At 66.9% G+C, this 55,794-nt stretch carries 52 protein-coding genes and 1 pseudogene (2 of these 53 running past the window's edge); 17 read left to right on the top strand and 36 right to left on the bottom strand.

The genetic code is table 11. The features are described 5' to 3' along the window. Positions 1–2,469, bottom strand: partial view of a TonB-dependent receptor gene (locus ACP694_RS10620; protein WP_426012210.1) — the 5' portion only. It extends 474 nt beyond the left edge of the window; the window shows 2,469 of its 2,943 coding nt (coding positions 1–2,469); its start codon is at positions 2,467–2,469; its stop codon lies beyond the left edge, outside the window. Between the two features lie 346 nt (positions 2,470–2,815). Between ACP694_RS10620 and ACP694_RS10615 the strand changes: the two genes are divergently transcribed. Then, on the top strand, positions 2,816–4,501 hold the full coding sequence (locus tag ACP694_RS10615) for a glycoside hydrolase family 43 protein (RefSeq protein ID WP_426012570.1): 1,686 nt from the start codon (positions 2,816–2,818) through the stop codon (positions 4,499–4,501). A gap of 152 nt (positions 4,502–4,653) precedes the next feature. Here ACP694_RS10615 and ACP694_RS10610 read toward each other — a convergent pair whose 3' ends face one another. From ACP694_RS10610 to ACP694_RS10595, 4 genes are read right to left on the bottom strand one after another with little or no spacing between them, the layout of a single operon-like run. After that, the gene (locus ACP694_RS10610; protein ID WP_426012208.1) at positions 4,654–6,159 is read right to left on the bottom strand and encodes a tryptophan halogenase family protein; all 1,506 of its coding nucleotides are present in this window, start codon (positions 6,157–6,159) and stop codon (positions 4,654–4,656) included. Beyond that, positions 6,156–7,691 carry a tryptophan halogenase family protein gene (locus ACP694_RS10605; protein WP_426012206.1) on the bottom strand — a complete coding sequence of 512 codons (1,536 nt, stop codon included), beginning with the start codon at positions 7,689–7,691 and terminating at the stop codon, positions 6,156–6,158. Before ACP694_RS10605 ends, ACP694_RS10610 begins: the two co-directional genes overlap by 4 nt. After that, positions 7,688–9,118 (bottom strand): tryptophan halogenase family protein, encoded by a 1,431-nt coding sequence (locus tag ACP694_RS10600; RefSeq protein WP_426012204.1) that lies wholly within the window; start codon positions 9,116–9,118, stop codon positions 7,688–7,690. Before ACP694_RS10600 ends, ACP694_RS10605 begins: the two co-directional genes overlap by 4 nt. A gap of 11 nt (positions 9,119–9,129) precedes the next feature. After that, positions 9,130–10,647: a tryptophan halogenase family protein gene (locus ACP694_RS10595; RefSeq protein ID WP_426012202.1), complete on the bottom strand. Its 1,518-nt coding sequence runs from the start codon at positions 10,645–10,647 to the stop codon at positions 9,130–9,132. Between the two features lie 360 nt (positions 10,648–11,007). Here ACP694_RS10595 and ACP694_RS10590 point away from each other — a divergent pair, with 360 nt between their 5' ends. From ACP694_RS10590 to ACP694_RS10580, 3 genes are all read left to right on the top strand, one after another. Further along, positions 11,008–14,280 (top strand): TonB-dependent receptor, encoded by a 3,273-nt coding sequence (locus ACP694_RS10590; RefSeq protein ID WP_426012200.1) that lies wholly within the window; start codon positions 11,008–11,010, stop codon positions 14,278–14,280. Between the two features lie 144 nt (positions 14,281–14,424). Continuing rightward, positions 14,425–15,582: an endo-1,4-beta-xylanase gene (locus ACP694_RS10585; protein ID WP_426012198.1), complete on the top strand. Its 1,158-nt coding sequence runs from the start codon at positions 14,425–14,427 to the stop codon at positions 15,580–15,582. A gap of 48 nt (positions 15,583–15,630) precedes the next feature. After that, entirely contained in the window at positions 15,631–16,671 is a 1,041-nt protein-coding gene (locus tag ACP694_RS10580) for a cupin-like domain-containing protein (RefSeq protein WP_426012196.1), read from the top strand. Between the two features lie 145 nt (positions 16,672–16,816). On the opposite strand, the gene ACP694_RS10575 is transcribed toward ACP694_RS10580, so the two are convergent. Then, positions 16,817–17,746: a polysaccharide deacetylase family protein gene (locus ACP694_RS10575; protein WP_426012194.1), complete on the bottom strand. Its 930-nt coding sequence runs from the start codon at positions 17,744–17,746 to the stop codon at positions 16,817–16,819. Positions 17,747–18,162: 416 nt separating this feature from the next. On the opposite strand from ACP694_RS10575, the gene ACP694_RS10570 reads away from it, so the two are divergent. Next, complete coding sequence (locus ACP694_RS10570; RefSeq protein WP_426012192.1) at positions 18,163–18,510, top strand: hypothetical protein; 348 nt, start codon at positions 18,163–18,165, stop codon at positions 18,508–18,510. 3 nt (positions 18,511–18,513) lie between these two features. Here ACP694_RS10570 and ACP694_RS10565 read toward each other — a convergent pair whose 3' ends face one another. The 10 genes from ACP694_RS10565 to ACP694_RS10520 all read right to left on the bottom strand — a co-directional run bounded on the left by ACP694_RS10565 (position 18,514) and on the right by ACP694_RS10520 (position 27,077). Continuing rightward, positions 18,514–18,873 (bottom strand): hypothetical protein, encoded by a 360-nt coding sequence (locus ACP694_RS10565; RefSeq protein WP_426012190.1) that lies wholly within the window; start codon positions 18,871–18,873, stop codon positions 18,514–18,516. Further along, positions 18,870–20,417 (bottom strand): GMC oxidoreductase, encoded by a 1,548-nt coding sequence (locus tag ACP694_RS10560; RefSeq protein ID WP_426012188.1) that lies wholly within the window; start codon positions 20,415–20,417, stop codon positions 18,870–18,872. Before ACP694_RS10560 ends, ACP694_RS10565 begins: the two co-directional genes overlap by 4 nt. A 144-nt stretch (positions 20,418–20,561) precedes the next feature. Beyond that, positions 20,562–22,349, bottom strand: coding sequence for a M56 family metallopeptidase (locus ACP694_RS10555; protein WP_426012186.1), 1,788 nt, complete (start codon positions 22,347–22,349; stop codon positions 20,562–20,564). After that, a complete protein-coding gene (locus ACP694_RS10550) occupies positions 22,339–22,707 on the bottom strand; it encodes a BlaI/MecI/CopY family transcriptional regulator (protein WP_426012184.1) in 369 nt (122 codons plus the stop codon). Before ACP694_RS10550 ends, ACP694_RS10555 begins: the two co-directional genes overlap by 11 nt. A 91-nt stretch (positions 22,708–22,798) precedes the next feature. Then, the gene (locus ACP694_RS10545; RefSeq protein WP_426012182.1) at positions 22,799–22,921 is read right to left on the bottom strand and encodes a hypothetical protein; all 123 of its coding nucleotides are present in this window, start codon (positions 22,919–22,921) and stop codon (positions 22,799–22,801) included. Further along, positions 22,918–23,079, bottom strand: coding sequence for a hypothetical protein (locus tag ACP694_RS10540; protein ID WP_426012180.1), 162 nt, complete (start codon positions 23,077–23,079; stop codon positions 22,918–22,920). The genes ACP694_RS10545 and ACP694_RS10540 overlap by 4 nt, the downstream gene beginning before the upstream one ends. Positions 23,080–23,185: 106 nt before the next feature. After that, a complete protein-coding gene (locus ACP694_RS10535) occupies positions 23,186–23,746 on the bottom strand; it encodes a DUF1697 domain-containing protein (protein WP_426012178.1) in 561 nt (186 codons plus the stop codon). A 62-nt stretch (positions 23,747–23,808) separates the two neighbouring features. Beyond that, positions 23,809–24,969 carry a cystathionine beta-lyase gene (metC, locus tag ACP694_RS10530; RefSeq protein WP_426012568.1) on the bottom strand — a complete coding sequence of 387 codons (1,161 nt, stop codon included), beginning with the start codon at positions 24,967–24,969 and terminating at the stop codon, positions 23,809–23,811. A gap of 178 nt (positions 24,970–25,147) precedes the next feature. After that, the gene (sseA, locus tag ACP694_RS10525; RefSeq protein WP_426012176.1) at positions 25,148–25,996 is read right to left on the bottom strand and encodes a 3-mercaptopyruvate sulfurtransferase; all 849 of its coding nucleotides are present in this window, start codon (positions 25,994–25,996) and stop codon (positions 25,148–25,150) included. 82 nt (positions 25,997–26,078) lie between these two features. After that, complete coding sequence (locus tag ACP694_RS10520) at positions 26,079–27,077, bottom strand: cysteine synthase A (protein WP_426012174.1); 999 nt, start codon at positions 27,075–27,077, stop codon at positions 26,079–26,081. Positions 27,078–27,182: 105 nt separating this feature from the next. Here ACP694_RS10520 and ACP694_RS10515 point away from each other — a divergent pair, with 105 nt between their 5' ends. Continuing rightward, a complete protein-coding gene (locus ACP694_RS10515; RefSeq protein WP_426012172.1) occupies positions 27,183–28,721 on the top strand; it encodes a cryptochrome/photolyase family protein in 1,539 nt (512 codons plus the stop codon). Here the strand turns inward: ACP694_RS10515 and ACP694_RS10510 are convergent. The 3 genes from ACP694_RS10510 to ACP694_RS10500 all read right to left on the bottom strand — a co-directional run bounded on the left by ACP694_RS10510 (position 28,718) and on the right by ACP694_RS10500 (position 31,855). Continuing rightward, complete coding sequence (locus tag ACP694_RS10510; RefSeq protein ID WP_426012171.1) at positions 28,718–28,996, bottom strand: hypothetical protein; 279 nt, start codon at positions 28,994–28,996, stop codon at positions 28,718–28,720. The genes ACP694_RS10515 and ACP694_RS10510 overlap by 4 nt on opposite strands. A gap of 87 nt (positions 28,997–29,083) precedes the next feature. Then, on the bottom strand, positions 29,084–30,319 hold the full coding sequence (locus ACP694_RS10505; protein WP_426012169.1) for a class I SAM-dependent methyltransferase: 1,236 nt from the start codon (positions 30,317–30,319) through the stop codon (positions 29,084–29,086). An 87-nt stretch (positions 30,320–30,406) separates the two neighbouring features. Then, positions 30,407–31,855 (bottom strand): cryptochrome/photolyase family protein, encoded by a 1,449-nt coding sequence (locus tag ACP694_RS10500; RefSeq protein ID WP_426012168.1) that lies wholly within the window; start codon positions 31,853–31,855, stop codon positions 30,407–30,409. Positions 31,856–31,918: 63 nt separating this feature from the next. Here ACP694_RS10500 and kdsA point away from each other — a divergent pair, with 63 nt between their 5' ends. From kdsA to ACP694_RS10485, 3 genes are all read left to right on the top strand, one after another. Next, a complete protein-coding gene (gene kdsA, locus ACP694_RS10495; RefSeq protein WP_426012166.1) occupies positions 31,919–32,791 on the top strand; it encodes a 3-deoxy-8-phosphooctulonate synthase in 873 nt (290 codons plus the stop codon). Positions 32,792–32,800: 9 nt separating this feature from the next. Continuing rightward, positions 32,801–33,802, top strand: a complete 1,002-nt coding sequence (rfaD, locus tag ACP694_RS10490; RefSeq protein WP_426012165.1) for an ADP-glyceromanno-heptose 6-epimerase — start codon at positions 32,801–32,803, stop codon at positions 33,800–33,802. 144 nt (positions 33,803–33,946) lie between these two features. Further along, the gene (locus ACP694_RS10485) at positions 33,947–35,434 is read left to right on the top strand and encodes a hydroxymethylglutaryl-CoA synthase family protein (protein ID WP_426012163.1); all 1,488 of its coding nucleotides are present in this window, start codon (positions 33,947–33,949) and stop codon (positions 35,432–35,434) included. Positions 35,435–35,441: 7 nt separating this feature from the next. Here the strand turns inward: ACP694_RS10485 and ACP694_RS10480 are convergent, their stop codons facing one another. After that, on the bottom strand, positions 35,442–35,828 hold the full coding sequence (locus ACP694_RS10480; RefSeq protein WP_426012161.1) for a type II toxin-antitoxin system VapC family toxin: 387 nt from the start codon (positions 35,826–35,828) through the stop codon (positions 35,442–35,444). Further along, the gene (locus ACP694_RS10475; protein ID WP_426012159.1) at positions 35,825–36,082 is read right to left on the bottom strand and encodes a type II toxin-antitoxin system VapB family antitoxin; all 258 of its coding nucleotides are present in this window, start codon (positions 36,080–36,082) and stop codon (positions 35,825–35,827) included. Before ACP694_RS10475 ends, ACP694_RS10480 begins: the two co-directional genes overlap by 4 nt. Before the next feature lie 63 nt (positions 36,083–36,145). Between ACP694_RS10475 and ACP694_RS10470 the strand changes: the two genes are divergently transcribed. Both ACP694_RS10470 and ACP694_RS10465 read left to right on the top strand, forming a co-directional pair. After that, positions 36,146–37,348: an acetyl-CoA acetyltransferase gene (locus ACP694_RS10470; protein WP_426012157.1), complete on the top strand. Its 1,203-nt coding sequence runs from the start codon at positions 36,146–36,148 to the stop codon at positions 37,346–37,348. Positions 37,349–37,398: 50 nt separating this feature from the next. Next, positions 37,399–38,544 (top strand): DUF3089 domain-containing protein, encoded by a 1,146-nt coding sequence (locus ACP694_RS10465; protein WP_426012155.1) that lies wholly within the window; start codon positions 37,399–37,401, stop codon positions 38,542–38,544. Between the two features lie 13 nt (positions 38,545–38,557). Here ACP694_RS10465 and ACP694_RS10460 read toward each other — a convergent pair whose 3' ends face one another. The 7 genes from ACP694_RS10460 to tcyJ all read right to left on the bottom strand — a co-directional run bounded on the left by ACP694_RS10460 (position 38,558) and on the right by tcyJ (position 44,827). Beyond that, positions 38,558–38,923, bottom strand: coding sequence for a DUF6285 domain-containing protein (locus tag ACP694_RS10460; RefSeq protein ID WP_426012153.1), 366 nt, complete (start codon positions 38,921–38,923; stop codon positions 38,558–38,560). Further along, complete coding sequence (locus ACP694_RS10455; protein WP_426012152.1) at positions 38,920–39,909, bottom strand: phosphotransferase family protein; 990 nt, start codon at positions 39,907–39,909, stop codon at positions 38,920–38,922. Before ACP694_RS10455 ends, ACP694_RS10460 begins: the two co-directional genes overlap by 4 nt. 45 nt (positions 39,910–39,954) lie before the next feature. Then, positions 39,955–42,045 (bottom strand): ATP-dependent DNA helicase RecG, encoded by a 2,091-nt coding sequence (gene recG / locus ACP694_RS10450; protein ID WP_426012151.1) that lies wholly within the window; start codon positions 42,043–42,045, stop codon positions 39,955–39,957. A gap of 65 nt (positions 42,046–42,110) precedes the next feature. Then, a complete protein-coding gene (locus ACP694_RS10445) occupies positions 42,111–42,413 on the bottom strand; it encodes a hypothetical protein (RefSeq protein ID WP_426012149.1) in 303 nt (100 codons plus the stop codon). A gap of 63 nt (positions 42,414–42,476) precedes the next feature. Next, the gene (locus ACP694_RS10440; RefSeq protein ID WP_426012566.1) at positions 42,477–43,220 is read right to left on the bottom strand and encodes an amino acid ABC transporter ATP-binding protein; all 744 of its coding nucleotides are present in this window, start codon (positions 43,218–43,220) and stop codon (positions 42,477–42,479) included. An 8-nt stretch (positions 43,221–43,228) separates the two neighbouring features. After that, the gene (gene tcyL / locus ACP694_RS10435) at positions 43,229–43,885 is read right to left on the bottom strand and encodes a cystine ABC transporter permease (protein WP_426012147.1); all 657 of its coding nucleotides are present in this window, start codon (positions 43,883–43,885) and stop codon (positions 43,229–43,231) included. Between the two features lie 141 nt (positions 43,886–44,026). Further along, entirely contained in the window at positions 44,027–44,827 is an 801-nt protein-coding gene (gene tcyJ / locus ACP694_RS10430) for a cystine ABC transporter substrate-binding protein (RefSeq protein ID WP_426012145.1), read from the bottom strand. A gap of 174 nt (positions 44,828–45,001) precedes the next feature. Here tcyJ and ACP694_RS10425 point away from each other — a divergent pair, with 174 nt between their 5' ends. Further along, positions 45,002–46,480: a M48 family metallopeptidase gene (locus tag ACP694_RS10425; RefSeq protein WP_426012143.1), complete on the top strand. Its 1,479-nt coding sequence runs from the start codon at positions 45,002–45,004 to the stop codon at positions 46,478–46,480. A gap of 45 nt (positions 46,481–46,525) precedes the next feature. Then, positions 46,526–46,768 carry a hypothetical protein gene (locus ACP694_RS10420; RefSeq protein WP_426012141.1) on the top strand — a complete coding sequence of 81 codons (243 nt, stop codon included), beginning with the start codon at positions 46,526–46,528 and terminating at the stop codon, positions 46,766–46,768. A 34-nt stretch (positions 46,769–46,802) separates the two neighbouring features. Here ACP694_RS10420 and ACP694_RS10415 read toward each other — a convergent pair whose 3' ends face one another. Further along, a complete protein-coding gene (locus ACP694_RS10415) occupies positions 46,803–47,918 on the bottom strand; it encodes a beta-ketoacyl-ACP synthase III (protein ID WP_426012140.1) in 1,116 nt (371 codons plus the stop codon). A gap of 317 nt (positions 47,919–48,235) precedes the next feature. Here ACP694_RS10415 and ACP694_RS10410 point away from each other — a divergent pair, with 317 nt between their 5' ends. The 3 genes from ACP694_RS10410 (at position 48,236) to ACP694_RS10400 (ending at position 50,366) form a co-directional block, all read left to right on the top strand. Then, a complete protein-coding gene (locus tag ACP694_RS10410) occupies positions 48,236–48,775 on the top strand; it encodes a porin family protein (RefSeq protein WP_426012138.1) in 540 nt (179 codons plus the stop codon). Between the two features lie 221 nt (positions 48,776–48,996). Beyond that, positions 48,997–49,386 carry a hypothetical protein gene (locus tag ACP694_RS10405; protein WP_426012136.1) on the top strand — a complete coding sequence of 130 codons (390 nt, stop codon included), beginning with the start codon at positions 48,997–48,999 and terminating at the stop codon, positions 49,384–49,386. After that, entirely contained in the window at positions 49,383–50,366 is a 984-nt protein-coding gene (locus tag ACP694_RS10400) for a sterol desaturase family protein (protein ID WP_426012135.1), read from the top strand. Before ACP694_RS10405 ends, ACP694_RS10400 begins: the two co-directional genes overlap by 4 nt. Positions 50,367–50,394: 28 nt before the next feature. Here the strand turns inward: ACP694_RS10400 and ACP694_RS10395 are convergent, their stop codons facing one another. The 3 genes and pseudogenes from ACP694_RS10395 to ACP694_RS10385 form a co-directional block, all read right to left on the bottom strand. Continuing rightward, entirely contained in the window at positions 50,395–50,631 is a 237-nt protein-coding gene (locus ACP694_RS10395; RefSeq protein ID WP_426012133.1) for a hypothetical protein, read from the bottom strand. Between the two features lie 104 nt (positions 50,632–50,735). Beyond that, positions 50,736–51,798, bottom strand: a pseudogene (locus ACP694_RS10390) (NUDIX hydrolase). Beyond that, complete coding sequence (locus tag ACP694_RS10385) at positions 51,737–52,378, bottom strand: YfbR-like 5'-deoxynucleotidase (RefSeq protein WP_426012132.1); 642 nt, start codon at positions 52,376–52,378, stop codon at positions 51,737–51,739. Before ACP694_RS10385 ends, ACP694_RS10390 begins: the two are co-directional and overlap by 62 nt. Positions 52,379–52,509: 131 nt before the next feature. Here ACP694_RS10385 and ACP694_RS10380 point away from each other — a divergent pair, with 131 nt between their 5' ends. Continuing rightward, positions 52,510–53,322, top strand: coding sequence for a universal stress protein (locus ACP694_RS10380; RefSeq protein ID WP_426012130.1), 813 nt, complete (start codon positions 52,510–52,512; stop codon positions 53,320–53,322). A 59-nt stretch (positions 53,323–53,381) separates the two neighbouring features. Here ACP694_RS10380 and ACP694_RS10375 read toward each other — a convergent pair whose 3' ends face one another. From ACP694_RS10375 to ACP694_RS10360, 4 genes are all read right to left on the bottom strand, one after another. Further along, the gene (locus tag ACP694_RS10375) at positions 53,382–54,218 is read right to left on the bottom strand and encodes a hypothetical protein (RefSeq protein ID WP_426012128.1); all 837 of its coding nucleotides are present in this window, start codon (positions 54,216–54,218) and stop codon (positions 53,382–53,384) included. An 80-nt stretch (positions 54,219–54,298) separates the two neighbouring features. Next, positions 54,299–55,168 carry an AAA family ATPase gene (locus ACP694_RS10370; RefSeq protein ID WP_426012126.1) on the bottom strand — a complete coding sequence of 290 codons (870 nt, stop codon included), beginning with the start codon at positions 55,166–55,168 and terminating at the stop codon, positions 54,299–54,301. 96 nt (positions 55,169–55,264) lie between these two features. After that, entirely contained in the window at positions 55,265–55,420 is a 156-nt protein-coding gene (locus ACP694_RS10365) for a hypothetical protein (RefSeq protein WP_426012124.1), read from the bottom strand. A gap of 67 nt (positions 55,421–55,487) precedes the next feature. Continuing rightward, positions 55,488–55,794, bottom strand: the 3' portion of a protein-coding gene (locus ACP694_RS10360) for a primosomal protein (RefSeq protein ID WP_426012122.1). The gene runs 80 nt beyond the window's last position; 307 of the gene's 387 nt are visible here — the last part of the coding sequence; its start codon lies off the right edge, out of view; its stop codon occupies positions 55,488–55,490.

Raw genomic sequence — 55,794 nt, 5'->3', positions numbered from 1 at the left:
CTGGCTGACGGTCACCGTCGCCGCGCTGGGGCCGCCGCGGTTGTTGATGGCGGTCTTCTGCAGGTCGGTCAGGCTGTCAAACGGAATGCCGAGCGAGGTAAAGGGCTGGGTGGTGGCGCCCAGGGTGGTGAAGCCGGTGACCACCTTCTGGAAAAGGGCCACGCCCACATAGCCGGCGCCGCCGGTGTACCATTCGCCGCCCACGTCGAAGTTGTTGGAGGTGTAGGGGCGAAGCGCCGGATTACCCTGGTTGGCGGCCTGGGCCGAGGGGTCGCTGAACGTGGTGCCCGGCAGCATGGCGCTGGGGTCGGGACGGGTCAGGGTGCGCGACGCGGACATGCGAACATTGATGTTCTCGCGCACGGCGTAGACGGCGTTGAACGACGGCAGGAAGGCGTCATACCGCTGCGACTGGGTCTTGAAGGTCAGGGTGTTGGGCACGCAGTTGGGCGTGCAGTTGGCGACATTGGGGAAGGGGATCGAAACCGGGCCGGTGATGTCCTGGTCGGTCGAGACGTAGCGCGCGCCGCCATTGATCCGCAGGTCGCGGTCCATGACAGTGGCGACGCCGGCGAATTCGACATAGGCGCCGGTGTTCTTTTCCTCGATCTTGCCGGAACTGGCGGCCGTGGCGGCCGAGGTGGTGAACGCTGCGGTGTCGTTCAAGGCCTCGAAATTGGTGGCGGCCTTGAACTTGTCGTAGTCGACCATGACAAAGCCGAGGGGGCCAGGCTTCAGGTACGAGGCCAACTGGGCGTTGGTGATCGCCGAGCCTGCGCCGCCGGCGCAGGCGGGCTGGGTGTTGGGACGCGGCAGGTAGGTCCCGCCTCCGCCGCAGGTGATCTGCTGCCAGCGGTCGCTGTTGTCCAGGGCGGTGATGGTGCGCGAGGCTTCGTCATAGGCGACGCCGCCCTTGATGTAGCTGCGTTCGTCGCCCCAGGTCAGGTCCCAGTGCGTGCCCTTGGTGGAGGTGACGCGCTTCTCGTTCTGGATGTTCACCCGGCCGCCCGCGAAGGTCCAGCCCAGGTTGGGGTCGTTGAGATTGGCGTTGGTCTTGATGCTGGGGAAGTCACCGCCGGTGTTGTTGTAGGTCACCGTCAGCCCGCTGTTGAGCGGGGTATTGATCAGGATGGTCGGCGCCTGACGGAAGAAGACGCTGCGGCTGACATTGAACTGAGCGTCCAGCTTGAGGTTGTCGCTGAAACGCCAGGTGCCGCCCGGATTGACGTTCACGAAGTCGTTGGTTTCGTGATAGGGCCGCGCCTCCAGGAAGAACTGGGCATTGGAGAAGGTGCCGCTGGTGACGATGTTACTGCCGTCGACCTTGACGTTGGTTGGCGTCATGAAATTCGAGTTGCGAACCACCCAGTCAATGTCGATGCGGCTGAACTCGCGATCGGTCTGGCCCAGCAGGGTGTCGATGTAGAACTCGGCCTTGTCATTGGGCTGGTACTGCAGCGAGACCAACAGCGAGTCGCGGTCGCGGTGACCGGCGCTGTGGGACTGGCGGCCCAGGCGCGGCAGCAGGCCATCGCTGAGTTGCTGCAGGGTCGTGCCGGGGTTGTTGGCCAGCAAGAAGGCGTCATTGACGGTCGCGCCGGTGGTCAAGCCGTTCCCGGCGTTGACGGCCACGGTCGGCGCGAAGGTGAAGCCGTTACCGCCAAAGGTGCTGTTGCAGCCGGCGCAGGCGAAGTTGCTGGACCCGCCGGTGCTGGCGTTGGTCCAGCCAATCGTCTCAAAGCCATCGGTGCGGCTCTTGGAGCGAACGCCGGCATAACCGACCAGCACGCCGAACTCGCCGACGGCCGTTTCCCACGACTTGCTGCCGATCAGGGCGCCGCGCGGGCTCCACTTGCCGGCGCTGTCTTGATAGCTGCCCTGCAGCGAATAGGTCAGATGCTGGCCGGGGCGATCCAGAGGGCGCGAGCTGCGCATGTTGACCACGCCGGCGACGCCGCCCTCCAACTGGCTGGGCACGGGCGTCTTGTTGACGTCGAGGCGCGTGAACAGCTCAGTCGGAAACAGGTCCAAGTCGATGGTGCGGTTCTGGTTCTGGGCGTCGGTGCGGCCCGACGAGGCCACGGCGACCTGCGCGCCGTTCAACACGATCTTGGTAAAGTCGGGACCAAGGCCCCGGATGGCGATGTTCAGGCCGTCCCCGTTGATTTCACGCGTGAGCTGGATACCCGGGATGCGGTTCAGCGACTCGGCGATGTTGAGGTCGGGAAACTTGCCGATGTCTTCGGAAAACACCGAGTCGGTGAAGGCGATGCTGTCGCGCTTGGCGTTGGTGGCGTCGGCCAGGCTCTTGCGGTAGCCGGTGACGATCACTTCCTCGACCGTGTCGGCGTTGGCCGGCGCCGCGGCGGGGGTCTGCTGGGCGAGAGCGGGCGCGCCGATGAAGCCAGTCAGGCAGGTGGCGCCGATGAGGGCGAGCCGGACGGCGCGCGAGCGGACGGATGAAGCCATGTTTCTCCCCTATGGTTCAGTGCTCTGCGCACTTGTCATTTTAGACGGCGGCCTTGTTTAGCCTTCTCGACGACACCATCGAGATCGGCGACATGGTAGCGGTCACAGTGAAGCGTTACGAGGTAAGGCCTCTTGTGTCAACGAGGTCATACCTCTTGGGAGAACGTTGTCCGACCACGATGTTTTAAGGTCACGCTTTGCGCCCAGCCGAAGGTGTTAGCGCTACCTTGACGAGGGTCCGCGAGCCCTGTCATCTGAGGTGTGCTCGCTGGTGAGACCACCCTGGAGCGCCGGGAGACAAGCCATGAAAAGACTCCGTCAAGGAGCGTGCGGCCGTGCGGCCGCAATGATCCTGGCCGCCGCAGGCGCGGCCGAGGCCGCGAACGCCGCACCGAGCGCCTTCCAGACCTCCGCGCCGGGAACCGCCAGCTTCGACTGGTTCGACTATGAGGGCTCAGACCCAGCCGACGCGGCCTTCAAACCGGCGTCCGGCCAATACGCCAACCCGATTCTGAAGGGCTTCTATCCGGATCCCAGCGTCACGCGGGTGGGCGAAGACTATTACCTGGTCAACTCGACCTTTTCGTATTTTCCGGGCCTACCGGTTTTCCACAGCAAGGATCTCGTCCACTGGACCCAGATCGCCAACGCGATCGATCGGCCGGGCCAACTGAACTTCGACGGCCTGGGCTTGTCGCGGGGGGTGTTCGCTCCGGCTATTACCGAGCACAACGGCACGTTCTACATCCTCAACACCTGCGTTGATTGTGGAGGCAATTTCCTGATCACCGCCAAGGACCCCAAGGGGCCGTGGTCGGACCCGGTCTGGCTGCCGCAGGTCGGCGGAATCGACGCCTCGTTGTTCTTCGACACCGACGGCAAAGGCTGGATCGTCAACAACGACGCGCCTGACCGCCCGCCGCTCTATGATGGCCACCGCGCCATCTGGATCCAGGAATTCGACGCGAAGAGCCAGAAAACTGTCGGTCCGCGCAGCGTGCTGCTGGACGGTGGCGTCGATCCCTTGACCAAGCCGATCTGGATCGAGGGGCCGCACATCACCTTGGTCGATGGCAGCTACTACCTGACCGCGGCCGAGGGGGGCACGGCCGAGGGTCATTCGCAGGTGGTGCTGCGGGCCGATAAGGTCGCCGGCCCCTATGTGCCCTACGACCACAATCCGATCCTGACCCAGCGCGGACTGCCCAAGGATCGCGCCCTGCCCATCACCTCTGCCGGCCACGCAGACCTGGTGCAGACCCAGAACGGTGACTGGTGGGCCACCTTCCTGGCCGTGCGGCCTTACGGTGATGACCTCTACAACACCGGCCGCGAGACCTTCCTGCTGCCCGTGACCTGGAAAGACGGCTGGCCGATGATCTTGCCGAAAGGCGAGACCATCCCCTATGTCCACGCCAGACCGGCCTTGCCGAACCCGCCAGCGTCTACGCTGCCTACCAGCGGCGCTTTCAAGGTACACGAGGCGTTCGACGGCAAGGACCTGCCGCTGAACTGGATGACCCTCCGCAACCCGCGAGAACGGTGGTGGAGCCTGAAGGATGGCCAGTTGGTCTTGACCGCCCGCGACCAGAAGCTGGGAGCCGGCGTGCAGCCCTCTTTCTGGGGCCGTCGCCAGCAGCACATCAACGCCAGCGCCTCGACCGCTCTCCGCTACGTTCCGACCAGGCCGGGCGACAAGGCCGGTCTGGTCGCGCTGCAGAACGACGACTTCTACTATTTCCTGGGCCTGGCTCTGCAGGACGGCAAGCCGGTGGTGCGGCTGGAGCGGCGGGCCGGACCCAAGGATCCGGTTGATGGCGTGGTGCTGGCCAGCGCCCCGGTCACCTTGAAGGCGGACGGCCCGGTCTATTTGAAGATCGAGGCCCACGGGGGGGCCTACGATTTCTCATATAGCCAGAGGCCGGGCCACTGGACTGTCCTGAAGACTGGCGTGGATGGGACGATCCTCAGCACCAAGGTCGCGGGCGGATTCGTCGGGGCGGTGATGGGGGTCTATGCGTACGGGAATTGAACCCCGTTCCCAGGCATCCCGCCGGTCGCCGGATGCCTGGATTTGACCTGGAGCATTTTTCGAGCGGAAGTGGTTCCGGTTCGCGTAAAGAAAAATGCGTCAAAACAAAAGATTAGAGCTCCCGGCCTGTCGCAGTCAGGTCGGGAAATGCTCTAGACCGCCGCGCAGTTGTCCGCGATGAACCGCAAGTGTTCCGGCATCACCTCGGCCGACTTGGCGATCACCGATCGGATGTCGCTCATCCGCGCCCGCAGGTCGTCGTCGGACAGGATGTCGGCCATCGGATCGTGACCGCGCGGCTCCAGGCCCTGGCCAATCATCACCGCGAACCAACTGGTGTCGTTGAACAGTTCCTCGTTCTCGCGGAACACCCGGCCGTAGCTCTTGAACACCGCGATCTTGTCGGCCAGGTAATCGGGAATGGGCATGGTCCGCAGATAGTCCCAGTACGGCGTGTCGCTGCGCTGGGTGGCGTTGAAGTGCAGGATGAGAAAGTCACGGATTTTCTCATATTCGAACTGCATGACGCGGTTGTAGCGGTCGATGTCGGGCTGCTCGAAACGCTCGTCGGGGAACATGGCCAGAAGGCGCGAGATGCCGACCTGGATCAGATGGATGCTCTGGCTTTCCAGAGGCTCCATGAAGCCGCCCGACAGGCCGATTGCGACGACGTTCTTGTTCCAACTCTTCAGCCGGCGGCCCGCCTTGAACTTCAGGGTAAAGGGATCGCGCAGCGGCGCCCCGTCCAGGTTGGCCAACAGATAGGCGGTCGCCTCGTCTTCGCTGATATGCTGGCTGGAATAGGCATAGCCGTTGCCCAGCCGATGCTGCAGCGGGATGCGCCACTGCCAGCCGGCTGGCCGTGCGGTGGCGCGCGTCACCGGGGCGAGCGAGCCACCCAGTTCGCAGGGCACGGCCACTGCGCGGTCGTTGAGCAGCCAGTTTGACCAGTCCTCGTAGCCTGTCTTCAAGGTCTCCTCGATCAACAGCCCGCGGAACCCCGAACAGTCGATGAACAGGTCGCCCTTGATCCGCTCACCGCTCTGCAGGGTCACGGCTTCGACGAAGCCGTCGGCCGCCCGCTGGTGAACCTCGACGATCTTGCCTTCCTGGCGCCGGACGCCGCGCTCCTCGGCGTATCCCCGCAGGAACCGGGCGTAGAGGCCAGCGTCGATGTGATAGGCGTGAGCGATCGAGCCCAGCGGCGAGTTGGGCTGGCCGTTGGCCCGCATGAACTTGCCCTGGTCCGCCGCCAAGGCTTGCAGCGAATATTCGGTGAGCTCGCCGGCTTCCCCCAAGGCCTTCAGCCGAAGCCAGTAGGCGTGGAACGACACCCCCTCCATATCGACGCCATAGGGGCCGAACGGGTGATAGTAGCTGTGGCCGATCGACTTCCAGTCGACGAACTCGATGGCCAGCTTGAAGGTCGCCTTGGTGCGACGGACGAACTCGTTTTCGTCCAGGCCCAGCATGCGATTAAAGATGTTGATCTGCGGGATGGTCGATTCGCCGACCCCCACCGTGCCGATCTCCTCGGACTCGACCAGGGTCACGCTTGTGTGGCCGTCCTTGAGAAAACGTCCCAGGGCGGCGGCGGTCATCCAGCCGGCGGTGCCGCCCCCAACGATGACAATCTTGCGCAGGCGGTGGTCGGTCATGCGGGAACCCCAGACGTGGCGTTGGCGGGCGCGGCGTCGGCGGCGCAGTAGCGGGCGGTGAAGGCTTGGTGAGAGGGCAGGGCGGCGGCCGTCTGGGCGATCAGGGCCGACATCCGCTTGAGGCGCTGGACGATGTCCCCCTCGGGCAGGCTATCGACCAGCGCGTCATACTGGCGCGGGACGATCCCCTGACCCAACAGCACGGCGATCCAACTGGGCTCGGCGAACAGGTCGTAGTCGGACTGGAACAGCCGTCCTCGACCGGCGAACAGGTCGATCTTGCGCTGCAGGCTCTCGGGTATCTCCATCGTCCGGACATAATCCCAATAGGGCGTGTCGGCGCGGGCGGTGGCCTTGTAGTGCAGGATGATGAAGTCGCGGACGAGGTCCACCTGCTGGGCGGTCAGGCGGTTGTACTGATCGATCTCCAGCGGATTGAAGCTCTGGTCGGGGAACAGGGACAGCAGCTTGGTGATCCCCGCCTGGATCAGGTGGATGCTGGTGCTTTCCAGCGGCTCCAGGAAACCAGACGACAGGCCGATGGCCACGCAGTTCTTGATCCACGCCCGATCGCGACGTCCTGCGGTGAAGCGTAGAAAGTTCGGCTCGGCCTGGGCCGGGCCGTCGAGGCCGGCCATCAGGGTCGCCAGGGCCTCGTCGTCGCCAATATGGGCGCTGGAATAGACGTAGCCGTTGCCCGTGCGGTGCTGCAGCGGGATGCGCCAAGTCCAGCCGGCCTTCTGGGCTGTGGCGCGGGTATAGGGCGTCATGCCGTCGCCGCCGGTTGCGCAGGGCAGGGCCACGGCCCGGTCGTTGGGCAGCCAGTGGCTCCAGTCGTGATAGGTCCCGCCCAGGGCCTCGCCGATCAGCAGGGCGCGAAAGCCAGTGCAGTCAATGAACAGGTCTGCCTCCAGCACGCGGCCGTCGTCGAGCGTGACGGACTGAATGAACCCGTCCTCGCCGCGCAGGGTGACATCGGCGACCTTGCCCTCGACACGGGTCGCGCCGCGCGCCTCGGAGAAGCGCCGCAGGTATCTGGCATAGAGGCCAGCGTCGAAGTGGAAGGCGTATTTCAGGCTCGACAGCACCTTGGCCGGGTCGGGGTCGGGCAAAGCCATGCGACCGGTCAGGGCGGCGACGGCGGCCAGGTTGAAGGTCTCGATCGGCCCGACCTGATCGCGGAACTTCAGCCAGATCTGGTGAAACTTGATCGCCTCGATATCCAGGCCGAAGGTCCCGAACGGGTGGATGTAGCGATCGCCGGGGTCGGTCCAGCCTCGGAACTCAATCCCCAGCTTGAACGTGGCTTTGGTGGCCCGCATGAAGTCGCGCTCGTCGATCCCAAGCATGGCGTTGAAGGTGAGGATCGGCGGGATCGTGGCCTCCCCGACCCCGACCGTGCCGATCTGCTCGGACTCGACCAGCGTCACCTCGACCTGGCGGCCCAGGACCTTGGACAGGGCGGCGGCCGTCATCCAACCGGCCGTGCCCCCGCCGACGATCAGGACTTTCCGGATGGGCGCGTTCGTCATGCGTGAGCCTTCAGCGCGTCGGCGTGGGAGGGCAGGGACTCGGCGGTCTGGCGGATCAGGGCGCGCAGCCTGGCCAGCGCCTCGCCCGCGCGCGCGGGCGGCAGTCGCTCGGCCAGCGGGTCGTGGCGGCGCGGCAGCAGCCCGTGGCCGATCAGCGCCTCGGTCCAGCTTCCTTCCATGAAGGTCTCTTCGTCATAGAGCACCACACGACCGCGGCTCTCGAACTGCGCCAGCTTGTAGGCCAGGGGCTGGGAGGGCGAGGCGCGGCGCGCCATGGTCCATAGGGGATCCTCGCGGTGGCTGAGTGCGTAGCGCATCACGGCCATGTCCAGGGCGCGATCCATCTCCTCGGCCATCAGGCGATTATATTCGGCGGCGGCCTGCGGATCGCCGTCGCGACCGGGAAGCAAGCCCAGCAGCCGCGATACGCCGCTCTGGATCAGGTGAGCGTCGGAGCCGTTCAAGGGCTCGATCTGGCCGGCCGCCGGACCGATGGCCACGCAGTTGGCGCGCCAGACCTGCTCGCGGCGACCATTGCGCAGCGGCTCGACATGGTCCTCGCCGCCCAGGATCTCGACCGCCTCGTCGTCGGACGTCAGGTCCGAGCGATAGGCCAGGGCGACGGCGTCACGGTCGCGCAACGGGACCCGGCGCAGCCAGCCCTCGGCGATCGCCTCCACCTCGGTCAGGGGCGACGGATTGGGGCGGAGTGCGATCTCGCGCGTCGCCAGGCGGTCGCAAGGCAACCAGGCCGTGGCGTCTCGCCACGCCACGCCCAAGGCCCCGCCGATCAGCCGGCCGTCGGCGGTGGTGTCGATGAACAGGTCGGCCTCGACGCGCTCGCCGCTGACCAGCTCTATGGCCTCGACGCCGCCCTCGGCCGACAGGGCGACGGCCGCGACCTCGCCAGACCCGCGCGCGACGCCCGGCCCCGCCGCTCTGAGAACGGCCGCATAGCCGGCGGCGTCGAGATGCAGGCCGTACGACAGGGTCGACAGCACCGACCGCGCGTCCTCACTGGGCCTTGTGAAGCGCCCTATCCGCGCGGCCACGGCCGCCAGGCTGTAGGCTTCGAACGGCCCGACGTCCTGGCTCGCCCGAGCCCGCAACCAGTGATGATGGAAGGCCACGCCCTCCAGGCCGACGCCGACGTCGCTGAAGCCTTCGATGTGATCGCCCGAGGCCCAGCCGCTGAACCGCGATCCCAGCTTGAACGTACCGTGGGCGGCGCGCATCAGGGCCCCTTCCTCAAGGCCAAGCAGGCCGTGGAAGGTGCGCAGGGCAGGCAGGGTCGACAGAGCCCCCCGCGGGGCGCTGTCGGCGGTTTCGATCACGCGGATGTCGCAGCCGGCGGGCAGGGCGCGGGCGAGGGCGCAGGCGGTCATCCAACCGGCGACGCCGCCGCCGAGGATGACGACGCGGCTCAAGGGGGCGCCCCTCATGCGGCGACGCCCGAGGCCGCGCAAAACCGCGCGATCCAGTCGGCGTGGGTCGGCATGGCCGCTGTGGCGCCAGCGATCGACTCCCGCATCGCCGCGAGGCGCTGAGCCAGGGCGCCGTCGGGGATCTTGTCGCTGACCGGGTCATAGCCGCTGGGGACGACGTTCTGGCCCAGATAGACCGCCAGCCAGCTGGGCTCGAGGAAGAAGCCGTCCTTGTACTTCACCACCACGCCCCGGTCGCGGAACAGGTCCATCTTGTAGGCCAGGCTATCGGGGATCTTCATGGTCCGGCGGTCGTTCCAGAACGGCGCGTCGGTGCGGTTGGTGGCATGATAGTGCAGCACCAGGAAATCGCGGATCCGCTCGAACTCCAGCTCCATGACCCGATTGTACTCGTTCTGGTCGGCCTGGTCGCAGGACCGGTCGGGGAAAAGCTCCAGCAGGGTGGTGACCGCCACCTGGATCAGGTGGATGCTGGTGCTTTCCAACGGTTCGAGAAAGCCGCTGGCCAAGCCGATGGCCACGCAATTGCGGCTCCAATGTTTCTTGCGCCGGCCGGTCACGAACCGCAGGAAGCGCGGCTCGGCCTGGGCCTGTCCCTCAAGACCGGCCAGCAGCTTGGCGGCGGCGGCGTCGTCACTGATATAGTCGCTGCAATAGACATAGCCGTTGCCGACCCGGTGCTGCAGCGGGATGCGCCAGCGCCAGCCGGCGGTGTCGGCCGTGGCGCGGGTATAGGGGATCGAAGGCTCGACAGTGTCGCACGGCACGGCGGCGGCGCGGTTGCAGGGCAGCCACTGGCTCCAGTCGTCGTAACCCGTCTTCAGCGCCTGCTCGATCAACAGTCCCCGAAAGCCAGAGCAGTCGATGAACAGATCGCCTTCGATCCGCTCGCCGCTGTCCATGACGATCGCTTCGATGAAGCCGTCCTCGCCGCGCAGGACGACGTCTGCCACCTTACCCTCGGTGCGGACCACGCCGCGCGCCTCGGCATAGGTTCGCAGATAGGCGGCGTAGAGCCCGGCGTCGAACTGGTAGGCGTAGTTGTAGGTTGAAGCCACGGAGCGCAGGTCGGAGGAGGGCGGGGCGAACTTGCCCTGGCGCGCGGCCATGATCGGCAGGCTGTAGGCCTCGATCGGCGTCGGGTCGCCGCCCTGCGCCGCGCGTAGCCAGTGATGGTGGAAACCCACGCCGCCGATCGCCGCGCCGTAGGCCCCGAACGGGTGGATGTAGCTGTCGCCGACTCGCGCCCAATCGCGAAACTCGATGCCCAGCTTGTAGGTCGCCTGGGTCTTGCGCATGAAGTCGGCTTCGTCGAGGCCCAGGGCCGTGTTGAAGTGGCGAATGTGGGGGACCGTCGCCTCGCCGACGCCGACCGTGCCGATCTCGGCGGATTCGACCAGACGGATGGTGATGGGCAAGCCGTTCAGCTTGGCCGCCAGGCCGGCAGCGGTCATCCAGCCGGCCGTGCCGCCGCCCACGATGACGATGGTTCGGACTGCCTGTTGCGTCATCCCGTTTCCCCCTGACCACCGTCGCCTCTGGGTGCGATCGGCCTAATGATGCAAATTGACAACGCTGTCTAAAATAAAACCGCTGCCAGGCCATGCGCCACAGTGTCGCGCCCGAACCTGTTTGACAGCGCTATCTGAAGGGCTCATCGCTTAGATGGCTTACCAATGCAAGACGTTGGAAGCCACGGCAATTGTTACGACAAATCAAAAGATTGGGAGCGCACCGTTTTTTTCTGCACGGATAAGGTAGCGGTACCTTGACGGCGGAAACCATTGCAATATGGTCTGACCTCAAGGTCGATTCATATGGCCAGTGGTAGCGGTAACGCGCGACCTAAACGATAAATGGGGAGGCGAAATATGCACTTGATCCATAGCGCGACCACGCGCGACCAAAATCAGAAAATTCTTGCTCTGAAATACGGCGTATCGGCCATCGCGCTGAGCGCGATGCTGATCGGCGCGCCAGCACTGGCCCAGACCCAGACCCAGGCCAAGCCCGCGAGCGACGCGCAGATCGTCGATGAAGTCGTCGTCACCAGCATTCGCAAGAGCCTGCAGAGCTCGCAGCAGCTCAAGCAAAGCTCGGAGATCATCGGCGACTCGATTACCTCCGAAGACATCGGGGCTCTGCCGGACCGGTCGGTCACCGAGGCGCTGCAGCGGATCCCGGGCGTGGCCATCAGCCGCTTCGCCGCCGGCGTTGATCCCGACCACTTCTCGGCCGAAGGCAGCGGCGTCGTCGTGCGCGGCCTGAACTTCGTGCGTTCGGAGCTGAACGGTCGCGACACCTTCTCGGCCAATAACGGCCGCGCCCTGAGCTTTGCCGACGTGCCTTCCGAACTGATGGGCGGCGTCGACGTCTTCAAGAGCCCGTCTGCCGACATGATCGAGGGCGGCATCTCCGGCACGGTCAACCTGCGCACCCGCCTGCCGTTCGACAGCAGCAAGCGCCTGCTCTCGGTTTCGGCGGAAGAGAGCTACGGCGACTTCGTCAAGAAGTGGGCTCCGACCTTCTCGGCGCTGTACAGCGACCAGTGGGACACCGAGGCCGGCACGTTCGGCCTGCTGCTGAGCGCCGTCGACTCCAAGCTCTCCACCCGCTCGGACGGCACGCAGGTGTCGAACTTCGGTTGCCGCACCGGCTTCACCAGCGCCCAGACCGCCAATCCGCAAGCCGCGACCTGCCCCGGTGGCGGCAAGGGCGTGTGGTTCCCGCGCGGCGCGGCGTTCCGCAGCACCGAGACCAAGCGTGAGCGCACGGGCTATGCTGCGGCCGGCCAGTGGCGCAGCAACGACGACACCATGTTGGCCACCTTTCAGTACCTGCGCTCGGAATCGACCCAGTCCTGGACCGAGCACGCAATCGAAATCGCCACCGACAACGTGACCTCGAACGGTGACTCGCGTCCGATCGACGGCACCACCTTCGGTGTCGACAGCAACGGCGTCTTCACCAATGGCGTCATCACCGGTCCGCAAGGTTGGCGTGATGACCAGTTCAGCGCCGATCCTCGCGTGCCGAGCTTTGGTCTGCAAAGCAACAACGTCAATCGCAATGTCGAGCAGACCTATCTGACGTCTGACTACGGCTTTAACTTCAAGTGGACGCCGAACGATCGCCTCGGCGTAGCCTTCGACTACCAACACGTCGACTCCACGGTCGATAATCTCGACGTGGGCATTTGGGGCTCAAGCTTCCAGAACCTGAACCTGAAGCTGAATGGCTCGGATCTTCCGGAGTTCACTTTCATCCCACCGGCCAGCGGGGCTAGCATCCCGCCCTGCTCGCCGCCCAGCGGCACCTGCTCGACCTACTTCAACGCACCGAATGACAACTTCCAAAGCCCGCACAACAGCTTCTGGCGCTCGGCGATGGACCACATCGAACAAAGCGAAGGAAAAGAAGACGCCGCAAAGATCGACGTCGATTATCGCTTCGCGGAGAACAGTTGGCTAGAATCGGCCCGGGTCGGCGTTCGCTGGGCCGAGCGCGATCAAACAACCCGTTTCTCGACCTATAACTGGGGTGTGCTGAGCGAAATCTGGGGCGGCGGCGGCCCGGTCTGGTTCGATGATCAGATCAACGGCTCGCCGACAACGCCCGGCGGTTCGACCAGCGCGGCCCAGACCACGCTCTACCCTTTCACCGACTTCATGCGCGGTCAGGTGCCGGTTCCGACTGGTCTCCAGGCCCGGCCGTTCTACAACGGCAACTCGGCCAAGGACTATGCCGCCATGACGGCCTTCGCCCTGAGCGTCGGTGACGAGTGGCGGGCCCGTAACGGCGGCAATGGCTGCCCGCAGAACTGGGTTCCGCTCGCTCAACGCTGCGGCGTGGTCGCCGGTACGCCGTTCTTGCCGGGTGAAATCAACCCGATCAATGAAAAGACCCAATCCGCTTACGGCATGCTGCGCTTCAGGCATGAATTCGACGGCGACATCGGTGTCAGCGGCAATATCGGCCTGCGCTATACCAAGACGAAGCGCGAGGCTTCCGGCTTCCTGTCCTTCCCGGCCTCAAACCCGCCGAGCGACCAGTCCTGCCTGGACTCTCTCGCCCGATACAACGCTCAGCCTAATCCGAAGCCTGCGTTCGCACCGACAGACTTCTGTTCACTGCCCGCGACCACCCGGGCCGCGACACGTCTTTTCTCGAACGGCGCCACCACCCCGACCGTCGCGCGTGCCACCTTCGAACATTGGCTGCCCAGCGTAAACGTGAAGGTTGCTCTGCCCAACAAGGTGCAACTACGCTTCGCCGCCTCGAAGACCATCACGCCGCCGGACATCGGTTTGACCCGCAACTACTACAATGTGGGTCTGGACCTCTCTGACACGGGGATCGCCGGTCCTCCGCTGACCGCCACCAGCGTCAGCGGCAACCTGACGGTCGGCAATCCCTATCTTAAGCCGACGAAGTCGTTCAATTTGGACGGTGCGGTGGAATGGTATTTCGCGCCGGTCGGCTCGCTAACCTTCGCGGCCTTCTACAAGGAACTGAAGGACGTCGCGACGAACTCGACTGCGCGTATTCCGTTCACCAACAACGGCGCTACCTTCGACGTGGCCATCACCACGCCGGGCAACTCGGACCAGACGGCCAAGGTCAAGGGCTTCGAGATCGGCTATCAGCAGTTCTACGACTTCCTGCCCAAGCCGTTCGACGGGTTCGGCATCAACGCCAACTACACCTACATCGACAGCAAGGGCGTGCCGCAAAGCACGCTGTCGGCGACCGACCCCGACGTGGCCGCCGGCCGGGTCTCGACCGTCGACACCAGCCTGCTGCCGCTGCAAGGTCTGTCCAAGCACAACGTCAACTTCGCGGGCATCTACGAGAAGGGTCCGATCTCGGCTCGCCTGGCCTACAACTGGCGTTCGGACTTCCTGCTGACCGTCCGCGACGTGATCGTGCCCTATGCCCCGATCATGAATGAGGCCACCGGCCAGTTGGATGGGTCGCTGTTCTACACCGTCAATCCCAAGGTGAAGATCGGCGTGCAGGGCGTGAACCTGACCAACGAGGTCACCAAGACCACGCAGGTCCTGAACAACCAACTGCTCAAGGCTGGACGGTCTTGGTTCATGAACGACCGGCGCTACACCTTCGTGGTGCGCGCCAGCTTCTAAGGTCGATGGCGTCCGGCCGGGGCCTGCCCCTCGGTCGGACGTCCGCGGCCTCGGCTCCGGCCCGGTGGGGCGGAGACATTCGGTTCCTAGGACTTCGCCGCGCCCTGTCCCACGGGGCGCGGCGCTTTCGTTGAAGGCTGCGTGATGACCTCTTCTTCCATCCTTTCCCGACGCCAGGCTCTGGCTCTCGGCCTCGCAGGCGCGGCAGTCCTGGGCGGCGGTTCGGCTCAGGCGGCGCAAACGCCGTCGCTGGCCAAGCTGGCCAAGGCCAAGGGGGTGCAGTTCGGCAGCGCCGTCGGCGCCGGTCCGACCGGCTCGCTGACCGGTTCGTTCGAGGACGCTCGCTATCGCCAGGTGCTGATCAACGAGTGCGGCGTGCTCGTGCCGGAAAACGAACTGAAGTGGTACGTGCTGCGGCCCGACGCCGAGACCTTCGCCTTCGAACGCGCCGACCGCATCGCCGCCTTCGCCCAGCAGAACGACATCGCCCTGCGCGGCCACACCCTGCTGTGGCATCACCCCCAGTGGTTCCCTGCCTGGCTGAAAGCCCACGACTTCGGCAAGGGTCCGGCGGCCGCCGCCAACGCCGAGGCCATGCTGGTCGACCACATCACCAAGGTCGTGGCGCACTATCCGCAGATTCGGTCCTGGGACGTGGTCAATGAGACGGTCGATCCCAAGGACGGTTCGGTCCGCCACACAGTGTTCTCCGACGCCATGGGCCAGGCGCAGACGCTGGACGTCGCCTTCCATGCCGCCCGCGCGGCGGCGCCCAAGGCTCAGTTGGTCTATAACGACTATATGGGCTGGGAAGCCGGCAACGAGGCCCACCGCGCCGGCGTGCTGAAGCTTCTGGAAGGCTTCCGCAAGCGCGGCGCGCCGGTCGACGCCCTCGGGGTCCAGAGCCACCTCGGCACCGAAGATCCGGCCGCGCCTGGTAGCCTGGGGCGGCCCCAGGAGAAGGCTTGGCGCGCCTTCATCGATGAGGTGACCGGCATGGGCTACGACCTGCTGATCACCGAGTTCGACGTCAACGATCACGATCTGCCCCCCGGCGTCGCTGCGCGCGACGCCTCCGAAGCCGCCGTCGCCAAGGGCTATCTGGACCTGATGCTGGACTATCGTCAGACCAAAGCGGTGCTGGCCTGGGGCATGGTCGACAAGTATTCCTGGCTGCAGACCTTCACCCCCCGCAAGGACGGCCTGGCCAAGCGGGCGACGCTCTATGACGACGCCTACCGACCCAAGCCGTTGCGCCAGGCCGTGGCGGCCGCCTTCCGGGCCGCGCCGGAGCGGACCTGAGCCTCGCGTTCCGACCGATCATCGCGGCGCGTTATCTAGAGCCTGCCGTTGACACCCATTCCCGGTAAGCTTCCCGCCATGACCCTGTCGTTCCAGCCCCTTGACGAGCGCCACGATGTCACGCGCCAGATCCTGCGCGAGGAGATCGTACCGGCCTACCGTCCGGTGGTGCTGCGCGGCTTCGCAGCCGACTGGCCGGCGGTGGCGGCGGGACGGGCAGGGGCGAGGGCCGCCGCCGACTACCTGAAAGGCCTGGACCAGGGCGCGCCCGTCGAGGCCTTCGTTGGCGCGCCGGACATCAAGGGGCGGTTCTTCTACCAGGACGCCGAGCGGTCGGTGAATTTCGAGCGCCGGCCCGGCGCGATCTCGGCGATCCTCGACGACCTCCTCGCCCTGGGCGATCAGGTCGATCCGCCGTCGGTCTATGTGGGCTCAGCGCCGACGCCCAAGGTGTTGCCGGGGTTCGCCGAGGCCAACCGCAACCTCTTGCTGGACATCCCCGTCGACCCCCGCATCTGGTTCGGCAACGCGGTCACCGCCCAGACCCATTACGACATGGCCGACAATATCGCCGTCGTGGTGGCGGGCCGGCGACGCTTCACGCTGTTTCCACCCGAGCAGACGGCCAATCTCTATGTCGGGCCGCTTGACTTCACCCTGGCGGGTCAGCCGATCAGCATGGTGTCGCTGGATGAGCCCGATCACGCGCGCTATCCCAGGTTCGCCCAAGCCGTCGAGCATGGCCTGAGCGCTGAACTGGGCCCGGGCGACGCGATCTACATCCCGACCCTGTGGTGGCACCACGTGCGCTCGCTGGACTCGCTGAACGTGCTGGTGAACTATTGGTGGCGCGACCTGCCGCCCGAGGCCGGGTCGCCGTTCAAGGTGTTGGTCCACGGCCTGCTGGCGGTTCGTCACTTGCCGGCTCCGCAACGCGCCGCCTGGCGGGCGATCTTCGACCACTACCTGTTCGAGGTGAACGGCGATCCCGCCGCCCATCTTCCGGAGGACCGCAAGGGCGTGCTGGGTCCGCTGTCGCCCCGTCTGGCGCTGAACATCCGGGCGTTCCTGAAGCGCGCCTTCGGCTAGCCCGCTCCCGAAGGTCCTCGCCCACAGGGGGAAGACTTGAGCTAGAGCATTTTTCGAGCGAAGTGGTTCCGGTACGCGTGAAGAAAAATGCGTCAAAACAGAAGATTAGAGCTCACGGCCTGACGCAGTCAGGTTGGGAAATGCTCTAACCGCATACCGTCGAGAGCGCCTGGACATCCCAGGTCTTGATCGGCACGCGGAGACCTCGCGCGACCATGGCGTTCTCCAAGGTGACCGACGCCGTTGTCGGAGCGGAACTGAAGTCGGCGGCGTAGAACGGATGGCGCTCTGCCGTGTCCAAGGTGACGAGGCGGGCTCCCTGGCTCTGATAGAAGGCCAGCAGACGCGGCAGCAGACGGGCGTCGAGCGCCCCCTCATGCATCAGCAGCACATAGGGAATGTCCTTGCCGTACAGGCTGTGGGCCATGGCGCGGGAATAGTTGAAGCTGTCCTTGGCGGCCTGGAGATAGCTGGTCTCCAGCGCGGTGATCGCCGCCGTATCGCCCTTGGCGACACAACGGGCATAGGGCTCGTTCCAAGCCCAGTCGTCGAAGCTCATGGTCACGCTGGCGATGCGGTAATGGTGCTGGTCCAGGAACTGGCGGGCGGCGTCGCGCTTTTCGGGCGTGTCGCCCTCGTCGAGGAACGGAAAGCGCAACCAGCGCCAGTCGGCGCCGGCCATCTGCTTCTCCAGCACCGGCTCGTTGCGGATCAGGTCGGCCTGCCAGTTGGCCAGGCTGTTCTTGCTCAGCGCCATGTGCGACCAGGTGTGATTGCCCAGCGGGTGGCCCGCTGCGCGCCAGAGGCCTAGCACGGCGGCGGACTCGGGTTCACGCTCTTCCTGCACCGCATTGACGAAACCATAGACCGACGGGGCGCCGGCCTCATGCAGGGCGGCCAGGATTTGCTCGGCGATCCCGACCCGCGTCTGGCCGGGGGGCAGGGCGCTGTGAGCAGGCAGGTCGTCGAAGGTGAGGGCGATCTCGATGGGTTCTGGCTTGGCCAGGACGGGGCTGGCGACGGCGGTCAAGGCGACCAGGCCGCATAGCCACACCACGCTCGTGAATGACATCATGTTTCCGCCCCAGGGTCATTATCGTCACTTGGCGTGACAACTGTCTTGGCGGGCAAGACCGCGTCCCGCAGCATGAGAGTGGCAAGAACTGGCCATCGTGACCAGCCGTCATGAGATAAAAAGGTAGCGGTACCGGTGGTTCACTGATCTGTTTTCCACGGCGCGCCGCGCCAAGGCGACCTTGAAGTCTTATCGTTCCGAGCGCTCGACAAAGGCGTTGACGCCGGCCTCGCCGGGGCCATTGACGGCTAGCGCCGAGGTTGGCGACTGACCGCGTGGTGCGCAGACTTGCAGCGGATTGCGAGAAGAGGCGGCGTCGGCGCCATTCCTGACCTCGCCGCCAAGGTTTGGGGTTGAACCCCATGGCCGCGAAGCGGATTGCCGTCCTGAACCTCGTTTAGGAAGGACCAAGACTGATGCGTACCTCGATCTGCGGTGCTGTGGCGATGATGGCGACGATCGCGGCCTTTTCGGGATCGGCCCTGGCCCAGCAACCCGCGCCGACCACGCCAGTTGCCGGGCAAATGGCCACCAAGGCGTTCCTGACCCTCGACACGCCGATCGCGGTGATCGTCGCCGATCCTGCGGGCAAGGCCGTGCTGGACAAGGATGTGCCCGGCCTGACCGACCACCCGCTGTACGACAGCTTCAAGACCCTGTCCCTCAAGGAACTGCAGCCCAAGATGGGTGGCGGCATCGGTGACGACGCCATGGCCGCGACGGCGCGAGATCTGGCGGCTCTGGACCTGACCAAGAAGCGCTGACGCCTAACGCGCCTCGAGAGCCAACAGGCCAAACAGCGCGCCTTCGGTGTCGGACAGCCGCCAGCCGCGATCCACAAATACCGCGCCGCGCCGGAAGTCGTCGGCCACGGCGCGGCGCAGGGCGGACAAGGCCTCGGGCTCGCGGCCCCGAGGAAACAGCCGCGCGGCCAGGGCCGTGACCGTGGTCGGCGCGCGGCCGGCCAGCCAGGCCTCTCCCACCCGCGCGGCGGCGGTCAGGTCCAGATCGCCGAACAATCGCGCCTTGGGGTTGCTCGGGACGGCGGCGGCCAGCGATGGCAGGCCGGCGCTGGCCGTGACGACGAACAGGGCGGCCAGCAGGTCGCGGCGGGCGAGGGCGGTCATCGGTCGGCTCCGAGCTCTTGTTTCAGATGATCGGCCAGGCGCATCACCAGGGCCAGGATCGTCAGGGTGGGATTGGCGATGCCCGAGGTTGGGAAAACCGAGCTGCCGGCCACGTACAGATTGCCGGTTCCGTGCACCTTCAGGTCCGGATCGACCACGCCCCGCTTCGGATCGGCGTTCATCCGAGTCGTGCCCATGTGATGGCGCGAGGCGCTTGAGATCGCCAGCAGTTGGCTCCGCTTGATCGGCCAACAGAAACGGCCCTGGCCAGCGGCGCCCAAGGCGTCGCCGAACCCGGCGGTCGAGCGTTCCAGGCTGTCCCAGTCGGTCTTGCCGTAGGTCCATTCCAGTCGGATGCGCGGCATGCCAAGTGGGTCCTTCGCCGAGGCGTCCAGGGTCACGCGGCTGTCGGGATTGGGGAAGTGCTCGGACATGGCGAAACAGCCCAGGAGCTGGCCGCCGCCGGACGTGTCGCCGTCGAGGGTCGTGGCGACCTGGCGGAGCGCCTTGGTGTCGGCCTGGGCGATCCCGGTCTCATCGGCCGCGTAGAGCGTGACGGTGAAGTTACCGGCTCCCATCCGCTCTTGCGCCGGCGCGCCGCTGGCCAGCACGCAGTGGGGGCTGGTGCGGGTGGGATTGAGATACAGGCCCATCGGCGCGTCGCGCGACACGTGGACGGCCGAGGCTTCGCTCTCGGCGTCGCCGTCCACCGAATAGGTGACATGGCCCTGGAAGAACCGGCCGACGAGGTCGTGGGCGTTGCCGACGCCCGCCTTGTGGACCCCATTGGAGGCCAGCAGCAGCCGGACGTTCTCGATGCCACCGACCGCCAGAACATAGGTTTTGCCGCTCGCCGTGTGTCGCTTGCCGTCAAGGCAGGCCAGGTCCAGCCCCTCGACCTGGTCGCCGGTCGGGTTCAACCGGATCTTGGTGACATTGGCGTGCAGATAGACCGTGATGTTGGCGGCATCCGCGAAATCGGTTCGAAAACGGTCGAAGGCGGCCTTGTCGCTGCCGCCCGAATAGCGGGTGAAGGCGCGCGGGGCCGAGAAGAAGCCGTCCTCCGCGTCGATGGCCAGCGGCGTGCGGGTTGGGTCTTTCAGGAGGGTGTTGTCGCGATCAAAGCGGGGGATCTCCAGCAGGTCGCAGGCCCGGTCGTAAAAGCCTTGCATCTGCTCTCGGGTCACCGGCCAGCCGCTGTGCGGCGCCCACGGCCGGGCCGCGAAGTCGGCGGGATCCAGCGGCGCGCACTTGCCGCCCCAGATCATGCCCGAGCCGCCCAGCACCCGGGCCCGCGACTGGGCGGGATAGTCGTCGAACGGCTTGTCGGGATTGTCCGGCGCGCGCACCATGGCCGAGCCGGCATAGAGGCCCTGGATTTCCATGTCCAGCTCGCGGCCGCCGCTTTCCAGGATCGCGACCTTCAGCGCAGCGCCGGCCAGCTCCTTGGCCAGGGTGATCCCGGCCAGGCCGCCCCCGATGATCAGCAGATCGGCCTGGATTCGGCTGGCGTCAGGCAAGGTTCGGGCGTCGATGAAAGCCATCGTGTTTCCTGTCGGTGTTGCGTGGGAGGTGAGGGCGCGCGGCTAGAGCAAGCCGCGCGATATAGGAATCGCACGGCTTGCTCTAGACTTTTGTTTTCGCATCGCTTTTGCGGAAAACTGGTGGCCACTTTTCCGCGCGATGCTCTAGGCGCGCGCGCCCTTGGCCTTGAGGTAGTCGACGATCTCGCTGTGACCGTGCTTGAGCGCTTCGCCGAGCGGCGAGCGGGTTTGGCCTCGATTGGCGGGCACGGCGCGGTTCACGTCCGCGCCCTTCTCAGCGAGGTAGCGCACCGTGGCCAGGTCGCCGGACTGGGCGGCGTTGATCAGCGGGGTTTCGTCGCCGGGCACGAAGGACTCCACCGACGCGCCGTGCTCGACCAGGGTCTTGACGATGGCCAGGTCGCCGCTGCCCGCCGCCGCGATCAATGGGTCGCCGTCGCCGCGCACGGCCTTGCCGGCGTCGGCGCCTTTGGCCAATAGCAGCTCGACGAAGTCGAGCCGTCCGGAGCGGGCAGCTTCGATCAGTGGGCTGCCGTCGCCGAGAGCCGCGCGGTTCACATCGGCGCCCTTGTCGATCAGGTAGCGGACCGTCGCCAGGTCACCGGAGCGGATGGCGTTGATCAGCGGCGTGTCGTCGCCGGGGACATAGGCGTTCACCTCGGCCCCGCGCTCGACCAGCGCCTTGACGATGTCGGGCCGACCCTCGGAGGCGGCCGCGATCAGCGCATTCCCGTCGCCGCGCGAAGCCAGATTGGCGTCGGCGCCCCTGGCCAGCAGAAGCTCGACAAGGTCGGCCCGTCCCGAGCGCGCGGCTTCGATCAGTGGCGTGCCGTCGCCCGAGGCCTTGAAGTCGACATCGGCGCCGGCCGCGATGAGGGCCTTGGCCTCGCTGGCGTCACCGTCGCGCACGGCCTTGAACAGCGGGCTGCGGCGGTCGCGTGCCTTGTCGTGGGCCGTCTCCTCCCGGGCGTCCTGGACGCTGTCTTGGTGGACGATGCGGGCGGGCTGGGCGGCCCAGACGGCGAAGCCCGCGCCCAGGGCCAGGGCGGCGACGGCGGCGGCGCCGATCAGGCGGGTGGCGCGGCCTTGGCGGTGCTGGGTGAGCATGACAAACCTCTCCTTGAGTTGGGTGTTGGCCGCGGCTGGCCAGTGGCAGCCGAGCGGCGGCGCGAAGGGCGCCAGTTGGGTCTTCAGCATCGCCTCGCCATAGGCGCGGCGGGCGATGGGAAAGCGGGTCAGGACGGCGGCGTCGCAGGCGATCTCCTGGTCGATCCGCAGGCGCTGGGCGCCCAGATGGACCAGGGGATTGAACCAGAACAGGCACTGGACCGCGGTGGTAAGGGCGTTGATCTGGGCGTCGCCGGCCGCCAGGTGGTTGCGCTCGTGGGCGAGAATCAGGGCCTGCTCCTGCGGCGTGAAGCGCAGCGCGAAGTCGGCGGGTAGAACGAGCTTGGGCAGGAAGGCGCCGATCACTGCGGGGCCGACGCCGACGTGCTCGGCGTGGAACAGGTCCGCCTCGCCGCGAAGACGGCCCAGCGACCGCACGAACCGGCGCTGGCGCGCGGCCTGGACACCGAGGGCCAGCAGGCTGACCAGGGCCCAGGCGATGACCAGCGGGCCTTGCGGGTCCCAGTCCTGAATGCGCGGCGTGGACCTGAGGAGCGCGACAGCGGGGGCTGGTTGGGCGGCAATGGCCGACGGCTGCGCGGCAGCGTCGACGGCGACGGGCCGGGGCTGCGCAATGGGGATCGTCACGGTGCGCGCGGGCAGTATCACCGCCACGACCGCCAGCGGCGCGACCAGCCAGAGACCGTAGGCGGCGCGAGCGCCGAACAGGCCGCGAACCGGCCGGCGAAGCACCAGCACAAGCAGCACCGCCGCGCCGATCGCCAGGTTGGCGTGGACCAGAAGGGCCAGGAAGTCAGCGGCCATCGTCGTGCGCCTCCAGGATGCGGCGCAGTTCGGCGATGTCGTCGTCGCTCAGTCGTTCACGCTGCGAGAAGTGGCTGACCAGCGGCGCCAGGCGACCGTCGAACAGGCGATCCAACAAGCCCTGACTCTCGGCGTGAACATAGTCGCCCTGGGCCACCAGCGGCCGATACAGGAAGCGACGCCCGTCCTTCTCGGCGGCGATGGCGTCCTTCTTCAGCAGGCGGTTGAGCAGCGCCTTGACTGTGCCCTCGGCCCAGTTCTGCTCGCCCGCCAGCGTGGCGGTAAGGTCTTCGGCGGTCAGTGGGCTTTTCGCCCACAGCGCCTTCATGATCTGGCTTTCGGCCGTACTGATCCGCATGGAACCTCTCCTGGGCTCCTGCAACGATTACCGACGTAATCGTTCGGGTCAATCAGCGATTATGATTGTAAACGATATGTAATGGAGACGGCTAGGTCTTGGTGCCGCGCAGGGCGCCGGGATCGACGGGCGGCCGCGGACGATCACCGCCCGTGGAGCGCGGATCGCTCGTGCCCTTAGGTGCGGAGGGACGTGTGCCCGGATAGGTCTTCATGCGCCGGTGTCCTGATCGACTGGCGCGGCGGCTCGGCGGGCCTTTGTGCGCGCCAACGCCGGACGCAGCACCGGCGTCGGCACCACAAGTTTCCAGACGAGCGGGAAGGCGAAGGCCAGCAGCGCGCACGCCGCAGAAAGCTCGAAGAGCCAGTTCATGGGGTCGATGTCTCGAAGGCCGGCCGCGTCGGAGCCGATCAGCCACCTCGCGGCGGCTCGCTCTCGACGGCCAAGTTCCGCATATAGGAACGCGCGAAACGGTTTATCAGGCCTCGTCGGCGGGAGGGTCTTCGATCATCGCGTTCAAGGCCAGGACGGCGGTCCAGGTGCGGCCGGTGATCCGGGTCCCGAGGGTTTTCTCGACTAAGCCATTTGTCAGTTTCGAGCCGCCCACGCCGTCGGGATAGATGGCGTAGATCTGACGGCTTTCGGCCCGCGCCTGTTCCGTACCGCGGATCGCCGCCCGCAGGGCGCCCATGGCCTTCTTGTCGGGCGTGTCCTTGCAGAACAGGGTCATCAGCCAACCCGGATCGGCCGCCGCGAAGTCCGGGAATGGATTGGCGACGACCAGGGCCCGCCAGGCCTCGGCCGTGCGGACATAGACGTCGGTGCGCAGGCCCAGCCGGGTCAACAGCTCGGTCTCCAGCTGGGTCTGCAGCTCGGCGCCGGTGCGCTCGCCGCTGTTGAAGATCAGGTCGCTGGGCTTGGGACCCATGCGCACATCGGTGAAGCCCAGGTCCGTCACCAGGCCGGTCAGTTCGTCGGCGGAGATCAGGCGACCACCGGCGGCGTTGACGCCGCGCAGCAGGGCGATGTGCAGGGACATGGTCGGGCCTTTCGAACGAGGCGGTTGTCTAGCCCTTCGCGGCGGCGACGTCGCTGAGCGATTTAGCCGTTGAGCGCCGCAAAGCCGCGTTCCAAATCCGCCTTCAGATCCGCCACGCTCTCCAGCCCCACATGCAGCCGCAAAAGCGGCCCCTCCAGCGTCACGGGAACCGACCGGTTCTTCAGCTGTGGATCGCAGTGGATCGCCAGGCTCTCATAGCCGCCCCACGAGAAACCCAAGCCGAATATTTCGAGCGCGTTGAGGAAGGCGTGGACGGCCTTCTGCGAGGCGGGCTTCAGCACCACGCCGAAAAGGCCGCAGGCGCCGGTGAAGTCGCGTTTCCACAGGGCGTGGCCGGGATCGTCCTCCAGGGCCGGGTGCAGCACGCGGGCCACCTCGGGGCGACCCTGCAGCCAGCGGGCGATCTCCAGGCCAGCGGCCTGGTGGGCGGGCAGGCGGACGGCCAGGGTGCGCAGGCCGCGCAGCACGGTATAGGCGTCGTCGGGCGACACCGACCAGCCGATGTCCCACATGGCGTCGCCCAGCTGGTTGCCGATGACGTTGTCGGCGGTGGCGGCGCTGCCCATGAAGACGTCCGAGTGGCCGCCCACATATTTGGTCAGGGCCTGCACGCTGATGGTCACCCCGTGGGCCAGGGGCTTGAAGTAGAAGCTGGCGGCCCAGGTGTTGTCGATCAGGGTCAGCACGCCGCGCGCCGTGGCGGCCGCAGCGATGGCGGGTAGGTCCTGCATCTCGAAAGTGAGCGAGCCGGGGGCTTCCAGCAGGATCATCCGGGTGCGCGGCGTGCACAGGGTCATCAGGGCGTCGGGCGACAGGGCTGGGTCGTAATAGGTCGTCGCTACGCCGAAGCGGGTCAGTACCCGGTCGCAGAACCGGCGGGTAGGCTTATAGGCGCTGTCGACCACCAGGATCTCGTCGCCGGACTTTAGCAAAGCCAGCATGACGCCGGTTATCGCCGCCAGGCCCGACGGATAGAGCGTGACGTCCGGCGAGCCCTCCAGTTCGGCCAGGGCCAGTTGCAAGGCGGCGGGCGAGGACAGGCCGGTAATGCCGTAGGTCAGCTGGTTGTCGTCATACAGCGCGGCGGCGTTGGGCAGCAGCACGGTCGAGCCGCGCTGGATCGGCGGATTGACCGTCCGCGCCAGCTTGATCCCGTCCCGCGACGGCGAGCCCGTACGGACCAGGCGGGTTTCTTCATCCAGGGGCATGGCGCGGACTCGCGGTTCTCGGTGTTGCAGGTCCTCCCCCTGTGGGGGAGGTGTCGGCGAAGCCGACGGAGGGGGGTGATCGGCAGCTGGCGAGATGCCCAATGAAGATCCCAACACTCCCCCCACCGGTCGCTTCGCAACCACCTCCCCCACAGGGGGAGGATTTTTGAAGTCAGGCCTCGCCCGTCGCCACCGGCACGTCCTCGCGCCCGCCCCATTCGGTCCAGGAGCCGTCATAGACTGCCGCTCTCGGCTTGCCGAGCCGCGCGAGCGCCAGAGACACCACTGAGGCGGTGATGCCAGATCCGCAGGTGGTGGCCACGGGCTTGGCGACATCGACGCCGGCCGCCGCGAACACCGCCGCCAGCCTTTCAGCGCTTAGCAACGTGCCGTCGGGCGCCAGAAGCGCCGCCAGCGGCACGTTGCGCGAGCCGGGGATGTGGCCGCCGCGCAGGCCTGCGCGGGGCTCGGGCTCGGCGGCGGTGAAGCGGCCGACGGGGCGGGCGTCGACCACCTGTTCGCGGCCGGTCTCGATATTGCGCTTGATCTGCTCGATCGAGCGGACGAGGTCAGCCTGGAAGCGCGGGGTGAAGTGGCGCTCCTGGGGCATGACCACGTGGTCGTCCACCGGCCGTCCCTCGGCGATCCACTTGGGCAGGCCGCCGTCCAGCACCACGACGTCCTCGTGGCCCATGGCCCGGAATTCCCACCAGACGCGGGCGGCGGGCAGGATGCCGGTGCTGTCATAGACCACGATCCGCGAGCCATCCCCCAGGCCCAACTTCTTGACCCGCGAGGCGAACTTGATCGGAGAGGGCAGCATGTGCGGCAGGTCGGAGGTCTCGTCGGCGATCTCGTCGATGTCGAAGAACACCGCGCCGGGGATGTGGACCGACTTGTATTCGGCCCTAGGGTCGCGCTTTGCGGCCGGCATGTGCCAGGACCCATCGACGATCCGCACGTCCGGCGCGTCGAGGTGCTCCTGCAGCCAGGCAGTCGAGACAAGGGGGTCTTGGGTCATGGCTTGGCCTTTCGGGGTCTGACTCGCCCCAACGCGAAGGGTGGGCAAGATCACGCGATCGGCGACGGGGAGCAAGCGCGACCTACATCCACGGCGGGGTCGGCAGGCCCTTCTCGGCGAGGAACGCTGGGTTGAACAGCTTGCTTTGGTAGCGCGAGCCGTGGTCGCAGAGGATGGTCACGATGGTGTGGCCGGGGCCCATGGCGCGGGCCATGCGGATCGCGCCGGCCACGTTGATCCCAGACGAGCCGCCCAGACACAGGCCCTCGTGCTGCACCAGGTCGAACACCTGCTCCAGCATCTCCTCGTCGCTGATCCGGAAGGGGTGGTCGACCACCAGGCCTTCGAGATTGGCGGTAATCCGGCCCTGGCCGATGCCTTCGCTGATCGAGGTTCCTTCCGACTTGAGTTCGCCGTCGGCGTACCAGCTGTAGAGCGCGGCGCCATGCGGGTCGGCCAGGCCGATCTTCACCGACGGCTTGCGGGCTCGCAGGGCCTGGGCGACGCCGGCCAGGGTGCCGCCCGAACCGATGGCGCAGATGAAGCCGTCGACCGCACCGTCGGTCTGTTCGAAGATCTCAGGGCCAGTAGTCTCGCAATGGGCCCGGCGGTTGGCGACATTGTCGAACTGGTTGGCCCAGATCACGCCATTGGGCTCGGTCCTGGCTAGTTCCTCGGCGAGGCGGCCGGAATAGCGAACATAGTTGTCGGGGTTGGAATAGGGGACGGCGTCCACCTCGACCAGGTGCGCGCCGAGCAGGCGAATGGCGTCCTTCTTCTCCTGGCTTTGGGTGCGCGGGATCACGATGGTGGTCTTGTAGCCCAGGGCAGAGGCGACCATGGCCAGGCCGATTCCGGTATTGCCCGCCGTGCCCTCGACGATACGGCCGCCCGGCCTCAGCAGGCCCTTCTCCTCGGCGTCGCGGATGATGCCCAGGGCGGCGCGGTCCTTGACCGACTGGCCGGGATTCATGAATTCGGCCTTGCCGAGGATCTCGCAGCCGGTCGCCTCGCTGGCGCGGTTGAGACGGATCAGGGGCGTGTCGCCGATGGCGTCCAGGACGCTGGTCTTGATGGTCATGGGGCGCTGGGCTGAGACGGGCTGCTGCGGAAACAAGAGTGCATGGTAGATCGTGCGCGGGCGAGCAGACGCAAGCCCAGTTTTCCTGAAGGCAAGGTTTGGTTCATGAGCAAACGGCAAGGCGCGCTGCGGCTGGTGTTGGGCGACCAACTGAGTGAGACCCTGTCGGCGCTGGCGGACCTGGACCCCGCCCACGACGTCGTGCTGATGACGGAGTCCGTCGCCGAGGCTACGGCCTGGAAACATCACAAGCAGAAGCTGGTCCTGGTCTGGTCGGCCATGCGCCAGTTCGCCGCCCGGCTGGAGGCGCGCGGCGTCCGGGTTCGCTATGTGCGGCTGGATGACCCGGCCAATACCGCCTCGATCGCTGGTGAGATCACGCGCGCCCTGGCCGAGGAGCCGGCGGAGCGGGTGATCCGCACCGTCTGCGGCAAGTGGGCCCTGGAAGAGCACCTGCTGGCCCTGGCGCACACGCTGTCGATCCCCGTTGAGGCGCGAGAGGATGATCGCTTCCTGTGCTCCCGCGCTCAGTTCGCCGCCTGGGCCGAGGGGCGCAAGGAACTGCGGATGGAGTATTTCTACCGCGAGATGCGCCGCCGCACCGGCCTGCTGATGGACGGCGACAAACCCGCCGGCGGCCAGTGGAACTTCGACGTCGAGAACCGCAAGAAATTGCCCGCCGGCGTGCGGCCGCCCGCGCGCCTGCGCACCGTGCCCAACGCCGTGACCCGAGATGTAATGACGACGGTCGAGGCGGGCTTCGAGGATCACTTCGGCCGCGTCGAGACCTTCGACTGGCCGACCAACCCGCAGGAAGCCGAGGCGATCCTCGACCATTTCATCGCCGACATGCTGGCCGGGTTCGGCGAGGCCCAGGACGCCATGAGTTGGGGACGGCCGTTCCTGTGGCACAGCCTGATCTCGCCGGCCCTGAACATCGGCTTGCTGGACCCGCTGGACATCTGCCGGCGGGCGGAGGCTGCCTGGCGGGCGGGCAAGGCGCCCTTGAACGCCGTCGAGGGCTTCATCCGCCAGATCCTCGGCTGGCGGGAATTCATGCGGGGGGTCTACTGGCTGAAGATGCCCGAATACGCCCTGCGCAACGCGCTGGACGCCGAAGGCAAGTTGCCGTGGTTCTACTGGAGCGGCGAAACCGACATGGCGTGCGTCGCCGACGCCGTGGCTTCGGCCCGCGACCATGCCTACGCCCATCATATCCAGCGGCTGATGGTCACCGGCAATCTGGCCATGCTGCTGGGCGTGCATCCAGACGCCGTGGATGACTGGTACATGGTGGTGTTCGCCGACGCCTATGAGTGGGTCGAGATGCCCAACACCCGCGGCATGGCCACCTTCGCCGACGGCGGCATCGTCGGCTCCAAGCCCTATGCGGCCAGCGGCGCCTATATCGATCGGATGAGCGACTACTGCAAAGGCTGTCGCTATGACGTGAAGGACCGCTTGGGCGAAAACGCTTGTCCGTTCAACGCGCTATACTGGGATTTTCTCGATCGACATGAGGCGCGCCTGGCCGGCCTGGGGCGGATGATGATGCCGCTCAAGACCCTGTCTCGCATGCCCGAAGCCGAGCGGGCGGCGTTTCGCGCCAAGGCGGCCGCGACGCGAGGCGCGATGGGTGTCTAGCCGACGTGGGTCTCGATGACGTTCAGCAAGGCCAGCGGACCGCCCGCCGTCGTGGCCGCGCACCAGACATTGTGCAGGCCCTCGACCTCGACCAAACGGTTCCCGACGGCGTCGATCATGATGCCTTCGGCGATATCGGACGACACCTCGCCCAGCAGCTGTTCTTCCTGCAGTTCGCCGCACCAGGCGGTGACCGCATCGACCGCTGTCTCGGCGTCGAACTGGGTAATGTAGGTGCCGCCGTGGAAATCCAGGACCATGGTATAGAGGTTCATTGGGGGCCGACCTCTGAGACGCTTTGCGTCAGTGTACGCCCATCAAAGGTCGGACCGCGCGATCTAACTTGCTAGGCCCGCGCCACCCTATGCCCGGGAAAGCCCCAACTGGATCACATTGGTGCGCTCGGTCCGGAACCCGGCCTCGCAATAGCTGAGATAGAACCGCCATAACCGCCGGAAGCGCTCGTCGAAGCCCTGGCCCTTGATCTCGTCCCAGGCCGCCTCGAACCGATGGCCCCATTCAGCCAGGGTGTCGGCGTAGTTCTGGCCAAACCGGTCGATCCCGGTCCAGGTCAGGCCCGCGGCGGCGGTTTCCTGTTGCAGGCGCTGCTCGCTGGGCAGCATGCCGCCGGGGAAGACATAGCGCTGGATGAAGTCGGTCTGGACCCGGTAGTGGTCGAACAGTTCGTCGCGAATGGTGATGATCTGCAGGCCGGCCCGGCCGCCGGGGCTCAGCACCTCGCGGATCTTGCCGAAATAGGTCGGCCAATAGGCCTCGCCGACCGCTTCGAACATCTCGATCGAGGCGACGCTGTCAAACTGCCCCTGGACGTCGCGATAGTCGATCAGCCGGATGTCGGCCTTGTCGGCCAGGCCTTGGTCGAATAGGCGCCGCTTGGCGAAGTCGTGCTGGGCCTGGGAGATCGTGACGCCCGTGACCCGGGCGCCCACCTCCTTGGACGCGTATTCGGCGAAGCCGCCCCATCCGCAGCCGATCTCCAACACGTGCTGGCCGGGCCGCAGATCGATCGACCGGGCCAAGGCCGCGTACTTGGCGCGCTGGGCCTGATCGAGCGACTGGCCGGGGGTTTCGTAGAGAGCGGACGAATAGGTCATGCTGGGGTCCAGCCAGCGTGAATAGAAGGCGTTGCCCAGGTCGTAATGGGCATGGATGTTCTTCTTGGAACCCTGCCGATCGTTGCGATGAAAGAGGTGGTAGAGGCCATTGACCGCCCGCATCAAGGGGTTGCCGCTGACCAGGGCCGTCAGCTTGTCGAAGTTCAGGGAAAAGGCTTCCAGCACGGTCGACAGGTCTGGCGTGTCCCACTCGCCAGCCATGTAGCCCTCGGCGAAACCGATATCGCCAGAGGCCAGGGCCCGGCGGACGAAGCGGTAGTCGTGAACCTGGATCACGGCGTCCGGTCCGGGCGTCTTGCCGACGATCCGCAGTGACTTGCCCGTGGGCAGGATGAAGGTCAGCGTGCCCACCGCCCAGTTCTCGACGGCGATGCGTAGGGCCGAGCGAAAGGCGGCAGGGGCTCGGCGTAGCTCCGGGTCGCGGCCCAGGACCGACCAGGTGGCAGGCAGGATATCGGTCATCGACGGTCCCATCCCTAACTGAGGGAGAAAGTTAAAGCACTCGAAACCGATGTGTAAATGGGGAGAAATCGCAGCCCGACGAGGGCGCTAGTCCCCCTTCAGGCTGCGATAGGCCCCCAGCGCCCGCTCGCGCGCCGCCGCATGCCCCACCACCGGCTTGGCATAGGTACGAGCCGCGGCGGCGCTTAGTTGCGCGGCGGCTTTCCAAGGCTCGTGGAGCAGGGCGTCAGGAAGGTTCGCCAGTTCCGGAACCCACCGCCGGACATAGGTTCCGGCCGGATCGAACTTCTGGCCTTGGGCGATCGGGTTGAAGATCCGGAAATAGGGCGCGGCGTCGGCCCCGCTGCCGGCCACCCACTGCCAATTGCCGACATTGTTGGCGAGATCCGCATCGACGAGCGTGTCCCAGAACCAGGCCTCGCCCTCGCGCCAGTCGATCAGCAGGTGCTTGATCAGGAAGGAGCCAACGATCATCCGCACCCGATTGTGCATGAAGCCGGTGGCCCACATCTCGCGCATCCCGGCGTCGACGATCGGATAGCCGGTGCGCCCCTGGCTCCAGGCCTCGAAGGCGGCCGGGTCCTTGGCCCACGGGAAGCCGTCGAACTCCGGCCGGAAGTTTGCTGTCGGCAGGGTTGGGTTGTGGAACAGGATCGAGGCGTTGAACTCGCGCCAACCCAACTCCGAGAGGAACTTCTCGACCTCGCCGGCCGGGGCGTCGCCGGCTTCGGCGGCCTGGCGTGCGGCGACCCAGACCTGGCGCGGGCCGATCTCTCCAAAGTGCAGGTGGGGCGAAAGCCGCGAGCCGGCCTCGACGCCGGGGAAGTCGCGCTTCTGGCCATAGCCGTCGACGGACCCGGACAGGAAGTCGTCCAGCCGCTCCAAGGCGCCGGCCTCCCCCGGCGTCCACGGGTCGAAGCCCTTTGACCAGTCAGGTTTCGTGGGGTGCAGGTTCCAGCCGGCGAGGGCGTCGCTCGCGGGCCACGCGTCGGGCGCGGCCAGCGTCTTCGGCGCCGGTTCGACGTGCACGGGGCCGAGCTGACCCCGCGCGGCGCGCCAGTAAGGGGTAAAGACCTTGTAGGGGAGGCCGGAGCCGTTCTTCACCGTCCACGGCTCGTTGAGCAGGCTGGCGTTGAAGCTCTCACATTCGACGCCGCCGTCCTTCAGTCGCGCCTTGATGGCCGTGTCGCGGTCGATGGCGGCGGGGTCGTACAGGCGGTTCCATAGCACGCAAGTCGCGCCGGTTTCGGCGATGATGTCGGCGAGGATCGTCTCTGCGACGCCCTTGCGCAACACCAGCCGCGAGCCGATCGCCTCGAGCGACGCGGCCAGCGCGGCCAGCGACCTGTCCAGCCACCACAGCGACGCCGCGCCCATCGGGCGGACGCCGGGGGTTTCGTCGAGAATATAGAGCGGGATCACCGCACGCCCGGTTTGGGCCGCCGCGATAAGGGCGGAATTGTCCGTCAGACGCAGGTCCTGGCGCAGCCAGACAAGGATGGGCGTACTTTCGCTGCTGTCGATCGCCACTTGCACCGTCCCGTTTGAAAGGCCACCTGTTGGGCGCCTGAAACGACACCCTTATCCGGAAGTTCCCTCTTGAGTCAGCAACACGCCGTCGCCCCCAACGCCGTCATCGAGATCAAGACAGGCAAGGGCGCCCCTGTCAGGATCGGTAACGCCGAGCGGCTGTCGATCATCGCCGGCCCCTGTCAGATGGAAAGCCGCCAGCACGCGCTGGAGACCGCCCATGCCCTGAAGGAGATCGCCGACCGCCTGGGCGTCGGCCTGATCTACAAGACCAGCTACGACAAGGCCAACCGCACCTCGGCCAGCGCGCAGCGCGGCATCGGGTTGCACGAGAGCCTACCGATCTTCCAGGAAATCCGCCAGGTCACCGGCCTGCCGACCCTGACCGATGTCCACGAGATCAGCCACTGCGAGGCCGTCGCCGAGGCCGTTGACGTCATCCAGATCCCGGCCTTCCTGTGCCGCCAGACCGATCTGCTGCTGGCCGCCGCCGCCACCGGCCGGGCGATCAACGTCAAGAAGGGCCAGTTCCTGGCGCCCTGGGACATGAAGAACGTGATCGCCAAGATCACTGGCGCCGGCAATCCCAATGTCATGGCCTGCGAGCGTGGCGCTTCGTTCGGCTACAACACCCTGGTCTCGGACATGCGGTCGTTGCCGATCATGAAGGAAATCGGCTGCCCGGTAGTGTTCGACGCCACCCACAGCGTCCAGCAGCCGGGCGGGCAGGGCACGTCCTCGGGCGGTCAGCGCGAGTTCGTGCCGATCCTGGCCCGCGCCGCCGTCGCCGTCGGCGTCGCCACGGTGTTCATCGAGACCCATCCCGACCCCGACAATGCCCCCTCCGACGGCCCCAACATGGTGCCGATGAGCCGGTTCGAAGCCTTGGTCGCCGACCTGCTGGAGTTCGACGCCTTGGCGAAGCGGGTGCGAGCGGCGTAAGACGCTTCCATGTCCAGACGCGTCATCCTCGTCACCGGCGGCGCCGGGTTCATCGGCTCCAACATTGTCGCCAAGCTCTGCGAAGACCCCGCCTTCGACGTGGTGGTCTGCGACTGGCTGGGCGAGGCGGCCGAGAACAAGTGGCGCAACCTCGCCAAGTCGCCGATCGCCGATTTCGTGGCCCCCGAGGCCCTGTTCGACTGGCTGGCCTTGCGCGGCGAGGACGTCGAGCTGGTGGTCCACATGGGCGCGGTGTCCTCGACCACCGAGCCTGACGCCGACAAGATCATCCATTCGAACTTTACTCTGTCGAGGGATCTCTGGCGGTGGTGCGCCGCCCACCAGCGCCGGCTCATCTACGCTTCGTCGGCCGCGACCTATGGCGATGGCCGGCAGGGCTTCGAAGGGCTGGATGACAGCGACAGCCTCAAGGCCCTGCGGCCGCTCAACGCCTATGGTTGGTCCAAGGCGCTGTTCGACCTCTACGCCGTGCGCGAAGCCGAGCGCGGCGCGCGCCCGTCTCAGTGGGTCGGGCTGAAGTTCTTCAACGTCTATGGCCCCAACGAGGACCACAAGGGCGGCATGAAGTCGGTGGTGTGCCAGATCTGGCCCAAGGTCGCGGTCGGCGAAGGCGTCAAGCTCTTCAAGTCGCACAACCCCGACTACGAAGACGGCGGCCAGCTGCGCGACTTCGTCTATGTGCGCGACGTGGCCGACGTGGTCGCCTGGCTGGCCAAGAGCCCGCAGGTCAACGGCGTCTATAACCTGGGTTCTGGCAAGGCCCGCTCGTTCAAGGCCCTGGCCGAGGCCACCTTCCGCGCCGTCGGCCGCGCGCCGGACATCGACTATGTCGACATGCCCGAGGTGCTGCGCGGCAAGTACCAGTACTTCACCGAGGCCAGGATGGATCGCCTGCGGGCCGCCGGCTACAACGCGCCAATGACCGCGCTCGAGGATGGCGTCGAGGACTATGTGGCCGGGTTCTTGAACACGGACGATCCCTACCGCTGAGATCTGCGGCTGGGGCATGCGCATGCGCATGCCCCAATCGTGGAGCGCGCTGACTGACGTCGGGTCACACTTGCCGCCCCCTTCCGCGAGCGTAGGCTAACCGTCGATAAGTGGCCAAGACAGGCGTCGATCCGGGAGTGGAATATGGTCGGCATCGCCGCCTGGGGCGTCTACGCGCCCCGCCTTCGTCTCAGCCGCAAGGCGGTCACGACAGCCAATGCCTGGGTCGCGCCGAATCTTCGCGCCAAGGCCAAGGGCGAACGCGCGATGGCCAACTGGGACGAGGACGCGCTGACCATGGCGGTCGAGGCCGCCCGCGACGCGCTGGGTCCGGGCGACGACCGCTCGGCCATCGACGCGCTCTATTTCGCCTCGACGACAGCGCCGTTCGTCGACCGTCAGAACGCCGGGATCGTCGCCGCCGCCCTGACCTTGGAAAAGTCGATCAGCTCGGCCGACATCACCGGCTCGCAGCGCTGCGGGCTTGCCGCGCTCGGTCAGGCCCTGGCGGCGGTGATGGGCGGGGCGGCCCAACGCGCCCTGGTGGCGACCGGCGAGCATCGTCGAGCCCGCGCCGCTTCACCCCAGGAGTTGGACTTCGGCGACGGCGCGACGGCGTTCGTAGTATCGGCCGAGGCGGGAGCGGCGGAGTTCCTGGGACGCGGCAGCGTCACCGATGACTTCGTCGATCACTTCCGAGGCGCGGACGCCGAGTTCGACTACGGCTGGGAAGAGCGCTGGATTCGCGACGAAGGCATCGTCAAACTCGTCCCGCCGGCCATTCGCGGCGCGCTGGAGGATGCGGGCTTAATGGCTTCAGACATCACCCATTTCTGCTTCCCCTCGACATTCTCGGGCATGGCCGCCAGCCTGGCCAAGACGGTGGGGATTGCCCCCGAAGCTGTGCGCGACAACCTGGCCCTGACCCTCGGCGAGGCGGGCTGCGCCCATGGCCCGCTGATGCTGGCCCATGCTCTGGAAGAGGCCAAGGCCGGCGACGTGATCCTGGTCGCGCAGTTCGGCCAGGGCGCGGAAGCCCTGGTGTTCCGTGTGACCGACGCCGCGACGAACGCCTGTCCGGCGCGAGGCGTCACAGGCGCCTTACTCGACCGAAGAGTTGAGGAGAACTACCTGAAATTCCTCACCTTCAACGGCCTCATTGAATGGGACAAGGGCATGAGGGCCGAGAAGGACAACAAGACGGCCCTGACCACCCTCTATCGCAACCAGGACATGATCCTGGGCCTGGTCGGCGGCCGCTGCCGCGAGACCGGCGTTGTGCAGTTCCCCCGCACCCGAATCTCGGTGGCGCCCAACAATCCCGCCGTCGACACCCAGGAGCCATACCGCTTCGCCGAGCGCCGCGCCTCGGTGCTGAGCTACTCGGCCGACTTCCTGACCTTCTCAATGAGCCCGCCCAACCACTACGGCATGATCGTGTTCGAGGGCGGCGGGCGGATCATGATGGACATCACCGACGTCGAGCAGGGCGAGGTCGACAGCGGCCTGCCGGTCAAGATGGTGTTCCGCATCAAGGACGTCGATGAGAAGCGCGGCTTTGTTCGCTACTTCTGGAAGGCCGCGCCGGACCGGGCGGCGATGGCGGCTCAGACCGCGATCGCGGCGGAGTAGGTCGGTGTCAGAGCGCGCGCTTAACATCGGTGGCGGAGAAGTCCTCGCCCTTGAACAGCAGCGGCAGGTCGCGAGATTTGGCCAGGGCGTAACTGAAGCAGTCGCCGTAGTTCAGGCCGTAGCGGCCCTGTCGATATTGGCTGAACGCCTGACGGGCCAGCAAGAATTGGTGCTCGTCGAAGGGGATCGTGACGACCTGCAGCCTCGCCAGAAGCAGGTCCAACGCTGCGACATTCTCGAGACCTCGGCGCTTCAAACAGACGATGTGGGCTTGAAGACGCGTCGCGGCGGAGATCAAGGCGCTCTCTGCGCCCGCGATGCGGTCCCTGAAAAGAGACGATTCGGTTTCTTCCCACAAAATCGCCAGGATCGCGGACGTATCGACCACGATCACTTCGGCAGTCCGTCCTCATCATACAGCATGTCTTCAGGCGTGCGCGGGTCCAGTATCGGCAGCGCGCGAACGCGCGCCTGGATCTCCGCAACAGCCGCCAACATCTCCTCGCGGCTCAGCCGAGGTGGCAGCGGTTTGGTGCGTTCAAGTTCGGCGCGCAGGGCGTGGGTCACCACACCGTCCAGACTCATGCCTGTCCGTTTGGCCAGCTCTTCGGCCAGCTCAAGAGTCTTATCCTGGATCGCAAACACCATGGGATTGAAAATACACCCAATCCTGGCGAACGAGAAGTCTCGCTAACATTCAAGGAGCACCACATGGCCAAGGGCATTCGCGACAAGGTCGCCATCCTGGGGATGGGCTGCAGCAAGTTCGGCGAGCGCTGGGACGCCGGCCCCGACGACCTGATGGTCGAGGCCTATATCGAGGCCATGGCCGACGCGGGCATCGAGCCCAGTCAGCTGGACGCGGCCTGGTTCTCGACCCATGTCGACGAGTTGGGCACGGGCAAGGGCGGCACGCCGCTCTCGATCGCCCTGCGCCTGCCCAATATCGCCGTGACCCGGGTGGAGAACTTCTGCGCCTCGGGCTCGGAGGCCTTTCGCGGCGCGGTCTATGCCGTGGCGGCGGGGGCGGCCGACATCGCCATCGCCGTGGGCGTCGAGAAGCTGAAGGACACCGGCTATGGCGGCCTGCCGGTCGGCAGTCCCGGCACGCTGTCGCCGCAGATCATCCCCAACGGCTCGGCCCCCGGCAACTTCGCCCAGCTGGCAAGCGCTTACCGCGCCAAGCACGGGGTGTCGCGCGAAGACCTCAAGCGGGCCATCGCCCATGTCTCGGTCAAGAGCCACGCCAACGGCGTCAAGAATCCGAAGGCGCACCTGCGCAAGGCCGTGACCGAGGAGCAGGTGCTCAACGCCCCGATGATCGCCGAGCCCCTGGGCCTGTTCGACTGCTGCGGCGTGTCGGACGGGGCGGCCGCCGCCATCGTCACCACGCCGGAGATCGCCCGGGCGATGGGCAAGCGCAACCTGACCATGGTCAAGGCCCTGCAGCTGTCGGTCTCCAACGGCTATGAGAGCCAGTACAATGGCTGGGACGGCAGCTACTTCCACACGGCTCGTATCGCCGCCGGCAAGGCCTACCGCGAGGCCGGCGTCGAGCGGCCGCGCGAGCAGATCTCGATGATGGAGGTGCACGACTGCTTCTCGATCACCGAGCTGGTGACGATGGAAGACCTGTTCATCTCGCCGGAGGGCCAGGGCTGGCGCGACGTGCTGGACGGCTTCTATGACGCCGACGGCGGCCTGCCGTGCCAGATCGACGGGGGCCTCAAGTGTTTTGGCCACCCCATCGGGGCCTCGGGCCTGCGTATGCTCTACGAGATGTATCTGCAGCTTCAGGGCAGGGCCGGCGAGCGACAGTTGAAGGACCCGGTGCTGGGCATGACCCACAATCTGGGCGGCGCGCCGGCCAGCAATGTTTGTTCGGTGGCGATCATTGGGCAGGAGGGCGCCTAGGCCTTTCGACCGCTCGCGCGGCCCCCGGACTTCGTGGTATCGCAAGGCCCATGGGCGAGCGCTTCAAGGGTTTCAAACGCTGGATCTTCGTGGGGAGCGTGCTGTTCCTGGCCGTGTTCCTGTCGGCGGCCTTCTATTGGCGCTACGACATCCTGCGCACCACGCTCGATCCCAAGGTGCCGTTCCAGACCTATGAGCCGCCGCCGGCTCCCGACTACGCCAAGCCCGCCGCCTGGGTTTTGCGTTCCCGGGCCGCCACGGCGGGTCCGGCCGACGTGTTCTTCGTGCACCCCACCACCTATGACGGCGGCCGCGACTGGAACGCGCCCTACGACCAGCCCAAGGCCGCCCGTTACCTAAACCGCGTGATGCTGCCCAACTACGCCGCGCCGTTCGCGCGGGTCGGGCGAATCTTCGCGCCGCACTATCGCCAGGCCAGCCTCTACACTTTCCTGACCCTGCGCGACGACGCCCGCGACGCCCGGCGCTTCGCCTATGACGACGTGCGCCAAGCCTTCCGCTACTACCTGCAACACGACAATAACGGCCGGCCGATCGTGCTGGTCGGGGTCGAACAGGGCGGCATCCTGGCGGCGCGCCTGCTGAACGATGAGATCGCGCCGAACCCGGCCGTGAGGGCTCGGCTGGCGGCGGTCTATCTGATCGAGACGGTGGTCCCCGCCGATGAATACGGCCCCGACGCGGCGGTCCCGGCCTGCGCCAATCGGGCCCAGGCTGAGTGCGTGGTGGCCTGGGCGTCGCTGGTGGACGGCGATTTCCAGCAGGCCCAGGAGTTTACCGGTCGGTCCCTGGTCTGGAGCAGCGCGGGCGACCTGATCAATCTCGAAGGCCGCGCACCGCTGTGCGTCAACCCGTTGGTCGGCGCCCAGACCGAGGTGCGCCAGCCCGCGCGGCTCAACCTCGGCTCGGCCAACGCCACCGGCCTCGAATGGGGCTCGCGACCCGCCTTGCTCAAGCGCCAGGTCTGGGCGCAGTGCGAGAACGGGCTGCTGCACACTGGTCGGCCGAAATCGACGTCGCTGCGGGATTCCGGGTCCTGGACCGATCGCCGCAAGGTCGACGGCTTCAACCTGTTCTGGGCCGACGTCGAGGCCGACGCCTTGGCGCGGGTAGCGACGCTGAGGGCGCGCACGGATCTGGTTCGCATTCCGGGCGCCCCGTCGGATCAGCCATGACGATGGTCCGGCGTTAGCAAGGCTCGGCCAGCGCCATCAGACCCGAATAGCTCGGCTGGTCTATGGCGATCTGGTCGATCACGCTGGCCTGCAGATGGGCGAGCATCGCCGGGTCTAGGGGCGATAGCCGGCCGTCGCTCAGGCGGGCGCAGAGCTCGGCGTTCAGCGCCTCGAAACCGCCGTCCACGCCCAGCAGGACTTTCAACCGCGCCACCGCCGCCGCCTCCGCCACCGGGCCGAGGGCTGCTTCGCGCTCAAGCGTGGCGCGGGCATTGTCGGCGACCCTCGCCAGGAACGCCGCGCGCGCATCACCGGCCGAGGCCTCGTCGATCCCGGCCAGGGCCTCGCGCAGTTCGTCGGCGGTGGGGTGGGTGATCATCCTAGCCGCTTCATCAGTAGAACGAGGTCGATTTCGGCCTCGCTTGCGCGGCGGCCGATCATCGCCCGCTCGATCGAGCGATCGGCGCCCGAGGCGAAGCTCGCATACATCATCAGGCACATGACGCCCCATTTCAGCGAGCCCAGGGCCTGCCAGAACAACAGACGTTCCAGCGACACCGCCCCGCCGCCGGCCGCCGCGTGGCCGTCGAGCAGGTCCTGATAGTCACCGAACCCGCCGACCGGCCTCCGCCATTGCCCGAATCGCCAGGAATTGACGCAGATCCAGCCCAGATCCTCGGCCGGGTCGCCGAGGTGGGCCAGCTCCCAGTCGAGAACCCCGACCAGGCCGCTGGCGGGGTGGATCATCAGGTTACCGTTGCGAAAATCACCGTGGACCAGCACCGGCCGCTCGAGCGGTGGCGCGCGGCTTTCCAACCAGCGGAAGGCGGCTTCGAAGATCGGCCGTTGCGGGCGAAGTTCGCGGTAGACCGCCTCGTAGCGCTGAAGTTCGTTGGCGGCGTCGGAGGTCGCCAAGGGCGGCAGGCCCTCCAGGGGCGTGGCGTGGATCGCCGCGAGCACCTCGCCGCACCGGCGCGCTAGGCCAGGCCGCACGCCGGCGAAGGCCTCGTCGCGGACGATGCGCTTGCCCAGGGTCTCGCCCTCCAGCCGGCGCATGAGATAGGCCTCGCCGAGGCCGTCCTCTGGCGCGCAGACATGGACCACCTCAGGCACGGGCGCGCCACGCGGACGGACGGCGGCCAGCAGAACGGCCTCGGTGGCCAGGGGCAGGGCGGTGTCGCTCATCAGCGCCGACGGCGGGCGCCGACGCAGGATTAGCGCCGCGCCGTCGTCGAGGTCGAAAGCCCAGGTTTCAAGGCTGGCGCCGCCCGACAACCGCCGGGCGTTGAGCGCCGTCGCCGCGCCGGGTGACAGGCGCGGCGCCAAGGCGGAGAGGGCGGCCGGAACATCCATGGTCGCCAGCATTTCAGCCCTTACCCAGCGTCATTCAAGCCGACTTCGTCGGCTGGCCTACCCCGCGTCGTTCAGGGGCGAGGCCGATTTCCAGTCGAACAGTTCCTGCAGGGTCCGCACCGCCAGGCCGCGCGGCGAGGTCAGGTCCGGGTCGCGGGCCAGGATCAGCCGGGCGTCGTCGGCGGCCACGGCGATCAGGTCGCGGTGGGCCACCGGGTCGGCCAGGCGGTAGGCGGGGAAGCCGCTCTGCTTGAGGCCCAGAGGATCGCCGCCGCCGCGCAGCTCCAGGTCCTTTTCGGCGATCTCGAAGCCGTCGTCGCTACGGCGCAGGATGTCGAGTCGCTGCTGGGCCACCTCCGACAGCGGCGGGTCGTAGAGCAGCACGCAGGAACTCTCGCGCGACCCTCGGCCCACGCGCCCGCGCAGTTGGTGCAGCTGCGCGAGCCCGAAGCGGTCGGCGTGCTCGATCACCATGATGCTGGCGTTGGGCACATTGACCCCGACCTCGACCACGGTGGTGGCGACCAGCACGCTGACCTTGCCGTCCACGAAGTCGGCCATCACCGCGTCCTTGTCGGCGGCGTTCATCTGGCCGTGGACCAGCCCGACGCTGGGACCGATGGCCTCGCGCAAGCTGGCGGAGCGGCGCTCGGCGTCGCGCAGGTCGATCTTGTCGGATTCCGAGACCAGCGGGCAGATCCAGAAGGCCTGGGCCCCGCCCTCGGCCGCCGCCTTCAGACGGGCGATGATTTCGGGAATGCGCGGGGTCGGCGCGGCGCGGGTAGCGACGGGCGTGCGGCCGGGCGGCTTCTCGTCGATGCGCGAGACGTCCAGGTCGCCGAACATCGTCAGTTCCAGGGTGCGCGGGATCGGGGTGGCCGACATGGCCAGCAGGTGGGCGCCCCCCAAGTCAGGATGAAGCCCCTTGGTCTGCAGGCGCTTGCGTTCGTTGACGCCGAACCGGTGTTGCTCGTCGATAATGGTCAGGCCGAGCGCGCTGAACGCCACGTCGTCCTGGAAAAGGGCGTGGGTGCCGACGACCACGGCGGCCGATCCGTCGGCCAGCTTGGCTAGTTTCGAGGCGCGGGCGGCGCCCTTGTCGCGCCCCGTCAGCAGGATCACCGCCAGACCCTGGGCCTCCAGCGGCGGGGCCAGGGTCTCGTAGTGCTGGCGGGCCAGGATCTCGGTGGGGGCCATCAGGGCTGACTGCAGGCCCGAGGCGGCGGCGTCGGCCATGGCGAGCATGGCCACCACGGTCTTGCCCGAGCCGACATCGCCCTGCAGCAGCCGGCCCATGCGCTCGCCGCTGGCGACATCGCCGCGGACCTCGGACAGGGCGCGGATCTGGGCGCCGGTCAGGCGGAAGGGCAGGGCCTTTTCAGCGGCGTCCGACAGGTCGCCGGCCATAATGCGCGGGGCGGGGTGGGCGCGCTTGGCCGCCTTGCGCTGGGCCAGGGCCAGTTGGTGAGCCAGAAGTTCGTCATAGGCCAGGCGGCGACGCGTGACCGACAGCGGCGACAGGTCGATCTCGGCCTGGGGATTGTGCAGCAGGGCCAGCGCCTCGCGCCAGGCGGGAAAGCCTTCGCGGGTCATCCAGGCCGGGTCCTGCCATTCGGGCAGGGCGGCGGCGCGCTCCAGGGCCTCAAGGGCGAACTTGCGGAAGGTGCGCGAGGGCAGGCCGGCGGTGGCGGGATAGACGGCCTCGACCGGCGGGATGTCGCCCGCGCGGTCGGCCTCGAACAGATAGTCGGGATGGGCGACCTGGATCTCGCTGCCAAACCGCTCGACCTTGCCGCTGACCGCCCGTCGTGCGCCGACCGGGTGGGCGCGCTCCAGATGCGAGCCGAAACCCTTGAACCAGGTCAAGGTGACAAAGCCGTGCTCGTCCCAGGCCCGCACGCGCCAGGGCTGACCCGGACGCTGCGGCGGCAGGTGGGCGTCGATGGTGACCACGAAGGTCTGGACCTGGCCGTCGATGGCCCGATCGGAGGTGGTGGCCGTCCGGCGGATCAGGCTTGTGGGCGGCGTGAACAGCACGTCGCGCACGATCGGCCCCGCCAGCCGTTCAACCAGCGGCGCGACGCGCGGCCCCACGCCCTTGAGGGTGGAGACCGGCGTGAACAGCGGAAAGAGAATCTCGGGGCGCATAGGGCTTCACCATAGCGAAGCGTGCGTCAGATGTGGACGTCGCCGATGCGCGGATGTCGCAGGAGCTATTCGCCCTTGTTCATCACCGGCTTCAGCGACGTGATGATGTCCTGCAGCTCCTCGGCGCGCGAGGCGCCCGACACGTTGAGGCGCGTGTACAGATACTCGGCCTTGTGCTTTTCCGACGCCTCGGGGAAGCGGTTGCCCGCTCCATGCAGGTTGTTGGCTTCACCGGCATAGACCACGGTTCCGCTCGCATCGACGAAGATGAAATTGCCAGCGATCGTCGTCCGAGGGTCGCGATCCTCGGCCAGCTTGTAACGGTAGACCGCGCCATTGGCGCCTTGCAGATCAATATAGGGTTTCACTAGGACCTCGCCTCAATGCACACGGCGTCGGCGGCGATGAGGTGGGGGGCGCCGAGGGCCAAATTATGACCTAAGTCCGCTCACCTTGCTGAGGAATCGCCGCGTGCGCTCTTCCTTAGGCGAACCCAGCACGGCGTTGGAAGGGCCTTGTTCAATAATAACGCCGTCATCCATGAAGATCGTCCGATCTGCCACATCTCGCGCGAAGTCCATCTGGTGGGTGACGATCACCATCGTGCGCTTCTCGGCGGCCAGGTCGCGGATCACGGTCAGCACTTCGCCGACCAGTTCGGGGTCGAGCGCCGAGGTCGGTTCATCGAACAGAATAACCTCCGGATCCATGGCCAGGGCGCGGGCGATGGCGCAGCGTTGCTGCTGGCCGCCGGAGAGTTCGCGCGGATAGGCGTCGACCCGGTGACCCAGGCCGACCTTGGTCAGCAGGGCCCTGGCCTTGTCCAGCGCCACGGCGGATTTCTCGCCGCGCACGACGATCGGGCCCTCGGCGACGTTCTGGGCGGCGGTGCGGTGCGGGAAGAGGTTGAAGTTCTGGAAGACGAAGCCGACCCGGCCCTTCAGCGCGCGGGCGAGAGGGACTTTTCCGCCAGCGGTCAAGCCGGCGACGGTGAGGGTTCCGCTGTCGATCAGCTCGAGGCCCGCCAGGCAGCGCAGCAGGGTGCTCTTGCCCGAGCCGCTGGGACCGATGATCGCCACCACCTCGCCGGGGCTGACGGTCAGGTCGACTCCGTTCAGCACGGTGACGGCGGCGAAGCGCTTGACCAGGCCCGTGGCGGCTATGGCGCTCCCCATGCTGTCGCTCATCGACCGTTCTCCGCCTGGCGCTCCAGCCGGCCCTGGCCCAGGGCCAGCAGGCTGGACAGGATCCAGTAGAGGGCGGCGGCCGCCAGATACATGGTGAAGATCTCGTAGGTGCGGGCGGTGATCAGCTGGGCCTGGCGGAACAGCTCGGGCACCTGGATCGTGGCGGCCAGGGAGGTGTCCTTGACCAGGCTGATGAAGCTGTTGGCAAGGGGCGCGACGGCGGTGCGGGCGGCCTGGGGCAGGATCACCCGGCGCAGGGCCTGACCGCGGCTCATGCCCAGCACGCTGGCGGCCTCCCACTGGCCCTTGTCGACGGCGGCGATGGCGCTGCGCAGGATCTCGCCGGCATAGGCGCCGATGTTGATCGAAAAGCCGATGCCGGCCGCCAGCAGCGGCGGCAGCTCGATCCCCAACTGCGGCAGGCCGTAATAGATCAGGAACAGCTGCACCAGCAGCGGCGTGCCCCGGATCGCCGACACATAGACCGCCGCCGGCCAGCGCAGCAGGGGACTGCGGGAGAGCCGCATCAGGGCCAGGCCGAAACCGATCACCAAGCCCACACCCATGCCGATGACACTGAGCAGCACGGTGTAGCCCGCGCCTTTCAGGAGCAGCGGGGCGGACTCCGCGAGCAGGTCGAGCGCGGCGGACATATCAGACCGAACCCACCAAGTTTGTCATCCCGGACAAGCGGAGCGCAGATCCGGGACCGCCGGAAGCGCCAGCGTTCACGCGTCGGTCCCGGATCTTCGCGCTGCGCGCTCGTCCGGGATGACAACCGTTTTTTGTCAGCCTCACTTCGTCACGTCCGCGCCGAACCACTTGATCGAGATCGCCGCCAACTGCCCGTCGGCGCGCATCGCGTCGATGGCTTCGTCGATCGCCACCTTCAGGGCCGGATCGCGCAGCATGGCCACGCCCATACCCTGGCTGGCGAAGGCCGGGCCCGAGGCCACGAAATCCGGCGTGGTCTTGACGAAGTCGGCGGCCACCAGCCGGTCGTTGAGCACCGCGTCGATACGGCCAGCCTTCAGGTCCTGGTACTTGGTGGGGTCGTCGTCATAGGTACGGACGATGGCGCCGGGCGCATTGGCCCGCAGCCAGCTCTCGTAATTGGTGCCCAGGCCGACACCCACCTTCTTGCCAGCCAGGTCGGCGGGCGCGGCGACGCCCGTCTGGCCCTTACGGGTGATGATCTGGATGCCGGAGATCGTATAGGGCCGCGAGAAGTCGTACTTGGCGGCGCGCTCGGGAGTGATGGTGATCTGGTTGATCACCACGTCGATGCGCTTGGATTCCAGCGCGCCCAACAGGCCGGCGAACGGCGATGGCGAGAACTCGGCCTTGACCTTCATCTGGGCGGCCAGGGCCTTGGCGAAGTCGACCTCGAAACCGGTAAGCTGGCCGTCCTTGCCCTGGAAGTTAAACGGCGGATAGGTGCCTTCGAGCCCGATCCGCAGGGTCTTGGTCGCCTCGATACGCTTGAGGCCGGTCTGCGCGACATTGCCGGACTGGCTGCCGCAGCCGGCGAGGATGAGGCCAGCGGCGCCTAGGGCGAGGCCAAGCAGGAGCTGACGACGAACGGGGAATCGCATGCGGAAGCCTCAAGAGCGAAAGTCGAACGTCCAGTTCTATACAGCCCGTGTCCGGCCGCTAGAGGCAAGCGGCGACGTCGGGTCCGGACGATCCAACCTGACCGCGAATTAACCTGACGGGCGCCGCACGCTCTGTCTTCCTGCGGTCCAAGAGTACTTGGGGGACGCTTTCACATGGCTCATCTGTTCGATCCCGCCGCCGCCACGGCGGCCTATCTGGCGCAATTGTCGCCCGCAGCCCACGCCAAGGCGACCGCCTACACCCAGGGCGGCCACTGGCTCCTGCTGTGGGGCTTCGTCGTGTCGGTTCTGGTCTCTTGGCTGATCGTCCGCAGCGGCGTCTTGGTCGGCCTGAGGCGAAACCTGGAGCGGCGTCGGCCCAGGCCGGTGCTGGTCAGCTTCGTCGTTGGCGTGGCCTATCTGCTAGTGGACGGCCTGCTTAGCCTGCCTTGGTCAGCCTATAGCGGCTGGTGGCGGGAGAAGCAGTACGGGCTGACCAGCCAGGCCTTCGTCGGCTGGCTGGGCGAGGCCGGCATCAGCCTGGCCATCACGGCTGCGCTGCTGGGTCTGTTCTTCGTCGCGCTCTACGCCCTGATCCGCAAGGCGCCGCGCACTTGGTGGCTGTGGAGCGGCGCGCTGACGGCGGTGTTCTTCGGCGTGATCCAGGTGCTGGCCCCGATCTATATCGAGCCGATCTTCAATAAGTACACGCTCGCGCCGGCCGGGCCAGTGCGCGACCAGGTGGTGGCCATGGCCAAGGCCAACGGCATCCCGAGCGACAAGATCTTCGTCTACAACGGCTCCAAGCAGTCCAACGCCTACACCGCCAATGTCGCCGGACTGTTCGGCACGGCGCGAGTGGCGATGAGCGACACCATGTTCAAGCAGGGCGCGGACCTGGCCGAGGTGCGCGGCGTGGTTGGTCACGAGATGGGCCACTACGCCCACAACCACGCCTTGTGGATCGCCGGAGTCATGGGCCTGTTGGCCACCTTGGCCTTCTTCCTGGTCGACCGGTTGTTCACGCCCGTCGCCGCCTTGCTGGGCGCGGACACGGTGAAGGGCGTGGCCGATCCGGCCGGCCTGCCGGTGCTGGCGGTGGTGCTGGCGGTGCTGGGCCTGCTGGGCGCGCCCCTGATCAACAGCCTGGTCCGCATCACCGAGAGCGACGCCGACCACTACAGCCTGACCCATTTCAACGAGCCCGACGGCCTGTCCAAGGCGCTGGTCAAGACGATCGAGTACCGGGCGGCGACGCCAGGGCGTCTGGAGGAGGTGCTGTTCTACGATCACCCGGCCGTGGGCCGTCGCATCCGCCGCGCCATGGACTGGAAGGCGGCGCATCCGAAGGCCGAGGTCCAGGCGTTCGACGCGGCCGCCGCCCGCGCGGCCTTCGTCGGCCAGATGGTTACCCTTCAGCGAGCCGAGCCCGTGGGGACCGGAGACCTGGTCCTCAAACGCGACGGCTCGTGGTTCCAACGCCACGACTTCGGCATGGACCAGGGGCGCTACAGCCTCGAAGGCGATCAGCTGTGCTTGGCGGAAGTGCGCGGGACGCGGACCTGCTACGCCATCGGCCGGTCGGCGAGCGGTTGGACGCTGAAGGCCGATAATGGGGCCGCGACGCCGGTCACGTTCCAGCCGATCCGATAAGCTGGTGCGATTTGGATTGATATCGGGCCTGAGGCATTCTGCAACATGGGCCACATCTCCATTTGCAACCTCGACGGCAGCGCCATCGACGCGCTGAAGCGGTGCGCGGTCGATCACGCGACCTCGGCTGAGAAAGAGGCGCGGCAGGCGCTGGCGGCCAGCGTCGCGCTGGAGCGGCGAGAAATTATTGCGCGCCTTGACGCCGTGCGTGCCGCGCTTGGCCCGCAGACCGGGCCGTCGAGCCTGGATTTGCTGCGAGCCGAGCGGGCGCGCGACGACCATCGATGACCAATAGGTCGAGCCTCTGAATGCTCGAGGCGCTCTACCGCTTCCGGACGAACACCGTGCCCGCCGAATAGCCCGCGCCGAAGCTGCAGATCAGCCCTGTCTCGCCCACCGCGAAGTCGTCATTGGCCGAGTGGAAGGCGATGATCGAGCCGGCCGAGCTGGTGTTGGCGTAGGTGTCGAGGATGATGACGTTCTCGCCCGGCTCGGGCTCGCGCCCCAGCACCTTGCGACCGATCATCTCGTTCATGTTGATATTGGCTTGATGCAACCAGAGGCGCTTTAGCCCCGTGGGATCGACGCCGATATCGCTGGCGTGCTCTACGATCATCTGGCTGACCATGGGCACCACCTCGCGGAACACCTTGCGGCCTTCCTGCACGAACAGCTTGTCGCGCGCGCCTTCGCCCTCGGGGGCCGTGCGGTTGAGGAAGCCGAAATTGTTGCGGATGTTGTTGGAGAACTGCGTCTTCAGCCGCGTGCCCAGGATCTCCCAGCCGCCGGACGCCTGGCTTTCCTCTTCCAGGATCACTGCGGTGGCCACGTCGCCGAAGATGAAGTGGCTGTCGCGGTCGGTGAAGTTGAGGTGGCCCGAGCAGATTTCGGGATTGACCATCAACACCGCCTTGGCGCTGCCGACGGCGATGAAGTCGGCGGCGGTCTTGAGGCCAAAGGTGGCCGAGGAGCAGGCGACGTTCATGTCGAAGGCGAAGCCCTCGATGCCCAGAGCCTGCTGCACCTCGATGGCCATGGCGGGATAGGCGCGCTGCATGTTGGAAGCGGCGCAGATCACCGCCCCGATTTCCGAGACCGGCTTTCCCCAGCGCTCGATCGCCTGCTTGGCCGCTTCGACGGCCATCTCGGCCAGGATCGAGATCTGGTCGTTGGGGCGCTCGGGCAGCACCGGCCGCATGATCTCGGGGTCGATGATCCCGCTCTTGTTCATCACATAGCGGGCCTTGATGCCCGAGGCCTTCTCGATGAACTCGGGCGAAGAGGGGGCCAGGGCCACGACCTCGCCGGCGGCGATGGCCTCGGCGTTGGCGACGTTGAAGCGCTCGACATAGGCGTTGAAGGCTTCGACCAGCTCGGTGTTCGAAACGCTGAACGGCGGGGTGAACAGCCCCGTGGCGACGATAACGGCTTTATGCAAGGCGGCGGTCCCGGTGACGCTTGGCGCGCCTCCCCACGAAAAGGTGGCAGGACGCGTCTCTGATTTTTGTGCTGGAGGATCAATAGCACGCCTGACGCCCCCGTCACCTTCGACGGTGCGGCCTGGGCGCCACGCCACGAGCTTTTCGCCTCAGCGAGGGGAACGATGCGGCGCCGCCACATTCGCCTTGCACATGTCGGGAACGACACGCAATGGCCCCAAACCCGTCCGCTCCGCGACCTATCGCGGCCCCATGGCGACACTACTCAAGCCGGGTCGAGGCGCTCCCCAGTCTCGTCAGTATCAGGAGTAAAACAATGAAAACTCTCATGTCGGTGGCCCTCGCCACGCCCATCTTCGCTTCTTTGGCGATCGCCGCCGTTCCCGCCCTGTCGCACGCTCAAGAGGTCTATGGGACCCTAGGCTATGCCGGCTCCCGCGCCGACGGCGCCGACACCGGCGCGGTGCAGGGACGGCTCGGCGCCAAGCTGACCCCGCACTTCGGCGTCGAGGGCGAGCTTTCCGGCGGCGTCAAGGACGACATTATCGACACCAACGGCGTCCGGTCCAATCTCGAACAGACCCATCAGGCCGCAGTCTATGGCGTCGGCTTCCTGCCGGTGACGCCTCACATCGACCTGCTGGCCCGCGTTGGCTACGGCAACGGCCAGTTCAAGCAGACCGTGGCCGGGGTCGAAAACAAGTTTGACGCCGACAGCGTCAATTATGGCGTCGGAGCCCAGTACAAGGTCGACGACAAGAACGGCGTCCGCGTCGACTACACCCGCCAGCAATTCCGGGACAATGACGCGGCCGACGCCGATGTGATGTCGGTCGGCTACGCTCGGAAGTTCTAGCCTAAGGGGCCGCTCACTTGCCCCCACCTGGCGGCTTCGCCGCCTGTCCGCCCCCATCGGGGGCGGGGCCCCGCGCGAGCTCTTCCCCCTCTGGGGGAAGACGGCCGAAGGCCCGTAGGGTGCAAGTGGGCGGGCCTAACCCCACGTCGCCCTTGACGCTCGACGCCTACAGCCCGACCTTGAAAGAAAACGGGGAGGAAGGCGTCGGCTTGGACAAGGCGATGATAATTCAATTGCTCGGCTCGGCCACGGCCGTGACCTTGCTGGTGGGCTTGGCGGCTTGGGCGCGCATTGCGCGAGCCATGCCACCGCTCGACGCCGGAGGCGCGCGCGCCCTGCTGACCGACGAGTTCCCCGACGATCCGATCGAGGCCCTGTGGATCGCCGCCGACGGGGCCGGCGTCGTGGCGCGGTCCGCCGACCGAGCCTTGGTCCTGTGGCGCAAGGGCGACGGCTATGTGGCCCGCGACCTGCCCTGGGCGCAGGCCCTGTCCACCACCGCCGCCAACGGCCGCCTGACCCTCAAGTCGGCCGACGGGTCGCCCCGCCTGGTGCTGAAGGACGGCGCCTGGCCGCCGCCCGAATTCACGTCGCAAGAGTTCGCCGCATGAAGACCTTCGACCCCGTCCAGATGGCGATCCCGTTCTTCGTCATCGCCGTGATCCTGGAGGTGCTGCTGGCCCGGCTGGGCAAGGCCGACGCCCGCTACGAGGCCAAGGACACCGCCACCTCCCTGGCCATGGGCCTGGGCAGCACCATCGCCGGCCTGCTGACCGGGGGGATCGTGGTCGCCGCCAGCCTGTGGGCCTATTCGCACCGGGTCTTCACCATCCCGATGACCGCGATCTGGGCCTGGGCCGTGCTGTTCTTCGCCGAGGACCTGACCTATTACGCCTTCCACCGGCTCAGCCATGAGCGGCGGGTCTGGTGGGCCAGCCACGTCAACCACCACACCTCCACCCACTACAACCTCTCGACCGCCCTGCGGCAGACCTGGACGGGCGGGATCGCCGGCACCTGGCTGCTGTGGCTGCCGCTGTCGTTCCTGGGTTTCCCGCCGGCCATGGTGGCGATCCAGAAGGGGATCAGCCTGGTCTACCAGTTCTGGATCCACACCGAGGCCATCAAGCGCATGCCCAAATGGTTTGAGGCGGTGTTCAATACGCCGTCGCACCACCGGGTGCACCACGCCCGCAACGCCCGCTACCTGGACGCCAACTATGCCGGCATCCTGATCATCTGGGACCGGATGTTCGGCACCTTCATCCCGGAAACGGACGACGAGAAGATCCGCTACGGCACGGTGAAGAACCTGCCCAACTTCAACCTGCTGACCAACGTCTTCCACGAGTGGATCGGCATCGGCCGCGACGTGGCCCGCCACCCCCGCCATGCGTTGGGCTACATCTTTGGCCCACCGGGCTGGAGCCATGACGGTTCGCGCGATACGTCCCACACCCTGAAGGCCAAGTGGCGGGCGCGGATAGAGCGGGGCGGGGCGGGGGCGGCCGCCGCGCAAGGCGGGAACCGCGACGCGACGGAAACGGACACGCCGAGGCCGAAAGCGGACCTAGAAACCCTCTCTCTTTGAGAGAGGTTCAAGAGACCGACTTGGGTCGTCAGACCGAGGGGATTTCGTCATCCCAGTGGACGAAGACCTTGCCGAAATTGACGGCCTGGGCCTCGGGCAGCCGGCCGGTGACGGCGATCCGCGCGCCCTCGATGGCCTCGGCGGCGTCGGTGCGGTGATCGGCGACTTGGGTCCTGGCGTCGCGCAGAAGATAGGCGCCCAGGCCGATCAGGACGACCACTCCGACGACGGCGGCGATCAGGTGCGGTTTTGGGAGGTTGGGCATGCTGGGTCGAGGTTAGCGGTGAAGCGCGACCGCGCAAAGCCGGGTTGCCGAATGGGGACGCACGCATGCGTGCGTCCCCGATCCAATCCGAAACCGTTCGAGCCCTAGTCCCGCAGAAGCGGCAAACTCAGCCCCATGGCCGGCCGGGCCGCCAGGATCTCGCGGCGGAAGCGGAACAGTTCGGCGGGGCGGCCGCCGGTGTCGGCGTCCTGGCGGCCCAGGCCCTCGACCAGGTCCTCGCGTTCGACCACGCGGCGGAAGTTCTGCTTGTGCAGCGGCACCCCGGCAATGGCCTCTACGGTGCGCTGCAGGGCCGACAGGGTGAATTCGGCGGGCATCAGCTCGAACACCACCGGGCGGTACTTGATCTTGCCCCGCAGGCGGGACAGGCCGGTCGCGAGAATGCGGCGGTGGTCGGAGATCATCGGCTCGCCCAGTGCCGCCGACAAGGCGGCCGGCTCGGCCGGATCATGGCCGTCGGCGCGGGCCCGGTCGCGGGCGGCCTCGGGGGCCAGGCCCGCTTCATAGAGCAGCTCATAGCGCTCCAGCACCCGTTCCTCGTTCCAGGTCGCGCCGTCCAGGGCGAAGGCCAGGCGCGCTCTGGACCACTGGCTGGCGTCGTCGGCCGCCCAGCGGCGCAGGGCCGGGGCCAGCACCTGGTCCAGCAGAGCGGGGCGGCCATGGCGCCAGTCCTCCCACGGAAAGAAGGCCGACCAGGGCGCCCAGGCGGTGTCGGGGGCCTGGGTTTCGATGGCGGTGGGGGTCAAGCCCAGATAGCCGACCGAGACGATGCGGGCCGCGCCCGCGCCCATCTCGGCGCGCGGGGCGTCGCGGCCTTCGTCGCCGAAGGTGTAGAGCTGCTCCACATAGCCCAACTGGAACCGCGTCTGCTCGGTGACGAAGGCCCGCAGGCCCAGCTCGAAGGTGCGATGGCCGGCCGGGTCGAACGATCCGAACGGCAGGCCGGGCAGGGGGCTGGCGATATCGGTCACCGCATCGTGCGGCCGGACGGTCAGGACAACGGCCTCGCCCTCACGGATCGCCACGACCACGGCCGACAGGCCGATGACGACGGACGGCGCCGTGAAGGGGGCGGGCTGCGGGGTCATTCGGTCTCGAACGCCTCGCCTGGGGCGGACTCGAAGCCCGCCGCCTTGGACAGCACATGGAAGCGCTGAACATAGCGCGCCTGGGCCTCGAAGGGCGGCAGGGGGTTGATCCTCAGGTCGTAGCCAGTGGGCGGCGCGCCAAAGATCGCCAGGGACTCGTCATGCGCGAATCCGGCCAACTGGGTGGCCTCGAAGAAGGCGCAGGCCCGGTCGGCCGTCTTGATCAGTTTTTTGACCGCCGCCGGGACCTTAACCGGCAGGCCAAAGCGGATGTGGATGGCGTCCTCCAGCCGGGCCTCGAAGTCCTTGTAACTGACGCCGAGGGCCGCCTTGAACGGGCTGATCATGTCGCCGATCACATATTCGCTGGCGTCGTGCAGCAGGGCGGCCAGCCGCCATCTGGGCTCGAGGTCGGGCTTGATGTGGGCGGCGATCTCCTCGACCACCACGCTGTGCTGGGCCACCGAGAAGCCGTGCTCGCCGACCGTCTGGCCGTTCCAGCGGGCGACCCGCGCCAGGCCGTGGGCGATATCCTCGATCTCGATGTCCATGGGCGAGGGGTCCAGCAGGTCCAGCCTGCGTCCCGACAGCATCCGCTGCCATGCCCTCGGCGGGCCCTTGTGCAGCCCTTTGGCCACGAAATCGTTCCTTATGGTGAAGGTGGCTGCGCAGGCGGCCGCCGCCCAGGGTTTGACTGACCCATCGGTTGACAAAGATCAATGCGAGGCAGGTCGTTGCCTGTGGAAATGCTTCCGATGGGAGATCGATCATGAGCTGGGCGAGAATCATGGCGCCGCTTGCCGGCACGGAGGGCGAGCGGGCGTTGCTGGACGCGGCGGCGGTCCTGGCTGCGGGCTTCGACGCCGAGTTGGCGTGCGTCCACGCCCCGGCCGACATGGCCGACCTGATGCCGTGGATGGGCGAGGGCTTCATGGGCGGCGTGCAGGTCACGGCCCTGGAAAGTCTCAAGGAAGCCGCCGTCGAAGGCCATAACGCCGTCGCGCGGATGGTGGGCGAGCTCGGCTACGCCAAGGCCAAGGCGGTCAGCCTACAGTCGCCCATCTGGGCGGGGCTGGCCATGGAAGGCCGGCTCTCCGACGTCATCGTCTTCGACAGCGCCGCGGCGCGGGGCAGGGGACCCCTGGCGGAATGTTTCCAGCAAATGATCGCCGACGAGCAACGGCCTGTCATCGTGGCCCGGCCCGGCTTGAGGGTGGGCGGCGTGGCGCTGGTGGCCTGGGACGGCGGCAAGGAGGCCAGCCGTGCCCTGCGCACCGCCCTGCCGCTGCTTCAGAAGGCTTCGAGCGTGGTGGTGGCCGGCGCGCCGGACGTCTCGTCGCGGGCTTTCGACCTGGAGCGGCTGGTGGCGTTTCTCGGCGCGCGAGGCGTTCAGGCCACGACCAAGCTGCTGCCGGGATCCGGCGACGCCGCCAGCCTGCTGCTGGGTGCGGCGCGCGACGTCGGCGCCGATATCCTGGTGGCAGGGGCCTTTGGCCATCCGCGCCTGCAGGAATTCATTTTCGGAGGCACGACCCGCAGCTTGCTGAACGGCGATGGGCCGTCGCTGTTTTTGTCCCACTAGGGTTAAAAACCAACCCGCTTATCCCGGCATTCGCCGGGATAAGCGGTTTTGATAAGGTGTCATCCCCCGACGTTGTGTCGGACCAGCGTCTTCATGTCCTCGAACACATCGTGGTCGCTGCCGCCGCGGCCCCTGGCCTTGACCACGGCGACGGCCAGCGGGCCGCCCTTGGGGCCCCGGGCCTCGTAGCCGACCACGCGATAGCCGCTGGTCGCCTTGTCGCTGGCCAGGATCAAGGTGGCGCGCACGCCGTCGCCGCGCTTGCGCTGACGGATCTGGGCGCCGTCCTGATTGGCGTGAACATCGACCTCGCCTTCGTCGTCGGTGGTGGTGTTGACGTTGACCGTCGAGCCGCCGTTGCCGACGCGCTCGCTGATCTTCCGGGTGGTGTCGCCGTCGCGGATGGTGACGTTCTTGGCGACCTTGACCTCGGCCGACCCGTCATTGGCGTTGATCGTCAGGCCGCCAATCTTGATGTCCGCGCCCTTATTGTGAGCGTCGATCCGGATGCCGGGCAGGCGGACCTGAGCTGTCTCGCCATCGTGCTTGGCGCCGGGCGGCGGCGGTGGGGTCGGGGATTTCATGGCCGGCATCAAGGTCTTCAGGTCGGCCTCGATCGGCGCCAGCGCGGCCTCTGCGTCTCCGCCGTTGAGGGCGACAAGCTTCAGCGTCACCTCAGCGTTCTGGCCAGCATAGACGCAGCTTTGCCCGTCCGTGGCGACGCTGACCCGCTTGAGTTCACCCTGCTGCTCCGGGCAATCCAGCTTGCTGATCGCCCGCAGCGATTCGTGCTTGCCGGGCCGGCCAGCACGGTCGTCATGGATATCGACCTTGGGCGAGCAAGCCGCCAAGGCCACGAGGCTCGTGGCCGCAGTCAGCAGCATCAGATGTCGCATCAAGGAATCCTCCATTCGGCGGGAACGTGGTCTGGCGACGCCGGAAGGTCCAATGAAATCGCGGTAAGGGGGGGCTCTGCCTACTGTCCCGGCCGCGCCCCAGAGCCCTCGCGGCGGGCGAGGAAGGCCAAGCGCTCGAACAGGTGGACGTCCTGCTCGTTCTTCAGCAGGGCGCCGTGCAAGGGCGGGATCAGCTTGGTCGGGTCCCGCTCGCGCAGGGTGGCCTCGTCGATATCCTCGACCAGCAGCAGCTTTAGCCAGTCCAGCAGCTCCGACGTGGAGGGCTTTTTCTTCAGGCCCGGCACCTTGCGCATGTCGTAGAAGATCCGCAGCGCCTCGGCGACCAGCTTCTGCTTGATGCCCGGGAAGTGCACGTCGACAATGGCCTGCATCGTCGCCTCTTCGGGGAAGCGGATATAGTGAAAGAAGCAGCGACGCAGGAAGGCGTCCGGCAACTCCTTCTCGTTGTTCGACGTGATGATGATGATCGGTCGGACCTTGGCGGCGATCGTCTCATTGGTCTCGTAGACATAGAACTCGTTGCGATCGAGTTCTTGCAGCAGGTCGTTGGGAAACTCGATGTCGGCCTTGTCGATCTCGTCGATCAACAACACGGGGCGCACCGGGGCCTCGAAGGCTTCCCAAAGCTTGCCCTTCTTGATGTAATTCTTGACGTCCTTGACCCGCTCGTCGCCCAATTGGCTGTCGCGCAGCCGGGTGACGGCGTCATACTCATATAGGCCTTGCTGGGCTTTCGTCGTTGATTTGATGTGCCAGGTCAGCAGCGGCGCGCCCATGGCCTTGGCCACTTCGTAGGCCAGGACCGTCTTGCCGGTGCCTGGCTCGCCCTTGATCAGCAAGGGCCGCTCCAACGCCACGGCGGCGTTTACCGCCACCTTCAGGTCGTCGGTGGCGACATAGTCGGCGGTGCCTTCGAAGCGCGAGCTCATGCAGGATCCCTGACGGCGTCTTGAAAGAGGACGCCTCGAACAGTTGTTCAAATCAGATCTAACCTACAGACCAACCGTCGCCAGGATCAAGTCGGCTTATTGGCCATCCTCGCCGCCGCCGGGATGCCGCCGATGGCGACGGGCTACGGACGGCGGATCGCTGGCGGGAAAGCTATCTTCGAGGCCTTCCTCAAGTTGCTTCTCAAGGTCTTGCGACGTCTCATCGAGCTCAGGTTCGGGCGTGTCGGGCATCGGCGGTCTCCTGTCGTCGGCGGGCCTAGGCTTCGGGAAACCGCCGTTCAAGGAGGTTTGGTGGCGTTCAGCTTTCGTCGGCGTAACCCAAAGCCTCGATGTCGTCGTCGGCCAATTCGGTCGATTCGAAATCGGCCGCAGTATCGGCCTCGTCGGGGATCGAGTCCTCGATGTTCTCATCGTCGCCGGCGATGGCGGCGAGCGGTTCACGTTCGATATCGAGACCCTCGTCGTCGCGGCCGCCTTCTAGTTCATCATCGATCTCGTCGAGGGCCTCGTCGTCGATATTGCCGATGTCCTCCTCGTCCTCATCGGCGTCACCGTCGGCTTGGGTGAGGTCGATCACATCATCGATCTCGTCGAAATTGGCGATG

This window comes from Caulobacter sp. DWR2-3-1b2 (genome assembly GCF_049896345.1).
GTDB lineage: Bacteria > Pseudomonadota > Alphaproteobacteria > Caulobacterales > Caulobacteraceae > Caulobacter.
The sequence above is the reverse complement of the archived record's forward strand: the minus strand, read 5'-3'. Positions and strand labels throughout refer to the sequence as shown.

Excerpts from the sequence above, each read along its gene's own strand:
- ACP694_RS10615 (WP_426012570.1), top strand. The coding sequence starts at position 2,816 with ATGATCCTGGCCGCCGCAGGCGCGGCCGAGGCCGCGAACGCCGCACCG.
- ACP694_RS10610 (WP_426012208.1), bottom strand. The coding sequence starts at position 6,159 with ATGACCGACCACCGCCTGCGCAAGATTGTCATCGTTGGGGGCGGCACC.
- ACP694_RS10605 (WP_426012206.1), bottom strand. The coding sequence starts at position 7,691 with ATGACGAACGCGCCCATCCGGAAAGTCCTGATCGTCGGCGGGGGCACG.
- ACP694_RS10595 (WP_426012202.1), bottom strand. The coding sequence starts at position 10,647 with ATGACGCAACAGGCAGTCCGAACCATCGTCATCGTGGGCGGCGGCACG.
- ACP694_RS10590 (WP_426012200.1), top strand. The coding sequence starts at position 11,008 with ATGCACTTGATCCATAGCGCGACCACGCGCGACCAAAATCAGAAAATT.
- ACP694_RS10585 (WP_426012198.1), top strand. The coding sequence starts at position 14,425 with ATGACCTCTTCTTCCATCCTTTCCCGACGCCAGGCTCTGGCTCTCGGC.
- ACP694_RS10575 (WP_426012194.1), bottom strand. The coding sequence starts at position 17,746 with ATGATGTCATTCACGAGCGTGGTGTGGCTATGCGGCCTGGTCGCCTTG.
- ACP694_RS10570 (WP_426012192.1), top strand. The coding sequence starts at position 18,163 with ATGCGTACCTCGATCTGCGGTGCTGTGGCGATGATGGCGACGATCGCG.
- ACP694_RS10565 (WP_426012190.1), bottom strand. The coding sequence starts at position 18,873 with ATGACCGCCCTCGCCCGCCGCGACCTGCTGGCCGCCCTGTTCGTCGTC.
- ACP694_RS10560 (WP_426012188.1), bottom strand. The coding sequence starts at position 20,417 with ATGGCTTTCATCGACGCCCGAACCTTGCCTGACGCCAGCCGAATCCAG.
- ACP694_RS10555 (WP_426012186.1), bottom strand. The coding sequence starts at position 22,349 with ATGGCCGCTGACTTCCTGGCCCTTCTGGTCCACGCCAACCTGGCGATC.
- ACP694_RS10550 (WP_426012184.1), bottom strand. The coding sequence starts at position 22,707 with ATGCGGATCAGTACGGCCGAAAGCCAGATCATGAAGGCGCTGTGGGCG.
- ACP694_RS10545 (WP_426012182.1), bottom strand. The coding sequence starts at position 22,921 with ATGAAGACCTATCCGGGCACACGTCCCTCCGCACCTAAGGGCACGAGC.
- ACP694_RS10540 (WP_426012180.1), bottom strand. The coding sequence starts at position 23,079 with ATGAACTGGCTCTTCGAGCTTTCTGCGGCGTGCGCGCTGCTGGCCTTC.
- ACP694_RS10535 (WP_426012178.1), bottom strand. The coding sequence starts at position 23,746 with ATGTCCCTGCACATCGCCCTGCTGCGCGGCGTCAACGCCGCCGGTGGT.
- sseA (WP_426012176.1), bottom strand. The coding sequence starts at position 25,996 with ATGACCCAAGACCCCCTTGTCTCGACTGCCTGGCTGCAGGAGCACCTC.
- ACP694_RS10520 (WP_426012174.1), bottom strand. The coding sequence starts at position 27,077 with ATGACCATCAAGACCAGCGTCCTGGACGCCATCGGCGACACGCCCCTG.
- ACP694_RS10515 (WP_426012172.1), top strand. The coding sequence starts at position 27,183 with ATGAGCAAACGGCAAGGCGCGCTGCGGCTGGTGTTGGGCGACCAACTG.
- ACP694_RS10510 (WP_426012171.1), bottom strand. The coding sequence starts at position 28,996 with ATGAACCTCTATACCATGGTCCTGGATTTCCACGGCGGCACCTACATT.
- ACP694_RS10505 (WP_426012169.1), bottom strand. The coding sequence starts at position 30,319 with ATGACCGATATCCTGCCTGCCACCTGGTCGGTCCTGGGCCGCGACCCG.
- rfaD (WP_426012165.1), top strand. The coding sequence starts at position 32,801 with ATGTCCAGACGCGTCATCCTCGTCACCGGCGGCGCCGGGTTCATCGGC.
- ACP694_RS10485 (WP_426012163.1), top strand. The coding sequence starts at position 33,947 with ATGGTCGGCATCGCCGCCTGGGGCGTCTACGCGCCCCGCCTTCGTCTC.
- ACP694_RS10475 (WP_426012159.1), bottom strand. The coding sequence starts at position 36,082 with ATGGTGTTTGCGATCCAGGATAAGACTCTTGAGCTGGCCGAAGAGCTG.
- ACP694_RS10470 (WP_426012157.1), top strand. The coding sequence starts at position 36,146 with ATGGCCAAGGGCATTCGCGACAAGGTCGCCATCCTGGGGATGGGCTGC.
- ACP694_RS10465 (WP_426012155.1), top strand. The coding sequence starts at position 37,399 with ATGGGCGAGCGCTTCAAGGGTTTCAAACGCTGGATCTTCGTGGGGAGC.
- ACP694_RS10460 (WP_426012153.1), bottom strand. The coding sequence starts at position 38,923 with ATGATCACCCACCCCACCGCCGACGAACTGCGCGAGGCCCTGGCCGGG.
- ACP694_RS10455 (WP_426012152.1), bottom strand. The coding sequence starts at position 39,909 with ATGCTGGCGACCATGGATGTTCCGGCCGCCCTCTCCGCCTTGGCGCCG.
- recG (WP_426012151.1), bottom strand. The coding sequence starts at position 42,045 with ATGCGCCCCGAGATTCTCTTTCCGCTGTTCACGCCGGTCTCCACCCTC.
- ACP694_RS10440 (WP_426012566.1), bottom strand. The coding sequence starts at position 43,220 with ATGGGGAGCGCCATAGCCGCCACGGGCCTGGTCAAGCGCTTCGCCGCC.
- tcyL (WP_426012147.1), bottom strand. The coding sequence starts at position 43,885 with ATGTCCGCCGCGCTCGACCTGCTCGCGGAGTCCGCCCCGCTGCTCCTG.
- tcyJ (WP_426012145.1), bottom strand. The coding sequence starts at position 44,827 with ATGCGATTCCCCGTTCGTCGTCAGCTCCTGCTTGGCCTCGCCCTAGGC.
- ACP694_RS10425 (WP_426012143.1), top strand. The coding sequence starts at position 45,002 with ATGGCTCATCTGTTCGATCCCGCCGCCGCCACGGCGGCCTATCTGGCG.
- ACP694_RS10420 (WP_426012141.1), top strand. The coding sequence starts at position 46,526 with ATGGGCCACATCTCCATTTGCAACCTCGACGGCAGCGCCATCGACGCG.
- ACP694_RS10410 (WP_426012138.1), top strand. The coding sequence starts at position 48,236 with ATGAAAACTCTCATGTCGGTGGCCCTCGCCACGCCCATCTTCGCTTCT.
- ACP694_RS10405 (WP_426012136.1), top strand. The coding sequence starts at position 48,997 with ATGATAATTCAATTGCTCGGCTCGGCCACGGCCGTGACCTTGCTGGTG.
- ACP694_RS10400 (WP_426012135.1), top strand. The coding sequence starts at position 49,383 with ATGAAGACCTTCGACCCCGTCCAGATGGCGATCCCGTTCTTCGTCATC.
- ACP694_RS10395 (WP_426012133.1), bottom strand. The coding sequence starts at position 50,631 with ATGCCCAACCTCCCAAAACCGCACCTGATCGCCGCCGTCGTCGGAGTG.
- ACP694_RS10380 (WP_426012130.1), top strand. The coding sequence starts at position 52,510 with ATGAGCTGGGCGAGAATCATGGCGCCGCTTGCCGGCACGGAGGGCGAG.
- ACP694_RS10375 (WP_426012128.1), bottom strand. The coding sequence starts at position 54,218 with ATGCGACATCTGATGCTGCTGACTGCGGCCACGAGCCTCGTGGCCTTG.
- ACP694_RS10370 (WP_426012126.1), bottom strand. The coding sequence starts at position 55,168 with ATGAGCTCGCGCTTCGAAGGCACCGCCGACTATGTCGCCACCGACGAC.
- ACP694_RS10365 (WP_426012124.1), bottom strand. The coding sequence starts at position 55,420 with ATGCCCGACACGCCCGAACCTGAGCTCGATGAGACGTCGCAAGACCTT.